Source organism: Micromonospora sp. WMMD812, from assembly GCF_027497215.1.
Lineage (GTDB): Bacteria > Actinomycetota > Actinomycetes > Mycobacteriales > Micromonosporaceae > Micromonospora.
In genome coordinates this window covers 3,274,807-3,330,990 of record NZ_CP114904.1, presented here as the reverse complement: position 1 = coordinate 3,330,990, position 56,184 = coordinate 3,274,807, and the positions used below count along the sequence as shown (strand labels likewise).

The window sequence follows — 56,184 nt, the reverse complement described above, 5'->3', positions numbered from 1 at the left end:
GTGTCCGGCGGCCGTGCCGCGTGGCCTGCGGGTCTACGCCGAGACGGCCGCCGCGCCGGCCGGCCTGAGGTCCAGCCACATGAGCACCTCGTCCCGGTCGTCACCGGGGGCGACCCGCAACGCGCCGGGCAGCCGGCCGATCTCCCGGTACCCGAGCCGCCGGTAGAAGGCGTCCAGGCCCAGCCCGTCCCGCACCGTGACGTGCAGCGCGCTCAGGCCCAGCTCGCGGCCGAGGCGCTCGGCCTCGCGCATGAGCGCGAGCCCGTACCCCTTGCCCTGCGTGTCGGGGTGGACCATCACCCGCTTCAGCACGCACCAGTGCGCCTTGAGGTTGAACCGGTTGTCACTGAAGATCAGGGCCGCGACGAGCCGGTCATCCGCGTAGCCGAGCAGCAGCCGGTCCGGCCCGTCGACGATCCCGGCGAACGTCGGGTCGGCCAGCGTACGGACGTCGGCGGCGGTCACCGGTGGCACGAAGCCGACGGCCCCACCGGCGTTGGAGACGTCCGTCCAGAGCGCGACGATCTGCTCGCGCAGGTCGGGGGTCAGGCCGGGTTCGAGGACGAAACGCAGGCTCACGCCGCCATCCTCGCCCGCGCGGCGCGGTGCTGGCCCACGATCGTGACGCGGACGACAGCACCTTGGACGGGCCGCCGCTCGGCCAGCACCGCCGGGCCGGTTGTCGGGTGAACTGGTGCTGATCGTGCGGGAGAGGGGACTTGAACCCCCACGTCCTCTCGGACACAGGAACCTAAATCCTGCGCGTCTGCCGAATTTCGCCACTCCCGCTTGCGGTAGAGAGTCTAGAGCGTCGGGCCGCGACGATGTTGAGCCCGGCCTCGCGCAGGATCGCCGAGATGGTGCCGTGACTGACACGGTGCCCGCCGCCCGGCAGCGCACGGAGCAACCCGGCCAAGCGATTCGGCCCGAATTCCGGGTTCGCCAAAGCCTGTGCGATCACCACGTCCCGGCGGGCGGCGGCCCGCCAGCGTCGGCCGGGTCGCGGCGCCAGCACCCCGCTCTGCTCAGGCCGGGACCGGAGTCGATGCAGGCGGGCGGGGTGGCAGCCGATCCGTCGTGCGGCCTCCTTCGCCGTCAACTCCTGGGCATCGATCTTCTGAAAGAGGCCCACCAGGTCGTGGTGTCGGGCGAGGGACTCGTCCCCTGCGGCGGCGTCCGTCGGACGGCGCTTACCCGGAGAGGCCACGGGAGTCGGGTCCCCCCGTGTCGACCGGGCACGGCCGGCGTAGGTCGGCGTCTGGCTGTGGCAGTTCGGGCACAGGAGACGCAGGTTGGGTGGTCGGTTGTCGAGAGAATCGCCGTTGATGTGATCAACGTGCAGGACCAGGGGCGAGCCCCGCCAGATCGGCCCGGCCCCGCACTCCTCGCACTCCTCCGGGACCCCCAGCGTGCCGAGAGCCCACTTCAGGCGGACACCGGGCGTCCGTCGGGCGCCGTCCGGCGACCTCACCAGGAGCTGAGATGGCGTCGTGCGACGTGGGCCTCGACGACGCCCGGTGGCGTGCGACGAGTCGAAGTGGGACGTGTCGATCCCGAAGCGCTTGAGTTGGCGGCTGATGTGGGCGTGTGAGCCCCCGCTGACCCGTACTCCGAGCAGCCGCATCACCTCGGCGATGCTGCGCGCGGCGGCCGCCGCCTCGGCGAGCGTGGCCGGGGTGTAGTTGTATCGGATCACCCACGCACCGTAAGCGCCCGGTGCGGCAGGTGCTCACAGTCAGTCGAGGCCGAGGTCGCGGCGGAGCTTGGCGACGTGCCCGGTGGCCTTGACGTTGTAGAGCGCCCGTTCGATCTTCCCGTCCGGGTCGATGACGAAGGTCGAGCGGATCACGCCGGTCACCGTCTTGCCGTAGAGCTGCTTCTCGCCGAACGCGCCGTAGGCGGTCAGCACCGACTTGTCGGCGTCCGACACCAGCGGGAAGGTGATCATGTCGCGCTCGCGGAACTTCGCCAGCTTCTCCGGCTTGTCCGGCGAGATGCCGATGACCTCGTAGCCGGCCGCCCGCAGCGAGTCGAGCGAGTCCCGGAAGTCGCACGCCTGCTTGGTGCAGCCGGGGGTCATCGCCGCCGGGTAGGCGTAGAGGATGACCGTGCGGCCGCGCAGGCCGGCCAGGGAGAGCGTGGTGCCGGTGTCGGTCGGGAGGGTGAAGTCGGGGGCCGGGTCACCGGGGGAGAGGCGGGCGGGAGCGGTCATGGCCTTGACCCTACCGCTGGTGTCGGACGCCGGGCCGACCCCGGCGCGCCGTGGCCTGGTGATCAACATCTTCGCTTAATGCCAGATCTTTGCAAGAGAAAGGTTCGGGAAATAGTCTGACCTCGCCGGCGTGGACGGACCCGCCGACGCGTGGGAGGTCGCGTGGAAACCCTGGCGATGCACATCTCGAACGGGATCATCGACGGTCCCGTCGCCGCGGTGTTCGCGGCACTGGCACTGGCTGCTCTCACCATCTGCGTCCTGCGTGGCCGGCGGGACCTGGACGACCGGTTGGCCCCGATGGCCGGCCTGGTCGCGGCGTTCATCTTCGCCGTGCAGATGCTCAACTTCCCGATCTTCACCGCCGGGGTGAGTGGCCACCTGCTCGGCGGCGCGCTCGCCGCGATGCTGGTCGGTCCCTGGGTCGGCGCGCTCTGCGTGGCGGTGGTGCTGGTCGTGCAGGCGCTGGTCTTCGGCGACGGCGGCGTGGCGATGCTCGGCCTGAACATCACCAACATGGCGCTGATCGGCACCGCCGCGGCGTACCTGCTGATCGCGCTCCTGCTCCGGGTGCTGCCGCGGACGCCCGCCGGTCTCGCGGTGACCGCCTTCGTGTCCGCCGTGCTCAGCGTGGTCGTCGCGTCCCAGGGCTTCGTTCTCGAGTACTGGCTGGGCGGCACCACGGATCTCGGCAGCAATCTGGCCGGCCTGGCCGGCACGATGGCCGGCGCCCACCTGCTGATCGGCATCGGCGAGGGCCTCATCACCGCGACCACGGTGGTCACCGTCGCCAAGGTCCGACCCGATCTCGTCTACGCGCTGCGCGGGCTCCGGCCCGTCGCCGCGACCACCGTTCCGGTTGCTGGAGGTGTCCGGTGAGCAAGCGTCCCTGGGCGTTCGTCGTCGGCGGCCTGCTGGTCGCCCTGCTGCTCGCCGGCGTGGTGAGCAACTACGCCTCGTCGCACCCCGACGGGCTGGACTCGTCTCTGCTCAAGGGCTGCACCGTGGACGCCGACGACAACATCACCGGCGGAAGTTGCCCGGCCCAGCAGGCCAAGGACCACGAGCTGGCCGACAGCCCGCTGGCCGACTACGGCGTACGCGGCATCGACAACGCCTTCCTCTCCACCGGTCTCTCCGGGGTGCTCGGCGTGCTGCTGACCTTCGCGATCGGCGGCGGCGTCTTCTGGCTGCTGCGCCGCCGCTCGGTCGCCACCGCGGGATCTGCCGCCGGCACCGGGCCGTCCGCTGGCACCGGGGAGCCCGAGGGCACCGGAGCGGCCGCCGGCAGCGGGGAGTCCGACGGCACCGGAACGTCCGGCGACGCCGGCGTGGCGGCCGGCAGCGAGCCGGCCGGCGGCCGGGCCTGACCACGGTGGGCGCCGGGCACGGGCACGTGCTCTACCGCGAGAGCTCCTCGCCGGTGCACCGGCTGCCCCCCGAGGTCAAGATCGTGGCGATGGTGGTCTTCACCGTGGCGGTGGTGGCCACCCCGCGCGAGGCGTTCTGGGCCTTCGGCGGGTACGCCCTGCTGGTGGCGGCGGTCGCCGCGCTGGCCCGGGTCGGCCCGCGCTGGCTGCTCAGCCGGGCCCTGATCGAGCTGCCGTTCGTGCTTTTCGCGGTCGCGCTGCCGTTCCTCGGCGCGGGCGAGCGGATCACGGTCGCCGGGCTGCACCTCTCCGTGGACGGTCTGTACGGCAGCTGGAACATCCTGGCGAAGGGCACGCTCGGCGTCCTCGCCTCGCTGCTGCTCGCCGCTACCACGACGACCCGGGACCTGATCCTCGGCCTGGACCGGCTGCGCTGCCCGCAGGTGCTCACCCAGATCGCCACCTTCATGCTCCGCTACCTCGACGTGCTGGTGGGTGAGGCCCGGCGGATGCGGGTGGCCCGGATCTCGCGGGGCGACGACCCCCGCTTCCTCTGGCAACTCCGCGGGTTCGCGGCCGGTGTCGGCGCGCTCTTCCTGCGCGCGTTCGAGCGGGGCGAGCGGGTCTACCTGGCGATGCTGTCCCGCGGCTACTCCGGCCGGATGCCGGCGGTCTGGCAGGGCGCGGGCGCGGCCACGGCCGGGCAGTGGCTCGTCGCAGCCACCGTGCCGGTGCTGGCGGCCTCGATCGCGGCGACCGCCCTGGTGCTGGGATGATCCACGCCGTGGAACAGACAGCGCCCAGCCTGGACGTCCGTGGCGTCCGGTACGCGTACCCGGACGGGCACCAGGCCCTGCACGGGGTGGACCTCACCGTGCCGCGCGGCGAGCGGCTGGCGCTGCTCGGCCCGAACGGCGCCGGCAAGACCACGCTGGTGCTGCACCTCAACGGCATCCTCACGCCGACCGAGGGCAGCGTGAGCGTCGGCGGGCTGACCGTCACGCCCGACCGGGCGACCCTGGCCGAGGTGCGGCGCCGGGTGGGCATCGTCTTCCAGGACCCGGACGACCAGCTCTTCCTGCCCACGGTGGCGGAGGACGTGGCGTTCGGCCCGGCCAACCTCGGGCTGCGCGGCGCCGAGCTGGACGCTCGGGTCGACGAGGCGCTGGCGGCGGTCGGGATGAGCGCGCACCGGCACCGGGCGCCGCACCATCTCTCGTTCGGCCAGCGCCGTCGGGTGGCGGTCGCGACCGTGCTCGCCATGCATCCGGAGATCCTGGTCCTCGACGAGCCGTCGTCGAACCTCGACCCGGCCGCCCGGCGAGAGCTGGCCGAGATCCTGCGCGGCCTGCCGGTGACCCTGCTGATGGTGACCCACGACCTGCCGTACGCGGCGGAGCTGTGCGACCGCTCGGTGATCCTGGACGGCGGGCGGATCGCCGCCGACGCGCCCACCGCCGACCTGCTGGCCGACGACGACCTGCTGGCCCGACACCGCCTGGAACTCCCGTACGGCTTCAACCCCCGCACCGCCACCCCCCGCTAACCCCGCCCCGAGCCCTCAGCCCTCGGCGATCTTGCAGTTTCTGCCGCGGCAAAGGCCGTGAATGCCGCAGATCAGGGGCTCTAACTGCAAGATCGCGGGGCCGTCGGCCTGGGGGGCGCGGTCAGGCGTGGGTGTGGGTGCGGGCCTGGGTGGGGGTGCGGGCGGCGTGCAGGCGGAGGGCGCCGGCGGCGGTGGCGCCGGCGCCGGCGACGAGGACGATCGCGACCAGCACCCGGGCCGACGTCGCGGGCCACGGCACCGGCGCGACCCCGCGGGCGAAGACGGCGACGTTCGCCACCCCGGCGAAGAGCGCGAGGCAGGCGCCGGCCAGCGCCACGGCGAAGTCGGCGGCGGGCCGGCAGGCCAGCGCGTAACCGCCCGCGGCGATCGCGCCGAGACCGGTGAGCAGCGCCCAGATCTGCCCGCCGAGCAGCCCGAGGAGCACCCCGCCCACCCCCTGGGCGCCGGCGTCCAGCTCCCGGCCGACGGTGTAGACCATGGCGGCCACGCCGCCGGCGATCAGCAGCCCGCCGAGCCCGGCGAACGCCCGGGCGCCGGGCAGCGATCCGGCCGGCAGCAGCCCGAGGGCGCCGACCGCGAGGAGGCCGACCGTGGCGACCACCCACCAGGTGTACGCGTCCGGCGGCGGGACCCAGTCCAGCGTGCCGCGGATCTCCATCCGGTCGGTGCCGTCGCGCAGCGGCACCGCCCAGTCCCGGACCCGGTGTTCCCGCTCCGGGGCGGCCCGGACCGCGGCCGGCGGCGCCGACTCCCGGTACAGCGCGCGCTGGTCGTGCCAGCGCACGCTCGGCCCGTCGGCCACCCGCCGCCAGGACGGCGGCGCGGCCGGGTCGGCTTCCGCCGGGAGCGTGGTGTCCCCGGCGATGGTGCGGTTGAGGTACGTGGCGGGGGAGCGGGTGTTCTCGAAGACGCCGTCCGGGCCGACCCGCAGGTACGGCTCACCGGAGTAGCCGATCACCTCGACCGGCCGCCCGGTCCGGTTGGTCAGCTCCAGCCGGGCGCCCGCCTCGACCACCCGGACGCGCAGCCCGTCCCGGGCGGGGGCGACTCCGGTCACGACGGTGCGGTAGTCGGTGCCGTCCGGGGCGTCCGCGCCGTGCGCGGCGGCCGGGGCGGCGGTCGCGAGCGTCGCGGTGAGCGCGCCGGCGGCCACCAGGGCGGCGCGCAGCAGGGTGCGGATCACTTGCCGGCCGCCTCCACGGCCGCCCGGATCCCCTCCGGCGAGCGGTCGCCGAGCTGCTCGCCGTCGATGACCACCGTCGGGGTGCCGGTGATGTTGTTCCTGCTCGCCTGCTCGGTGACGTGCTCGGTCCACGGCTTGAACGAGCCGTCGCGTACGCAGGAGCCGAAGGAGTCGCGGTCGAGCCCGACGCCGGCGCCGATGTCGATCAGCTGGTCGTCGGTGAGCCCGGCGCTGCCCTCCGGCGGCTGCTGCTCGAAGAGCGCCTTGGCGTACTCCTTGTACTTGCCCGCGTTGGCGGCGCAGCCGGCGGCGGCGGACGAGCGGGTCGAGTACTCGGTGGTGGAGAAGCGGTTGAGGTACGCCACCGGGTGGTAGACGGCCCGGATCTTCCCCTCGCTGATCAGCTGGTCGATGGTGGCGCCGCTGGCCTGCTCGAACTGCTTGCAGACCGGGCAGAGGAAGTCCTCGTAGATGTCGACGGTCACCGGCCCGGAGCCGGCCACCACCCCCGTGCCGCCCTCGACGGACCCGGTGGGGGGTGTGAAGTCGCCCGACCGCTGGCTCGACCAGACGCTCCAGCCGATCAGGCCGGCGATCACCAGGACGACCACCGCGGCGACCGACACCCACAGCGTCCGCCGGCGTCGCCGTTCCCGGGCGATCTGCTGCCGGACGACCTTGGAGGCGCCCTTCTGCCCCTTACGACTACTCATCCTCGTCCTCCACGACGGGGTCACCCGTCAGCCACCCGTCCACCGAGACGGGCGTGCGGGGCCAGATCAGCAGGAATCCCGCCAACACCAGGAATCCCAGGTCCCGGAGGATCTCCGGGAGGTAGCTCGGCGCCTGCCCCTCGGCGAGCTGCCCGCCGCTGCCGAAGCAGCCGCAGTCGATGGAGAGGCCGCGCGCCCAGGCCGAGGCGATCCCGACGATGAAGACCACCAGCAGCGCCGCGGACACGCCCGCGACCAGCCTGGTGGCCAGCCCGAGCAGCAGGAGCACCCCCAGGGCCAGCTCGACGAAGGGCAGCGCCGCGCCGACCACCGTCGACACGTCGTACGGCAGGAGCTGGTAGGCGTTCACCGCGCGGCCGGAGGCGGCCAGGTCGTCGACCTTGGACGCGCCGGCGAGCAACCACACGGCGGCCAGGCCGAGCCGGGCGGCGATGCCGAGCCAGGGCCGGACGGCGGGCCAGCCGGCGGCCCGGGCGCGGGGTGCTGTCACGGTCATTGGTCGTCCCGTCTCCACCGGAAGTTCCACCCGGTCACCCGGCGAGCGCGTCGCCGACCGCCGCCACCAGGTCGTCGCGGGCCCGCGCGACCCGGGACCGGATGGTCCCCACGGGTACGCCCTCCACCGCGGCGGCCTCCGCGTAGGAGAGGCCGAGCACCTGGGTCAGCACGAACGCGCCGCGCCGCTCGGCGGGGAGCCGGCGGACCAGGTCGGCGGCGCCGAGCTGTCCGGCCGGGTCCGGGTACGGCCGGTCGGTGTGGGCGTCCGCGGCGAGCCGGGCGTCGAGGCGGCGGCGCCGGACAACGGTGCGCAGGTGGTCGGCGCAGGCCCGGCGGGCGATGCCGAGCAGCCAGGTGCGGGCGCTGGACCGGCCCTCGAAGGACGGCAGCGCCCGGAACGCCCGCAGGTAGGTCTCCTGGGTCAGGTCGTCCGCGGTGTCCGGGTCCACCAGCGCCGCGGTGAACCGCCAGACCTCCACCTGGGTGAGCCGGACGAACGCGGCCTGGGCGGTCGGGTCGCCGTCGCGGGCGGTCAACGCCCACTCGGTGGCCGCGTCCCGGGCAGCACCGCTCGTCGCCTCGGCCGGGCCGGCGGCGGCGCTGTCGCGCGGGGCGGGGATCACGACAGACCAGGTTACGCGGCGCGGAACGGCCCGGGAGGGTCCTTGGTCCCTTCCATGGTCTGCGCCACGCCGGGAACTTTTCCCGCACCCAGGCCGACTACCCACTCGTGACATGCGACCACGTACGGGCGGCGCTGTCGGCACGGCTGGACGGCGAGGACCCGCGGGCGGCGTCGGCGGTGCTGGACGGGCACCTGCGGGAGTGCCCCGGGTGCCGGGCCTGGCTGTCCCGCGCCGAGCGGGTGACCCGGCTGGTCCGGGTGCAGCCGGTGCAGGTGCCCGACCTCACCGCGTCGGTGCTGGCGGCGGTGGCCGCCGACCCGCTGGCCCCCGGCCGCGCGCCGGCGGCGGCGCTGCGCGCCCGGCGTCAGGTGCTCCGGGTGGCGGTGGCGGTGGCCGCCGTCGCCCAACTCGCCATCGCCCTGCCCATCCTGCTCGCCGGCCTCGGCGTGTCCGTGGACCCGCACACCAGCCGGGAGATGGCGTCGTTCGACGTGGCGCTGGCGGTGGGCTTCGCGCTGGCCGCCTGGCGGCCGGAACGGGCCCGCGCGTTCGTGCCGGTGGCGCTGGTGCTGGCGATCTGCCTGGCCGGCACCAGCGCGGTGGACATCGCCAACTCGACCACCGCCCTGGTGCACGAGGTCGGCCACCTGGCCGCGGTCGTCCAGGCCGGGCTGCTCTGGGCGCTCGGCCGGGTCAGCGGCGACGCCAACCGACCGGTCAGCCCGGCGCTGGCAACGGGGCGCGGATGAGTAGGGGTGGCCGCGGGCGGCTCCGGTCGGCGAGCATGATCGGCATGACTGCCGCCCCTCGTCGCTGGCTCGCGCGGTTCTGCGTCGCCGCCGGTCTGCTGGTCACCGTCGTAGCCCTTCTGATCGCCCCCGCCGGCCCCGCGAGCGCGCACGCGGTCCTGGTCAGCAGCAGCCCGGCCGCGTCGGCCGTGGTGCCGAGCGGCCCGTCGGAGGTGGTGCTCACCTTCAGCGAGTCCGTCCGCAAGGTGCCCGACAAGATCCGGGTCATCGCGCCGGACGGCTCCCGCGCCGACCGCGGCGAGCCGTCCTTCGGCGGCAGCGTGGTGACCATTCCCGTCGACCCGGCCGGCGAGCGCGGCACCTACCTGGTCACCTACCGGGTCATCTCGGCCGACAGCCACCCGGTCTCCGGCGCTTTCACCTACTCGGTCGGGGCGCCCTCGCCGCCGCCGGTGGACACCGGCGGCGACGATCGCGCCGACCCGGTCGTCGGCACGGCGGTGAAGGTCGCCAAGGGCCTCGGCTATGGCGGTCTCGTCCTGCTGGTCGGGCCGGTGCTGGTGCTCGGCGCGCTCTGGCCGCGGCGGCTCAGCCGGCGCGGCCCGTCCCGGCTGGCCTGGGCCGGCCTCGGGCTGGTCGCCCTCTCCACCCTCGCCGACCTGTGGTTGCAGGTGCCCTACACCGCCGGCGGCGGGCTCTTCGACGTCACCGGCGAGGGCCTGAGCAGCGTGCTGGGCAGCACCTTCGGCGCGGCGCACCTGGTCCGGCTCGGCCTGCTGGCCGCGGCCGCCTTCCTGATCCGGCCGGTGCTGGCCGGGCCGGTAGGCCGCACCGACGCGATCATCCTCACCGTCCTCGGCGTGGCCGCGCTGCTGACCTGGCCACTGGCCGGCCACCCGGCGGCGTCGCCCGCGCCCGCGGTCTCCGTGATCGTCGACGCGGTGCACCTGGGCAGCATGGCGGTCTGGCTCGGCGGCCTGCTGATGCTCGGCGGCTTCCTGCTGCGCCGGGCCGACGAGCGGGAGCTCGGGGCGATCCTGCCGATCTGGTCCCGCTGGGCCGCCGTGGCCGTCTCCGCGCTGCTGCTCGCCGGCACCGTCCAGGCGCTGATCGAGGTGGCCACCCCGAGCGCCCTGTTCAACACCACCTATGGCCGGTTGCTGCTGGCCAAGATCGGGCTGTTCCTGGTGGTGATGGCGGTGGCCGCGTACTCCCGGCAGCTGGTGCGCCGGCGCGTCGCCGAGCAGCGACCGGCGCCGGTGCGCCGGGCGGTCTGGGTGGAGCTGGCGGTCACCGCGGTGGTGCTCGGCCTCTCCGCCACCCTGGTGCAGACGCCCCCGGCCCGCACCGCCGCCTCGGACGTGGCGGGCGCGGAGACCGGCTACTTCACCACCACGGTCAGCAGCTCACTGTTCAACGTCCAGATCGAGATCGATCCCGCCGAGCGGGGCAACAACTCGATCCACCTGTACGCGTACACGAAGGACAACCGCCCCCAGCCGGTGGTGGAGTGGCGGGCCACCGCCGCGCTGCCGTCGGCCGGGATCGAACCGATCGAGATCCCGCTGCTGCCGCTCACCGACAACCACGCGACCGGCGAGATCAACCTGCCCGCGTCCGGGGAGTGGCAGCTGCGCGTCACCGGCCGGACGTCCGACATCGACCAGGCCACGGTGACCGCCACCGTGCCGATCCGTTAAGAGAGGTTCCGTTCCCATGATCCGTACCCGGCGTACCGCGACGGCCGCCGCCGCCCTGGCGCTCGGTGTCGTCGCCACCGCGGTGCTCGGCTTCGCCGCACCCGCCTCGGCCCACGTCACCGTGAACCCGAAGGAGGCGACCCAGGGCGGCTACGCCCGGGTGGCTTTCCGGGTCCCGAACGAGAGCGACACCGCGTCGACCACCAAGGTCGAGGTGGTGCTGCCGGAGAACGCGCCGGTGGGCTCGGTCTCCACGATGCCGGTGCCGGGCTGGACCGTCGCGATGGAGAAGCGGAAGGTTGACCCGCCGATCGAGGTGCACGGCAGCCAGATCACCGAGGCGGTGTCGAAGCTGACCTGGACGGCGACCGGCGACGCCGCGATCAAGCCGGGCCAGTTCCAGGAGTTCCCCGTCTCCCTCGGGCCGCTGCCGCAGGTCGACAAGATGGTGTTCAAGTCGCTGCAGACCTACTCCGACGGCAACATCGTGCGCTGGATCGACGAGCCGACCACGGGCGGGGAGGAGCCGGAGCACCCGGCGCCGGTGCTCGCCCTGACCGCGGCCTCTCCGTCGGCGGCTCCGGTCGCGGCGACCGCGCCGGCCGCCGACGATGACGACGACGAGGCCGAGGGGAACGGTCTCGCCACCGGGCTCGGGATCGCCGGCCTGGTCGCCGGGGTCGCCGGCCTGGCGCTCGGCGGCCTCGCGTTCGCCCGTACCCGCCGGGAACCGGCCGCGAAGGCCTGACCCGCAGCTCAACCCGTGGGCCCGCCGGACACCGTCCGGCGGGCCCACGCGTATTCCTCCGATCGCGTGCCGTGGATATCCCCTGATCGGCGGGCCGACGTCGGTAAGGTCGGCCGGGTACCTGGCCACGGAGGGGGACGGAACGAATGCGGTTCGTGCGGGCGCTCGGCGGATTGCTGCTGCTGATCATCGGTCTTCCGGCGCTGATCGCCGGCGGTGCGCTCTGGACGGTCACCCGGCACGCCGACCCGAGCGGCGCCTTCGCCGCCCGGTTCGAGACCGTGCAGACGCCCGGGCACGCGGTGGTCGTCACCGACCTCGGCGAGCTGCTGCGGCGGGAAGCCCCGTTCGTCCGGGCCGGGCAGGTCGAGCTCCGGCTGGAGGCCCGTACCGCGGACGGCCCCGCGTTCGTCGGCCTCGCCCCGACCGACGACGTCCAGCGCTGGCTGGAGTCCGTGCCGCACGCCACGGTGCGCCGGGTGGCGCTGTCCCGCGGCCCGCTCCCGGTCCGGCTGGACGAGGGCGCGACCTCGCCCACCACCGGCACACCGGCCGCCGGGCCGACGCCGATGGGCCGCCCCTTCTGGGTACGGGAGGGGATCGGCACCCTGGAATGGACCCCGGACGACCTGGCCGGCCGTTCGCTGAGCCTCGTGGTGATGCGCCCGGACGGCCACCCGGACCTCGCCCTGGACCTGCGCGCCGAGCTGCGTGCCGGGTGGGTCACGCCGGCCACGTGGGGGCTGCTCGCCGCCGGCGTGCTGCTGGTGATGTTCGCCGTCCTGCTCCTGTTCCGCCCGGTCCGCCCCCGGGAGGTGGTCTTCGTGGTCGAGCCGGACCAGGTGCCGGTGCTCGCCGGCAGGCTCGGGGTCAGCTCGCTCAGCGGGCTGGGCGCCCCGCCGCCCGACGCCGACGAACGGGTGGTGGCCCCCCGACAGCTCGCCGCGGTCGGGTCGGTCTCGGCCGAGCGGTCCCCCGCCGCGATCGGCGCGGTGCCCGCACGCCGACCGGCCAGCCTGGCGGACCTCGTCGCGCCCGAGCTGACCGGGACCGGCGGCGCGGACACGGGGCCGGCCGCCGAGCCCGGGCGACCGCCGGCGCTGGCCCTCACCCTGGCCTGGCCACCGGTCGCCGCCGAGGGCACACCGCGACCGGTGCCGGCCGACCGCCTCCGGCCCGCGACGCCGGCTCCCGGCGGTGACGAGGGGACGGCGGAGCCCGGGCAACCCGGCTGAGCCTGCCGGAACGACGAGTGGCCCTCCGCGCTGCCGACGCGGAGGGCCACCCTCACCGGGGGATCGGTGCTGCTACCCGAGATGCGCTTGAGGTAGTTGAGTCCAGATTAGCGCCGATCGTCGCTAGTCGGGACGTCTGTCCATTTGGTGCAACTTCTCGGGCCCGACGGTCGCGCGCTCACCCGGCCGCGGCCCGCTGTCCCGACGCGCCGGCAGCACCACCAGCAACAGCAGGCTGAGCAGCACGTACGCGTTGCGGACCAGGAACTGGTCGGGACTGTCCGTACGGACCGCCGCCACCCCCCAGTCCTGAAAGGTGACGACGCCGTAGATGATCACGGCGGCGGTGCCGATCGCGAGGGCGCCCAGCCACCGCCGGCGCCGGGCACCCGCGGCGGTGGACCGGTCGGCGCGCAACGCCGCGTCCGCCAGCACCACCACCGCCGGGATGAACCAGTAGAGGTGGTGCGTCCAGGTGATCGGACTGACCAGCCCACCGACCAGCCCGGTCAGGGTCAGTCCGGCGACGTGGTCGTCGGCCCGCGCGGCGCGGGCCGCCCGCCACAGCCCGTACGCGGCCACCACGGCGACCAGCAGCAGCCACGGCAGCCGATCCGGCTTGTCGGGGACGGTGAACCGGCTGAGCAGGCCGAACAGCGACTGGTTCCCGGTGTAGTCGGTGCGCCCGACCCGGTCGGTGGCCCACAGCTCGTGCGTCCAGTACCGCCACGAGTCGCCGGGTGCGAAAGCCGCGGCCAGCAGGGTCGCGGCGGCGGCGGTCGTGCTGGCCACCGCCGCCGCCCACCAGCGACGGCAGGCGAGCAGGTAGACGATGAAGATGCCCGGGAAGAGCTTGAGCGCCGTGGCCAGGCCCACGCCGACGCCGGCCCAGCGCCGCCCCTGCGGTACGGCGAAGAGCAGGTCGGCCAGGATCAGCACGACCAGCAGCATGTTGATCTGGCCGAAGGTGATCGTCTCCCGGGTGCTCTCCACCGCCAGCACCAGCAACGCCGCCACGGTGACGGTGAACACGCGGGGCAGCCCGTGCCGGGCGATCACTGGACTGACCAGCCAGTAGGTGGTCAGCACCACCCCCAGGCCGGTGAGGATCGTGAAGATCGCCACGGTGCCGCCGAGCGGCAGCAGGGCGAACGGTCGCAGCCACAGGGCGCTGAACGGCGGATACGTGAAGTAGAGCTCCCCCTGGACCCGGTCCGGCTGGACGTAGTCGTAGAGCGGGTTGCCGTCCGCCCACCACCGCATCGCCCGCATGTAGATCTTCAGGTCGAAGAAGTCGTGCACCAGGCCGGGCACGTAGAGCGCCGGCAGCACCGCGGCCAACGCCACCACCGTGACGAGGCGACGGACCGTACGTCCACCCGGGTCGTCGTCGGTGACGGCGGGCGGTGCGACCGGTTCTGCTGCCACGGGAGAACCCTAGCGGGCTGGTCCGCCTGGAGCGCGCAGCCGTGGCCCGTGGGCTGCGCGTAGTCTGTGCCGGTGGCTGATCTTCTCGTCTGGATCGACTGTGAGATGACCGGGCTGGACCTCGGCAGGGACAAGCTGATCGAGGTCGCCGCACTGGTCACCGATCCGGATCTCAACGTGCTCGGTGACGGCGTGGACGTGGTGATCCACGCGGACGAGGCGGCGCTGGACGCGATGCCGGAGATCGTCCAGACGATGCACGCCAAGTCCGGGCTGACCGAGGAGGTCCGCCGCTCCACGGTCACCCTGGCCGAGGCGGAGGACCTGGTGCTCGACTACGTGAGCACCTTCGTGAAGGACCCGCGCACCGCGCCGCTGTGCGGCAACTCGATCGCCACCGACCGGGGCTTCATCGCCCGGGACATGCCGCGCCTCGACAACCACCTGCACTACCGCATGATCGACGTGTCGTCGATCAAGGAACTCTGCCGTCGCTGGTACCCCCGGGTGTACTTCGGGCAGCCGGCCAAGGGCCTGGCGCACCGCGCGCTGGCCGACATCCGGGAGAGCATCCGGGAGCTGGAGTACTACCGGCGGACGGTCTTCGTGCCGCTGCCGGGGCCGGACGTGGACAGCGCCAAGGCGATCGCCGCCCAACTCTGAGCCGGACCTGAGCCGGGGCGCAACCCGCTGGACGTGGCCGCCCCGCGTGGGGCTATTATTGGTCCGCACCCCGCCCGGGGCATTCGACCGGGTGCGGCGGCATGGTGGCTGTAGCTCAGTTGGCAGAGCACCGGGTTGTGGTCCCGGTTGTCGTGGGTTCAATTCCCATCAGTCACCCCACACAGCTCAGGCCCCCTCTCCGAGGGGGCCTGACGCGTTTCGGAGCGGCGGAGACGCGGAAGCCCCCGCCAGGTGGCGGGGGCGTCCGTCGTCGTGGTGGGCCGGCTCAGGCGGTCGGGGTGGCGCTCGGCGTGGTGTCCGGGTCCGGCGTGACGTCGGTGCCCGGCGCGGCCGGCGGCTCGTACGGGAGGGCGCTGCCCTTGACGTAGTCGTCCCAGCTCAGGTTCCAGTCGGTCCAGCCGTTGCCGTTCTGCAGCTTCCGCTCGGTGCCCTTGACCGTGATCGGGTCACCGATGCGGGTGTTGGTGAACAGCCAGGCGCCGTTGGCCATCGAGACGTTCACGCAGCCGTGCGAGACGTTGACGCTGCCCTGCTGCCCCTCGGACCAGGGGGCGGCGTGGATGAACTCCCCGCCCCAGGTGAGCCGCTGGGCGTAGTCGATCTTCGTGCGGTAGCCGTCCTCGGGGCCGAGCTCCTCGAAGGTGTCGAAGACGGTCTTGCGCAGCTTCTCGATCACGACCATGGTGCCGCTCGACGACGGGGTGCTCTTCTTACCGAGGCTGACCGGGATGGTCTTGATCACCGAACCGTTACGGGTGACCGTCATCCGCTTCGTCTTGTTGTCGACCGTCATGATCAGGGACGGACCGATGTTGACGTCCACGGTGAGGTCCGCCCGGCCGTACCAGCCGTCGCCCATCGGCAGGCCGCCGGCCTGGACCCGGTAGGACACCTTGCTGTTGGCCTTCCAGAACTCCTTGGGCCGGTAGCGCACCTCGGTGGGGCTCACCCAGTGCCAGATGCCCTCCTGGGCGGGCGTCGAGGTGACCGTCATCCGGCGCTGCACGTCGTCGCGGTAGTCCTCCGGAACGGCCCGGCTGAACTTGACGATCAGCGGCATGCCGACGCCGACGGTCTGGCCGTCGCCGAGGAAGCTGCTCACCCGCACCTGGTTGGCCGGCTTGGCCATGGTCGTGAAGGTGCTGGTCGCCGTGGCGGGGCGGCCGTCGTCGCCGGTCGCGGTGACGGTTGCGGTGTACGTCGCGCCGTACTCCAGCGCGCCGGCCGGCAGCCAACTCTTGCCGTCGGTGGCGAGCGTGCCCTCGACCGCCTTCCCGGCGGAGTCCTTCAGCTCGACGGCGGTCTCCACCGCGTCCGTCGTCGTGAAGGCGATGCCGGTGGAGGCGGGCACGTCCTTCGCGTCGGCCTGCGGCTCGCTGATGGTCGCCGCGGCCTTCGGCGCGGGCGTCTCGCTGGCGCCCTGCCACGACGACGGCTTGTCGTTCCCGCCGCCGGTGCAGGCGGACGTGAGCGTCAGGGCGACGGCGAGCACCCCCGCCGCCCAGAGGCGACGTCGCCCACCGGGACGGCCGCCGCCTCGCCGGATCAGCTTGTCCTGGTCAGCTCGCATGGTGTCCTCACAGTCTTGGTCCCCCCGCACGGCCCATCTTCTCTCACAGACGCACCAAGACAGGTACCCGTTGCCGGGGGTGAAACGAAACACGTCAAGACATCATGCCGGAATATTGCTAGGATCCGCCGTTTCGCGAAGCTGGCTCGCTTTGCCGGGGGTTGTCGGAGCGTGTCCGACGGCGACCGGCCCTCGGCGCGGCGCCACCAGGAGGCTCGGTCGGCCGGGCGGCGGGGAGCCCTTCAGCGGGGGCGGGGCGGCGCCGGCCCGCCCGGACCGGCGCCACCGGTGGTGTCAGAGTGCCGGACCAGCCCCGCCGGCGGGCACCGGCAGGGCGCTGCCCTTGACGAACTCCGACCAGCTCAGGCTCCAGGCGGTCCAGCCGTTGCCGGCGGCCAGTCGACGTTCGGTGCCCTTGATGGTGATCGGGTCGCCGATCTTCGTCTTCGAGAACAGCCATCGCGCGTTGGCCTGGGAGACATTGACGCAGCCGTGCGAGACGTTCTGGCGGCCCTGGACGTGCTCCGACCACGGCGCCGCGTGGATGTACTCGCCGCCCCAGGTCAACCGCTGGGCGAACTCGATGTCCGTGACGTAGCGGTTGGACGGGTCGGGGTCGTCCCGGGTGTCGAACACCGTCTTCTCCTTCTTCTCCATCACGACCAGGGTGCCGCTGGAGGAGGGGGTGCTCTTCTTGCCGAGGCTCACCGGGAGGGTCTTGATCAGTTTGCCGCCCTCGTACACGCTCATCTGCTTGGTGGCGTTGTCCACCTTCATCACGAAGGAGCTGCCGATCTTTCCGGTCGCCTTCCGGTCGACGTCGCCGTAGCGGCCGTTGCTGAGCGGAAGGCCAGCCAGCGCGATCCGGACGTCGAGCGTGGTCCCCGGCTTCCAGTACTCCGGCGCCCGGTAGTAGGCCTGGCTGCCGTTGCTCACCCAGTGCCAGGCTCCCGGCTGCGGCGGGTCGGTCCGGACGAACATCCGCTTCTGCACCGCCGCCCGGTCCTTCTTCGGGATGCCCGGGTGGAACTCGACGACCACCGGCATGGCCACGCCATACGTCTTGTCGTCGAACAGGTAGAGGCCGGAGCCGACGGTCGACGACGGCTTCTTCATCGTGGTGAAGGTGCTGGTGCCCTGGCTCGTCACTCCGTCGGCGCCGGTCGCGGTGACCGTGGCGGTGTAACTGGCTCCGTACGCCAACGGTTTGCTCGGCACCCAGGACGAGCCGTCGGTGCGCAGCTTCCCCTCGACCTTCTTGCCGTCGGCGGCGGCCAGGGTGACCTCGGACACCTTGCCGCCGTCCGGCAACTTGGCGCTGATCTCCGTGCTGACCGGCCTGTTCTTGGCCCCGTTTGCCGGATTGAGCGCCAGCGTCGGGCCGGCCGGCGTGGCCGGATCCGACGGGGTGGCCGCGTCGGCGCTCGCGCTCGGCGTCGTCCCGCCGACGAAAGTCGGCTCCTTCTGCTCGTCGCCGCAGCCGGTCAGCGCCAGCGACGCCATCAGGGTCAGGACGCCCACCACCGCCCCGGCCCGCGTGAACCTGCCCATCCCCACCTCTGTTCTCGCGTACCTGGCGGACATGGTGCCGCATCCCGGCGTTTCGGCAGACCCCGCTCGTCGGGCAGCCGTGCACTTTGGGCTCTTTGCCCGTTAAGCTCGCCCGAAGGGTGGAGCCGGGTATCGGATTGGAACCCCACTCGAGGGCCGTGCTAAGGTTCTCCCCGTTGCCAGCGAGCGCCGCTAGCTCAACTGGCAGAGCAGCGGACTCTTAATCCGCGGGTTCGGGGTTCGAGTCCCTGGCGGCGCACCAAAGATCAAGGCCCTGACCTGGTGGTTCACACTGGGCCGGGGCCTTTTTCGTGGACGTGGTTGCCGGGCGGTCGCTCGATGGGTGCTCGGGAGCCGTTGGACCGGGCCGGCGTTGCTGGGACATGTGGTTGTTCCGTGGACGCCTGCGCTCATGGTCATCTCTGAGGCCAGCCTGCATCTGGCCCTCGGGGTCGTTGGCGTATCCGCCCGCCGGGCGCCGACGCGCTTCCTTCGAGCATCCACGCGGAGCCGATCACCGGCGATTACGCTGGCGGCGTGGGGGGACAGCCGCGGGTTCGTGTGCAGGGGGACCTCTATCACCCGGTGGTGCCGCCCGGTGCCGTGTATGTGGGGCGACAGGGGTTCGGGTTGCGGCGTTCTCCTTGGGCCAATCCGTTCAGCCTGCGAAAGCATGATCGGGCGGAGGCGTTACGCCTCTATCGGCAGTGGCTTGTGGGGCAGCCGGCCCTTGTTGACCGGGCGCGTCGGGAACTCACGGGGAAGCAGTTGGCGTGCTGGTGCCGCGCCGAGGATCCGTGCCATGCCGACGTGCTGGCCGACGTCATCGGCTGAGGTGCAATCGGTATCGCGCGGAGGGCCGTCTTGGTGCGTAGACGCCGCCGATGCTGAAGGACTGCGGTCTTGCCGCTTGGTTGCCTACGTAGAAGGCGACGTCGCGGTCGGCGGCGCAGAGCTGGGTGAGGAACTTGTCTCTCAGTTGCTCCTCGGCCTCCGCGTCGGTGAGCTCGTCCAGGCGGCGTTGTAGGGCGACGAACTCCCAGTCCCAGAGTGTCTGCTGGTGACCGCGGCAATGACGGTCCGCGCAGCGGTAGCGGTAGGCGCCGGTGAAGCGCGGTGCTTGAAGCGGGCTGCGCTTGGCCGGTTCCAGTAGGTCGAGTTGGTTGAGGTAGCCAGTGATCTTCCTGCGATCCTCCGCCGACCAGCCGGGGTGTCGCTTGACCTGAAGCGCCGAGATGTCGGCCGCGCGAATGAGCGCGATCGATCGTGCGCTCGGGTCGTCGCGGGCCTGTTTGTTGAGCCGGCACATGGAGTCTTCGACGAGTGGATCGAGGAGGTTCCGACGCGACTGCCGATTGGCGATGTGCCGCTCGGCGGTGATGGTGTCCACGATCGGCTTCCAGCTCTCGCGCCGCTGGTCTTGCCTGGCTGGGAGTGCCTCGACGTGGATGATGTCGTACTTGTGGAACTTGCCGTCGTCGTCGAGGTGCCGGTAGTGGATTGGGTAGAGGCGAATCCAGCCCGTCCAGGGTGGGTCCATGCCCAGTGCCCCGACGCAGACAGTCTCCCCGTACTGCGCGGAGGGGTTGGGTGCCGCTTTCACTGTGATCAGGAGGCGGAGTTTCGTTGGTCGTGCCAGGACTGGTTTCGGTCTCGGCTCTTCGTCGGTGCTCGGTCCCCACAATGGAAGCTGTTCCAACGGAACCACCTACATCGCTAAATGCAGCTGTACAGGCACATTCAGTTACATAGACAGTCTCACACCTAGGGGAGCTGGCGCTAGGCGGCCGGGGCGAGGGGTGGCTGCTCAGCCGAACGCTGGCGCGGAAGGCTCGCTTGAATCCGTCACTTTCGGTAACCATTTTCTCAGTGTGTGGCGCTTCATCGCCGAGCCGGGAAGGCGCGTGTCAGGCGTTTCTGGCGATCGGTGCTGGCGGTGCGGTGCTCTCCATGGAGATCGACTTTTTCTGGACCGTTTTGACCGCTTCGCTTTCTTCGTCCTCGGCTCTTCGGCTGATTCACTGAACAGTGATCTCCAAAATCGGCCCCAAAACCACGGTTCGGGTATGTGGGTGCTCGCACGGCCCGCCGACGCCTCGCCCAACGGCCCACAGCGGGCGCTGTCTCCGGTCGCGGCGGTCCCTGGCTTCTGATCTCCCGGTCAGAGCATCGATCACTCTCGGTTGCGGCTTTAGGAAACAGGATGTCGGACCGCCGGGGCTCGGAGGGATCATCAGGGAATGGGTGACCAGGATGCCGCGCGGCGGTTGTCCCCGAGGCGGTGGCGGATCCTGTCGTACCTGGCGCAGCACGGTTCCGCGTCGACCCTAGACGTGGCGCTTGTTGGTGCGGTGTCGCGGCTGACGGCCCACCGGGACCTGGTGTGGCTGCATGAGGCGGGACTGGTGCGCCGCGAGCGCTCGCCGGAGGACCGCACCCACACCTGGTGGTACGAGGTCACGGCCGAGGGGACGGAGGTCCTCCGCCGCGCCCTGACGGCGTCGGGGCGGCCGGTTCCGCTGCGGTTGGGTCAGCGGCCCTCCGGCAGGGCGGATGCCCTGCTGTTTCTGCCGTTGATCGAGGTGTCGCGGCGCAACCCGGGGCGGTGCGAGCTGTTCCAGTGGCTGGCGACGATGGAGACCTCGGCGTGGTTGCGCCAGCACGACCTGGCGCAGTTGCGGGCCGACGGTTACGGCATATGGCTGCAGGACGGTCGGTGCCTGCGGTTCCTGGTACACGTCGACCGTGGCCCGATCGGCGACGTTGTCGCCGAACACGAGCGGCCGGCGTCAGGGCTGGGTGGACTGCTGGCCGGCTACCGGCGTGCGGACCGGCTGGTGCCGGTCGGGGTGGTTCTTCTAATCGCTCAGGACGCCGAGCGAGAGGAACGGTTGCGGGCTGACCTGCTCCGGGAGCCACTGCGGAATGCTGTCGCCACGACCACGCAGCAGTTGTTGTATCGCCACTGGCCGGACGATCAGTTATGGCAGGTGCCGGGCGAGAGTGGTAGGCGCCGCCTCGTCGAGGTCGGATCTTGACCTCACCACGTCACGATGCCTCTTCCACCGCCGACCTCCTGATCGCGACGAGGCCGGCGGCGTGGTGCTGGAGTCAGCAGCGTCGTGCTGCCCTGCTACCCCTACGCTGGCGGCATGAGGGAGCCCAGCGCGAACCGGACTGGTAGGTGCTGATGAACCGGCATGCAGCGGCACATGCCGAGGCGATTCCCGACGCTATCCGGACGGACGTGGAGACGCTCTGGCGCTACCACGACATGCATCACGAGTTGCGCCCATGCGACGTGGGGATCGGGTTGGGCAGTCATGACCTCGGGGTGGCTGTTATCGCGACGCGCTTGTTTCACCAGGGCCTGTTCCCCAGGATCGTGTTCACCGGCGCGAACGCCCCGACGACCGTCGAGCGGTTCCCGCGTGGAGAAGCAGTGCACTACCGCGAGTACGCCGTCGAGCAGGGCGTACCCGCGGAAGCGATTCTCGTGGAGCCGCGTGCCACGAACACCGCCCAGAACCTGGAGTACTCGCGTCAGCTCCTGACCGAACACCGGATGCCGGTGCAGTCGGTGCTGATCATGTCGCGGCCCTACCAGCAGCGTCGGGCCTACGCCACGTGCCGGCTGATGTGGCCGGAGGTCGATGTGGTGTGCGCGTCGAACCCACTCGAACTGGATGACTACGTGAGCAGCATTGGCGACCCGCGGCGGGTGGTGGACATGCTGGTGGGCGACACGCAACGGATCGAGGTGTACGCGGAGCGTGGGTTCGCGATTCCGCAGGAGATGCCGGACGAGGTATTGGCGGCCTTTGAGCGCCTGGTGGCGGCTGGCTACACGAGCCGGCTGATCTGAGCCGAGCTACCAGCGTGGCCCTCCTGACCGGACGCCCATGCGGTCGCTGAGTTCGACGGCCAGTCGGGGTGGCCGGGGGCGGGTGAGGATGTCCCGGACGAGGTCGCGGGAGAGCTGGTGGTAACGCACCTGGTCGGGGCCGATGACCTCGGCGTCCAGGAGCGCGTTGAGCGCGTCGTCGATGCGGTTCCACCGGGCAAGGGCTCGTGCGGTTTCGATGGCGTGCCGAACCTGCCGCTCGACGGGCACGGTGCTGGTGTCGAGTGGGGCGCCGATGGCGATGGCGCGTTGCACGTCGCCGAGTTCCATCGCCACGGTCGTCTTGTGGATCGACACGTTGGTCGGCCCGAACGCGGTCCACACATGGTTGCCATCGGTACCGAGCCGCTGTGCAGCCGCATCGGCCTCCGTGATGTGAGTGTCGGCGGAGGCACGATTGTCGTCCCGGGCGGCGGCCAGCGCGCAGACGAGGTGCAGGCTGCCGTATACCGACAGCAGCTGCGGAGTGGGTTTGGCGAGCCGTGGTTCCAGGAACTGCGCCGCTGTGGCGGCGAGGCCACGGGCTTGGGCGTACTCACCGATGGAGACCAGCGAGTGCGCGGCGGAGCGGCTGAGTGAGCCGATGACGACGTGGTCGTGGCTGGCGTTGGCGGCGGCCAGACCTCGGCTGGCGGCGGTCCACGCGAGGTCACCTTCGCCGAGCTTGGTGAGGAACAACGCGGCGAGCTGGTGGGCGTAAGCGGTCATCGCGTGCGCGCGCTGGCCGTCGTCTCCGTCGTACGCCTCCGTGGCGGTGAGGCAGTCGTGGATGAGGTAGGGCAGCCGGCGGGCGAGGGTGCCGTATCTCGAGTGCTGGTAGGCGGTCCAGATCTCGGCGACGTCGTTCTCGATTTCGTGCAGGGCGGGAGCCTCGACGTCCCCCGTGCTGGCCAGCGCTGGCGCGAGGTGACGATAGTCGTGAAGCGCGGCCCGCAAGGCCGGGATCGTCTCGCGCCCGGAGTCGTCCGACCACTCGAACAGGCTAGGTGCACCGATCAGGTCGCCGAGGGACACGTCGAGGGCCTTGGCGATCGCGCGGATGACCGACAGCCGGTCCAGGTCGGCCCGGTTCGTCTCGACCTTGCGTAACCACTCCTGCGTCTTCCCGACCAGACCGGCGAGCACCTCCTGGGAAAGCCCTCGCCGACGCCGGTAGAAGGCGACGCGCTGGCCGATCGTCATGTCGTCCGTCATCCCTCGCACACCATCACCCTGCCCGCTGAAGGCCGCCGGACCCGGTACGGATTTTCCCGGTCCTCCGGACGGACCGCCCCTACGTTCAGTTCACCCCGGATCACCGGCGCGTGTCGATGCCGGTGTCAGGGATGACTGACAGGGAGCTGCAGATGGAGGGATCGATGAGCGGCGCACCACACCACGGCTTGGGCCGCTGGCTCGGCCCGTCCGGGAGCGAACTGTCTCGGCGCCTTCCCCGCCTGCGTACCGCCACGAGGGCTGCGCGGGTGGGTGATCGGCGGTCTGCTCCCAGCCGCCGTGATGCGGCGGCGGGCTCGCCATTCCCCCGACGAGCCCGCCGCTCATCGTCCCTGGCGTGGGTGACGGCATGACGTTGTACGTCTCGCGTAACGCCATGTCCGGCCAGTCCCGGCACCCCGAGAGCAGGTGGATGGCCTCGGCGGGGCAGGTGTGGCCCGCTGATCCGCCGCTGCTCACCTTCGTGTGGCGTCGGCTGTTCGCGCAGCAGACCCGCGAGGGCGGTCGCCGATGACTGGGCAACAGCGCCGTCTCGCGGTCAACCGGCTCGCGCCAGCCGAGGTGGAGCATCTGCCGATGCGCCCGCTGTGGCTGTGCCGCCGGTGCGGGCAGCCGTGGCCCTGCGGCGCGGCGAAGCTCGCGCTCCTGGCCGAGTACCGAGAAGTGCCGGTGAGCCTGTTCCTCTACCTGGCCAGCTGCCTGCACGACGCGATCGACGACCTGCACCGGCTCAACCCGAGCGTCACGGGCAGCGCCGCCGACATGTTCGACCGGTTCCTCGGCTGGCCGGCCCGCCACACCCACGCCTACCGCGTCAGCACCACCGGGGCGGCCAGCATTGAGGAGGCCTCCTCGTGAACGGCATCGGCGTCATCAACGCCACCGGCCAGCCGGCGATCGCCGGCAGCTTCCACACCCTGGTCGTGCAGCCGACGAGCTTCTGCAACCTCGACTGCACCTACTGCTACCTGCCCGACCGAAGATCCTTCCGCCTGATGAGCGGCGCGGTCGCGCAGGCCTGCGCGAAGTCGATCGTCCAGCAGAACAGCGGTCATCACGTGAGTGTCGTGTGGCACGGTGGCGAACCCACCGCCACACCGATAAGGCTGTTCCGGGAGCTGCTGGCCCCGTTCGAGGAGCTCCGGCGCGTGGGCATGGTGCGTCACGAGATCCAGACGAACGCGACGCTGATCAACCGACAGTGGTGCGAGCTGCTCACCGCCTATGGGTACGAGGTCGGAGTCAGCATCGACGGACCGGGCGCGTTGAACCGGAACCGCCTCGACCGGGCCGGCAAGCCGACGGACGCCCGGACCCTGCGCGGCATGCAGACCCTGGCCGACGCAGGGCTGAGGTACTCGGTGATCTGTGTGGTCACCCCGGAAACCATCGACCACGCGGAAGCCCTCGTCGACTTCTTCACCGGCCTACCCGGCTGCGAGTCGGTGGGCTTCAACATCGAAGAGCAGGAGGGCGCCGACCGGGCACCGGTGTCGGAGGACGCCGCGTACCGCTTCTGGAAGCACCTCATCGCACGGCGCGTCGGCGGCAACCCGCTGCGGATCCGCGACGTGGACCGGCTGGCCGACTACCTCGCCACCACCCGCGCCGGATACGTCGACCACGCCCCGTACGAGCCGATCCCGACGGTCTCTTGGGATGGGCAGGTGGTGCTGCTGTCACCGGAGCTGCTCGGCATCACCGAGCCGCGATACGGCGACTTCATCGCCGGCAACGTCCTCCATCAGCCCATCACCGCCATGCTCGCCCGCGCTGGCGATCTAGGCTACGTCGCCGAGTTCGTCACGGCCCTCAACGACTGCGCCGACCAGTGCGCCTTCTACGACTTCTGCCGTGGCGCCCAGGCCGGCAACCGCTACTTCGAGCACGCGACGTTCACCGCCCGAGAGACGACCTACTGCCGGACCACCCGACAGGCCCTCGTCCGCGCCGCCGCGGACCACCTCACCCCTCAAGGAGGAGCACCATGACCAACGCTCTCGCGGTCCTCGTCAACGCCGCACCCGAGCAACTCGCTCGCCTCGGCGTCGACCCCGAGCGGTCGGTAGCGTCGATCGACGCGGCGAAGTTCGACAACCGCCCCACCTGGGACAACAAGAGTAAATTCGACAGTCGGCCCGGCTGGGACAACTGGAACAAGAAGAAGTAGCCCCCACCACGGGACGCCCGGGGTGGCGTGCCCACCCCGCGCCCGCACAGGTTGAGGACATATGCGCACCACCACAATCGGCGACGTGAAGATCCTGCTGCCGGACCTCGAACCGGAAGACCTCGACACCACGACGAACCTCGCCGACGGCCTCACCGAGGCGCTCGTCAATGGCGCAGCGTGGCACAACTTGCACCTTGAGGATGTCAGCATCCGCAGCAGTCTGATCACCGGCGTGGACCTGAGCGAGAGCACCTGGGAGGCGGGCAGCCTCTACGGCTGCGACTTCACCCGCACCGACTTCTCCGGAGCGACCCTGACCGGCATCACCATCGAACGATGCGCGATCACCGGCTCCCGGTTCACCGGCACCAGACTCACCGACGTACGCCTCAAGGACGTCCTGTTCGACAGCTGCCGCTTCGACTACGCCACCCTCCACCGCGTCACCGCGGCCGGCTCGGTCGCGTTCACCGACTGCACTCTCACCAACGGCGCGTGGTCTTCCTGCCGACTACCGCGTATCGCGCTGCGGTCGTGTGACCTTGCCGGCCTGGAACTGGACTCCTGCCACCTCGACGGCGCCGACCTGCGGGGCAGCCGCCTCCAGGGCCTCAAGACGCCGCTGGACAACCTGCGCGGCGTCACCCTCGGCGAGGACCAACTTCCTGACCTCACCCAGCTGACCGTCGCCGCCCTCGACCTCACCGTCCGCAACGACTGAAGCCGAGGAGGCATCGTGCTCGCTGAACCCACCGGCAGCCCGAACACGATCCTCGTCTGCATCCGGGGCAACTCCGGCTCGGGAAAGAGCAGCATCGCCCGGGAGCTGCGGCGCCGGCACGGCCGGGGCTGTGCCCTGGTCGAGCAGGACTACCTGCGCCGCATCGTGCTGCGGGAGCGGGACAAGCCCGGCGGCGCGGCACCGGCATTGATCGGGGAGACCGTTCGGTTCGCGCTGGACCACGGCTACCACGTGGTGTTGGAGGGCATCATGCACACCAGCCGATACCGCAACATGCTGACCTCCCTGCGGGACGGCCACCGCGGCCGGTCGCTGCTCTGCTATCTCGACGTGTCCCTGGCCGAGACCCTGTGCCGGCACCTCACGCGCCCGCAGGTCAGTGAGTTCACCGCCGAGCACATGAGCGGCTGGTACACCGCCCATGACGTCCTGGGCTGGCCCGACGAACTCGTCCTACCGGAGACCATCACCCTGGTCGACGCCGTCGAGGCCATCGCGACTGCCGCTGGGCTACCCCAGACCGGACGCGACGACGACCTTGTACCGAACGTTCCGCCCCCGTAGTGCAGCTCAGCCGGCTACCGGTGTCGCCGTTCCGGGCGCACCGTCTCCCAACGTCGGTCCCGAGTGGTCAGACAGCCCGCCAAGCACGGCGACTGCGACGGCGTGCAGCTCGCCCTACCGCGCCCACCTGAGCCAGCTCGCGATGACAGTGAAGTCGTGCTCGGTCAACCCGCGACGGGAATCGACCCGATGCAGCAGGGCCGGACTTGGGTGATGAGCCGACACCCACTGCTGATCGACGTGGGAGATCTCGTCGTCGACCCAGACGAAGGGCCGTCCCTGCGCCCACTCGACCAGCCCACGGGTCTTCCAGTGCAGGGCCCCACCTCGTCAGAGTCGGGCCAGTCCACGACGGGCAGAGGCGGCAACCCCAGCAGCGGCGCGAGCACATCGCTCGCGTCGCTCATCCAGGTCGTCGCCCACACCAGATCACACGGCAGAACCTCCAGCCGGCGGCCGTGTCCCGGATCGACCTTGTGCAGCAGGGGATGGGCATCGGCCGGTAGAGCCGGTGCCACGGGGCGGCCATGTGACATGCCCGGCCCAGCCGCCGCGGGTGTGCCGAACGGGATGAGGGTGCCGTCCACATCAAGGAACAGCAACGGACGCGGCGCAGGGGCGGACATGACCCCAGCGGCTAACCCTCGCGCCGCCACCGGACCTCCGCGCCTTTCCAAACTATTCGTCTCGCCGATGCTCACGGGGCCGGGCAAGCGTGCGCCGCTGACGGCGACCAAGGCAGGGGCGGCGCCGGGATGCATCTCTTACCGGATCCTTTCCGCTCCGGCGGCGCTGTGGTCACCCGACCACGCCACCAACATCACATCCCACAGGTTCAACCAAGGAGTTCTCGTGGTTTCGTCGACACCTTCACCTACTGCCGAAGACATTGGCAGTGAGGAGTTCGGCTTGATCCCCGTTCGGGGATCGGGCTTGGCGTCAGCGTTGACGTCAGTCTTCAGCCGGACCCCCGAACCGACCCCCTGTTTCCTCTCACACCGCAGGTCAGCGCGTCTGTCAGCGCCGTCGGCTTGTCCTGCGACAGACCCTGCCTGGTCTCGGGTCTCTCCCCCTGGGGCCGGCATCCCCTACCTGGGAAGGAGGTGGTAGCCGGTGGATGATCCGGTCCTTCGGGTCCAGTCCCAGCTGACCGGCCGTGACCGTGTGCTGCTGGGCTGGTTGTACGACCACGGCGTATTGACGTCGTTCCAGCTCGCGAACACCCTGTTCCCGTCGTTGGATTTCTGCCAGCGGCGGTTGCGGACCCTGTACCGGTTGCGGTTGGTGGCCCGGTTCCGACCGCAGCGGGCCGACGGCGGCTCGTACCCGTACCACTACGTCATCGACCAGCTCGGCGCCGAAGTCGTCGCCGCGAGTCGCGACGAACGCCCGCCGCGGCGGGAACACGCCCGGGTGGAGCGGCGGCGCTGGACCTCGACCCGCAGCCTCACCCACCGCCTCGGAGTGAACGGCTTCTTCACCGACCTGGCCGGGCACGCCCGCACCCATCCGGGCACCGGCCTGGTGGAGTGGCTGCCGGAGGCGGTGTGCCAGCGCGCCGGGACGTTCACCCGGCGGCAGGATCCGGGGCTGGTGCGGGCGTATCAGCCGCGTGTCCGCCCGGACGGCTACGGCCGGTGGATCGAGAACGATGTCGAGGTGCCGTTCTTCGTCGAGTACGACACCGGCGCCGAGCAGTTGTCGATCCTGGCCGGCAAGGTGGACGGCTATCAGGAGCTGTTCGGCACGATCGAGCGGGCGTGGCCGGTGCTGTTCTGGCTGCACTCGGCCGCCCGCGAGCGCAACCTACGCCGCGTGCTGGCTGACGTGCCGCTGGCGGTGCCGGTCGCTACCGGGGCCCGCGACCACGCCGCGACGGCGGGCCTCGGCCCGGCAGAGGCGGTGTGGGCCATGGCCGGCCGGGAAGGGCAGCGGCTGCGGCTGGCCGATCTGGCCGGGTATGCCGTTGACGTCTCCAGCCGGGCGGGTGAGGCCGCGTGATCGGCGACGGCACAACGGCCGTGGACAGTACCTCCGCTGCGGAGCGGACAGCAACGGCCGGCGTCTGTCACGAATCTGTCGTGAGCAGCGCGGTCGGCGCTGACAGATCCGTGAGAGCACCAGTCGTCCGCTCCCACAGCGCCGGACCAGTTCTCGGTCTGGCGTCCGCGTTGGGCGGTCCGCGACCGGTGTCCGGTCCCCGTCCCGACTGTTGTCCGACGCCGGGTCGGTCCGCCATCCGGTCCCGCCTCCTGCGACTGACGGACGGACCGGAACCCCTGTCCGGGGTCGGGGAGGTGATGGGCCACGACAGCATCGATCCCTGACTCGGACACCAGTCCGCGCGGCAATCGCGTCGAGGGCGCCGTTCAGGTTGTCATCATGCTGGCCATCGGCGGCGCGGCGGGGGCGGCCAGTTTCACCCACGTGCACAACGTGGCCGCCGCGCACGGCCAACCCGGCTGGCTGGCCTGGGCCGACGCGATCGTCCTGGAGCTGATGTCCATCGCCTCCGGTTTGGAACTGCGCCGCCGCAAACGCGCCCACACCTCCACCGTCTTCCCGGCCACGGTGCTGGCGTGCGCGGTCACCCTGTCCCTGGCGGCGCAGGTCGTCGAGGCCGAACCCTCGATCGTCGGCTGGGTCGCCGCCGCGGTACCCGCGCTCGGGTTCCTTGTCATGGTCAAGATCGCCCTCGGTCGGACCAGCACCGCCACGCCCGCCAACACCGCCTGGGCGGTTGGGGACGGCCGACGGGATGAGGCCGGGCGGACTGTTCCGGACAGCGGACTGGACGAGGCGACCCGGTCCGCTGTCACGGCGGGGGAGCGGCGGTCCGGACCCGGACCGTCCGCTCACCGGATGCTCGTCGCCGACATGGCGGACGGAACTGGCAGCGAGCGGACCGGGGACGGTCCGCGCAGCCGTCCGGCGATGTGGCCGAGCTGCTGCCGGCGGCGCGCGAGGTCCGGGACCGGCTCGCGGCGGACGGGCAGGCACTGACCCGGGCTGCACTCGCCGAAGCCCTGCGCGCTGCCGGTCACACCGTGTCCAACACCCGAGTATCCGAACTCCTTAAGACCCTCAAGGTCGAGTCGTCGGCACCGCCTGAGCTGATCGCGAGCCCGGCCGTGCCGACCAACCCGGCGCCACCGCCTCTGTCACCGAAGCGGCGCAACGGTGGCGGAGCAGCCACCCCCGCGCCGGTCGACCCCGACAGGGCTACCCCGCACCTACCGCACAGCCATCCATCTCAGAACCAGGAGAACCCTGATCATGAACAGCCCCACGAATCACGCTGACCAGACAACCCGCACCACGACCGACAGCAACACCACCGCGCCCGGCGTCGGGGAGGTGTGGACGATCGAGCGCATCCGTGCCCTCGGCGTCACCACCACCCTCGCCACCACCGCCTCCGTGCTCGGGATCAGCCGATCCCAGGCGTACCGGCTCGCCGCCACCGACCAGTTCCCCGTACCGCTGATTCGGGCCGGCAGCCGCATCATCGTCCCGGTTGCCGGCCTTCTTCAGCTCCTGCTGGTCGGGGACCCCGCTTCGACCGACGACCACCGACGACTTGATGCCGGCGCAAAGGTGAGCGTGGATGCGGTGACCCCGCCACCAGCGGATTCCACCCGGCACCGCTGGCGGCACCATACGGAGCATCCAGGAGACGATGAGTGAAGGGATCCACCTTCAAACGGTGCGGCTGCCGCGGCAGCGTCACGGGCCGGCGACTGGGACGCTCCTGTCCCCAGCTTCGCCGGCCCGGCGGCGGCTGGTCCCGCACCCACGGCCACTGGCACTGGCAAATCGAAGTACCCGCCCGCGCCGGCGGCACCCGCCGCCCGCTCCGCCACGGCCCCTACGCCACCCAAGCCGACGCCGACGCCGTCCTGGACCGCATCCGGGCCGCGCTCGCCGTCCCCGACCCCACCGACCCGCACACCACCGTCAAGACCGGTGACCTGATCGAAACCGCCGTCAAGACCGGCGCGCCCATCCCCACCCCGGAGCAGGTTCGGCGGGCGCTGCACCTGGACATCACCCCGACCGAACTGCCCACTATGCAGGCGTACCTGACCGACTGGCTCGCCGGACGCAAAACATCAAGACCGGCACCCTGCGCTCCTACGAAGGGCACATCCGGCTGTACCTCATCCCGCACCTCGGGCATCTGCGGATCGACCGGCTCCGCCCCGGCCACATCGACGCCATGTACGACGCCATCGCCGAACGCAACACCACCATCGCCACCCTGCGCGCCAGTCGCGACCCCACTAAACGCGACCAGGTCAAGAACCAGCGGATCGCCGGCCCCAGAACCCTGCACGTCATCTACGCCACCCTGCGCAAGGCCCTCAACGACGCGATGCGCCGCCACCGCTACATCGACACCAACCCCGCCCTCATGGTCGAACTACCCACCGCCCGACCACCCAAGCCCACCATCTGGACCGACCAACGCATCCGCACCTGGCGCGACACCGGCAAGACCCCCAGCCCCGTCATGATCTGGACCCCCGAGCACACCGGCAGATTCCTCGACCACACCCACGACGCCAACGACCGGCTCTACGCCCTCTACCACCTCATCACCTTCACCGGCCTGCGCCGAGGCGAGGCCTGCGGTCTGCACTGGGACGACCTCGACCTCGACGCTCACACCCTCACCGTCCGCTGGCAACTCGTCCAACACGGCTGGGCCACCGCCATCGACACCCCCAAAACCACCGATAGTGAGGCCGCGGTCGCTCTCGACGCCGAAACCGTCGCGGTGCTGCGCGCCCACCGCACCCGGCAACACCGCGAACGCCTCGCCGCCGGTGCCGCTTGGACCACCACCGGGCTCGTGTTCACCACACCCACCGGTGGGCGGCTCCACCCTGCCGACGTCACCGACCACTTCCACCACCTCGCCACGCAAGCCGGGCTACCACCCATCCGGCTCCACGACCTCCGCCACGGCGCCGCCACCATGGGCCTCGCCGCCGGCGTCCAAATGAAGGTCATCTCCAGCCGGCTCCGACACTCCAGCCCACACTTCACCGCCAAGTTCTACGGCGAGGTCCTCCCCGAACTCTCACACGCTGCCGCCGAAGCCACCGCATCGGTCGTACCCCGACGACGCGACTCCAAAGGGGCGTGACCACCGATCCCGTACGACGCGGTGGCGTGTCGGTGCCTCTCGGTAGGATTCGCAGATCACTCCTCCGGCGACAGCACAGGGGGCATGGCCAGTGACCGCAGCAGGCCGACGGCGACAGCCGGCGGGTCCAGAACCGACCATTGTGCCGATGATTCGGCTCGCAGACCGCGTGCTGACGGGCGAGATCGTGCTGCCGAAGTACCAGCGGGCGTTCGTGTGGGGACCACACCAGGTCCTCGAACTCCTCGACTCGGTCCTGCGCAACTATCCCATTGGCAGCCTACTGCTGTGGGAAACCACCGAGCAGCTCGCGAGCGAGCACACTGTCGCTGGCCTCGCTGTAGAACCTCCGCGGCCGGGCCGAGCGGTGAGATACATTCTGGACGGCCAGCAGAGGCTGGCGAGCGTGCTCGGTGCTCTGCATGGAGGCACGGGTCCTTGGGACATCATCTATGACCTGCAGAAGGAGCGGTTCTTCCATCGCACTCCGGATACGGCGATGGCAGCGCATCTCGTGCCCATGCGGGCGGTGAGCTCGGCGAGTCTTCTCTTCGGGCAGGTCGCCGAGCTTTCCGCCGACCTGCGAGAACGTGCCACGGGACTGTACGAGCAGTTCGCCAACTATCTGGTCCCCGTAGTCACGTTGGACCACATGTCGGCAGAGGAGTCGGCGCGGGTCTTCGTTCGGATCAACAGCACCGGCACTACGATGAACATCGTCGATGTGGCACGGGCGAGTACTTGGAGCCCGGACTTTGATCTCAAGGACGAAATCGAGTCGCTACTTCAGGTCCTAGACGCGAAGCATTACGGTCGCGTGGACACCATGACCATGCTTCGCACGATCGCGGTCGCAGCCGGCTTCGGGTTCTCCAGGCAGGACATCAACCGCCTGCGGGAGCTGGATAAGCCGCGTCTCCGGGAGGCTGTAAAGGCAGCGGGGAAGGCGGCTGAGCGAGCGGTGGATTTCCTCAGTACTCAGATTCGCACTCCGCATGCCGATGCGCTGCCCTATTACAACCAGTTCGCAGTGCTTGTAGAGGTGTTCCGGCAGCTGCCGAAGCCCTCATCCGCGCAGTATGACGCGTTGCGCCGCTGGTTCTGGCTGACCGCCAGCGGCGAGTACTTCAAGGGCTGGAGCGAGGCCCAGATGACACAGGACGCGCAGGCGATAGCCGCGTTCGCCCGGGGAGAAACCGGTGAGGTCGACACGGTTGCGGCGCTGCCCCGCAGCGCCCTGTGGCGGCACAGCGCGTTCTCCAAGCGGAACGCTCCAAGCAAGCTGCTCGCCTTAATCCTTGCGTACGCAGATCCATTAGACCTGCTCACGGGGCAGCGGATCGACGTGGGCAGGGCACTGTCCTGGCAGAATGACAAGGAGTTCCACCACTTCTTTCCCCGGGCCTTCCTGCGAGCACGCGGAGTCAGCGGCGCTCGGGCCAACGTCTGCGGCAACCTGGTCATGCTGACATCGAACAGCAACATCTGGGTGTCCGACCGCCCGCCGTCGCGATACCTGCGGGATCTGGCTGACATCGAGGGAGAAGGGGCGCTCCGGCAGCGGCTGCGGACTTGTCTGGTGAACGAGGAGGCGTACCAGGCGGCACTACGGGACGACTACGACACGTTTCTGCGCGTGAGGTCCGAGACGCTACACCGGCGGCTGTTGCAGCTCATCGGGTTGGCGACGGAGCCGACGAACGTCGCCACCAGCAGTGCCGAGCCGCTGGTAGGAGACGAAATCATTGATTCGGACCTTGATGTGGATCCCCTAACCGATGAACCGATCGACCTCGACTCGGTGGATTGAGGAAACACGCCATGCCCATCGCCGATGTCCCGGTTGACGACCGGCCACGGGAACGACTCCTCAACCGAGGCTCCGAGACCCTGTCCGATCGGGAACTGTGGCACTGCTGCTGGGCTCCGGTACCGATGGCTGCGACGCCGTGGAGCTTGCCAGCCAGCTCATCGCCCGGCACGGCGGACTGTACGAGCTATCGCGGGCCGACCCGCACGAGATCCCGGCGGGTTTGGCAGGCATCGGCCCAGCGAAGGCTGCCCGAGTAGCAGCGGCGTTCCAGCTCAGTCGTCGGGTGCGACCGGCGGAGCTGTCGGGCCGGCCACGAATCCGTGGCTCCGCGGATCTGGTCGCTGAAGCCGACCACTGCTTGCGGGACTGCGACACGAACGGGTGGTGGTCGTCGTCTGCGAACAGCGTCGGCACGTGCTGCGGACGGCGGTGTTCAGCGAAGGCGCGGCCGATCGCTCCCTCTTCCGGTCCGAGACGTTCTGGCGTTGGTGCTAGCGACCGGAGGCACGGCGTTCGGGGTAAGCCACAACCACCCGACCGGGCGGGTGGACCCCAGCGAGTCCGACCGCCAAGCCACAGCCCGCCTGGCAGCAGGGGCGGAGGCGGTCGGACTCAAGTTCCTGGATCATCTGGTTGTCACGGACCAGGATTGGCGTCGGGTGGAGCACGGCTGACAGTTCAGCTCCGATCGAGCTACAGATTTCCCGCGAAGGCCGCGTTAAGTGATGCGGTACGTAGAGCGGTTAGATGGGCGGTCTGCTCGGTACCGAGCTCAACCGCTCGCCGGACCATGGTGAGCTGCCGCGCGATACGTCGTTGCTGAGGGAGGGGAGGGAGTGGTATCTCCGTCGCCAAAAGCCGGTCGACATTGACCCGTTGCCGCCTGGAACCCATTCCCGTGCCCTTATCTCTCAAAGCATCATGCAGGCCGGGCCATCGAGCCAGATGGCCCATGTACTCTACGTCGGCGGCAGAGGGATCAATGTTGAATGTCGGGAACTCGTGTGATACGTAGACACCTTCAAAGTCGGACGGCACAACCGCAAGTGAACCCTCCCAGCCGAAAAGCTTGCTGTAGACAAACTGTCCTGTGTGAAGACGGTTGTATCGCGTGTACTTGGTTTCTCTACCGGAGATTGCCGGGCGACGGAAGAGGCCTCGTCCGCGATTCAGGATCCCTGCGGTTTGATAGATCCCATCAGGGTGGACCTCCACAAAGTCACTGCTTGGATGCAGCGCGGCCGAGAGCGGGGCGCACTCTTCTATAGGACGCAGCAGTGCGTCTGCGTACTGCTCGACGATTTCGACGGAGCGTTCGCGTAAGGCGTTAATCCGGGTAAGGCATGGTATTGTCGTGTCGAGCTTCGCGGCGATGCGGCGCTGTTCCCTAAGGTCGGGTAGCGGGACATCGATTGCGAGAAAGCTTTGTGCGCTAACGCGCTCCCTCCGGGCCCCAATTCCCTTCGACTCTACTTGGAGCTTCTGCCAAAACTTCGGCCAAGTGCAGAGGTGCTTCATGTAGCGAATATCTGCGGCATCTTCGTTAACCTCGAAGGTTGGGAATTCGACCGAGGCGTAGAAGCCATCTAGTTCATCGGGCACAAGTGCGATCGCGCCCTCGAATGCCTTTAGTCTGCTCAGGATAATGTTTCCAGAATGTAGGCGATTCAAGAATCGATAGGAAGTCTCATCCCCGCGGATCGTTTCGCGAGCAAAAGCGCCCTTGCCGAACCCTCGCACGCCGGCAATCTTGTATTCATTGCACTCTGACACTGAGACCTGGTCTAGTGAGAGGGTTAATCCGGTTCCGAGTGGGCGCATGACAATCTCTCGCATTAACTATCCCTCAGCTTATTCTTGACCTCTTCGAGTAGGCTGAGAATCTCGTTCTCTGTCTTAACCAGCTCCGACAGGAGTTCGTCTGGCGGGCGATGGGCCAAGGCAACTTCCTCGTGGGGATTAGTCAAGTCGAGATTGTAGCCAGCCCTCTCGACGTCGTCTGCGGAGATTTTCCACGCGTGGGGTCCCTCCTCGCGTCCTCGGCGTTCTTCGCCACCCCACCATTGGACACAGGGTTCGAACTCCTCGAACCGCATTGGTTTGGTCTTGGTGTAGCCGCGTCGGCCGTCCGGTGGCGAGATTTCGTAAAACCAGACCTCCTGTGTTGGTGTCCCCTTCTCGAAGAACAGCAAGTTCGATGGGATCAGGGTGTATGGTGCGAAGACGCCCTGCGGTAGCCGAACGATGGTGTGCAGGTTGCACTCCTTCATCAGCTTCTTCTTGATACGGGCGCCGATGCTGTTATCGCCGGCGGCAGAGAGGCTGCCATTCGGTAGGACTATTGCGCAGCGGCCGTCTCGCTTCAATTGATCTAGGATCGCGTGGAGGAATAGCCACGACGTCTCCTGGGTCTGGTAGCCCTTCGGGAACTTTTGGACGACCGAGCGTTCCTCCTCACCGCCGAACGGCGGATTGGTCAGCACCATATCGACCCTGTCCGCCGCCGTTGCATCGCGCATCCGCAGTAGCGCGTTGTCCCGAATGAGGCGCGGTGCTTCGATGCCATGCAGCAGCATGTTCATGCTGGCCAGCAGGTACGGCAGCGGCTTCTTCTCGATGCCTCGCAGATTTGCCTGTAGTTGCCTGCGTTGGGTGTCTGTCTCGACCAGTAGTCGAAGTTCCTCGTATGCCTGCACCAGGAAGCCCCCCGTGCCGCAGGCCGGGTCTAGGATCGACTCGCCCAGTTTGAGGAAAGACTGTTGCACCATGAAGCGGTTCACGGGGCGGGGGGTGTAGAACTCGCCGGAGTCGCCGGCCGCGTCGCGCATCTCCTTGAGAATCGACTCGTATACGAATGACATGGTGTGGATGTCGTCCGACGAGTCAAAGTGGATCTGATCTACCAGATTCACCAGGTCCCGCAGCAGAGTTCCCGACTGCATCCGGTTAATGACGTCCTGGAAGATGGTCGACAGGACGTTGCGCGGATCATCGGCGTTGCCGGCGCTGTTCTTGAGCCCGGCGAGGTAGGGGATCAGTTCCCCGTCGACGAATGTCTTCAACTCGGCGCCGCTGAAGTCGCGGTCTGGCGCCCAGTCCGGCCAGCGGTACGGCTTTTCGATGGTGGGCCGGTAGTCGGGGTTCAGCATCGGCCCCACCTGCTCGACACGCTGGTCGAACGCCTTGAGGAACAGCAGCCAGGATAGTTGGGGGAGCCGGTCGAGGTCGCCGTTGAGGCCGGCGTCCTTGCGCATGGTGTCGCGGGCCGACTTGATGATGGACGCGAGCCGCGCTCGCGATGTGGTGCCCGTCTTCGCGGATGCCATCTTAATCTTTCTGTTCCGGGTCGGCGTTGCCGTTGGCGAGTGCTGCGGCCCAGAAGCCGCGCGCGAGTTCCAGCGCGGCTTCGAGCCGGGGTGAGGTTTCGGTCAGGCCCTCGGCCATGTCGGGGTAGGTGTCCGCCCAGGCCGGAGGCGGGTCGGGAAGCGTGTCCGGGACCGGGTGCGTCGCCCGTACCGCGAAGACGTGCCGTACGGCGTTGACGCCACGGCCGCGTCCGCTGCCAATCCGCTCTCGATGAGCAGGACCAGGTCCACGAGGTCCTTGACGCGGGTGTTGGGGCGGCCTCCGTAGTCTCGGGTGAATGCGTGGATCTTCTCCGCGAAGTGTTGGCGGCGGTCCACGGCTTGGATTTCCCTGTGCGGCGTTCCGGCGAATGCCAGCATGTTGGGCAAGGAGAGCCGCTCGAGGCGAGAGATTTCCTCACTACGCATAACGACGTCGATGCGTACGGTGGCAAAGGTCCGCCCCGCTAGCCGACTCTCGATGGAGAAGCGCCAGCCGCTGCGGCCGGCGGTGTCCGCCGTCAACGGAGTGGGCGGAGACACCTGGAAGAGGAATCCATCACCATCCTCATCGAGCGCGAGCGCGTCGATGAGGAGGTCTCGTACCTCCCGGCCGTCTAGCCCTGGACCGCCGTCCGGGCAGGCGGCGAGGTCCATGTCTTTGGTGGCGCGGGCCTTGCTGAGAAGGCGGAACTCCAGAGCGGCACCGCCTTTGAGTATCCAGCCGCCGGTAGGGTCGGCCGAGAGACGGGCGGCGACGCGGTCGAAGACGACGAGGCGGCGTCGCCGTGCCAGATCGGTGCCGGTGTCGGTTGCCTCCTGGCTGAGTCGCGTCTCGAGGGCCCGGCGCAGCGCGCTCGCACTCCGGTACCTTTCGGTCATGGCATCTCCCGCAGCGCCCGCTCGATACCGAGTTCGGATCGGGCACCGAGACGCTGGGCGGCGTCAAGGAGACGCCGACGGGTAGTCAGCCCTTGTTGAAGTGCCTCGGCAACGGCGGAGTCCAGTACGTCCTGATCCACACCCGTGGCTGCGCACTCGGCGATCGCGCGGACGGGTGTGGTGACCCGGTAGCCCTCACGTTCTTCGACTTCGTCGGCGGCGAGGTCGGCCCGGTGGAGGATCACGGCGCTGTCCTTCTGCCGGAATCCGGGCGGCACGGTGAGGTGTATTTCGGACGGGTTGGCCGTTCCCAGGTCATGGACGGACAACGCGGTGGTGTGCGAGACAGTCGCCCGGCCCCTGCTCCACAGCGCCCAACGCACCAGATGGTCGTCCGCGCCGCCCGGCAATGTGCTGAACTCTCGAAAGCGATAGATGCCCCGGTCGACGAGGGTCCAGTTGCCTCGCTGCGCGTGGTGGCGCTGCGCCTGGTACGAATATCCTGCCTCCAGCGCCTGTCTGGCGGTGAAGTAGCCGCGCTGTCCGCTCGCGACGCGCCAGAGGGCGGCTCGCGTGTCGGTACGGTCGTGGAGCACACAGTTACCATAGCAGCACGAAATCCTAAAAGAAAACTTTAGTTTCGTGCTGGCGTGTCGCCCGATGCTAAAACTGATTATTAGGATGCCTCTAGGAGGCGCCTGCTCAAGTCGTCGATAGCCTCGTGCAGAGGTTGCGCGCCGCCGAACCGGTTCGCGAGTTCCACCACCGATCCCAGGTCGGTGAAGGGCCGGACCGCAAGGGTCTCTGGCTTGAGCTGCGGCGAGCCGTACTCGGCGAACTTAAGCAACATCTCGTCCAGCACCTGCCGGGCCTGTGGCTGGAAGGAGTCCAAAAACTCTTGGTGCTCGTGCAAGAACCGGTACAGCCGCTCCTCGCGGCTGACCAGGGGCAGTCCCCAGGCGACGTTGAGCAACAGATCGATCGGGTCGACGTCCGGGCTGCCGAACTCCGCAGGCAACTCCTCGGCCTCGACGTCGGCTTTTCGAAGAATCGCCATGATTTCTCGCCGGCTCCTGGCGGCAGCCCAGCGAGAGCGCAGTTTGTCCGGTGCCAGGTCGAGTTCCAGGACGCGATCGTGAACCCACTGCTGGATCGTCACCAGTCTCATCGTCCGGCCGTCCGTGTCCAGTTGGTAGCGCCGCTCGCCCCACTTGTACACCTGTACGCCGCTTACCACATAGCGCCTGCCACCGGACCGGATGCGGTCCACCACGTCCGGGTCGTCCACCACCCCGTCTGGCCGTGAGGCGTCGAAGGTGCCGCCCTCCGCCTGTACATACTCCGCCTCCGGCTCGGCCACAGTCTCTGGATCGACCTCACCGCCGTCCGGCGCCTCCGGCACACTGTCCACCAGGCGTCCCTGCTCATCGGCCGTATCTCGAACGACTCGTAGCGGCGGTCCGTCGAACCCTGGGTCGTTGAAGAGCCGGGTGGCTTCGACGAAGTCGATGATGTCGAAGGAGCCCTTGCCGATCTCCGGGCACAGGCGGGTGCCACGCCCGATGGTCTGCTTGAACTCTGGCATCGAGCCGATACGGCGGAACAGCACGATGTTGCGCACGGCCGGTAGATCGATGCCCGTGTTGAGAAGCTTGGACGTCACAGCGATCACCGGTTCGTCGGAGTCGTCCTTGCGGAACTCGTCAAGCAACGCCCGTCCGTGCGGCCCATCGGCGTCGGTGATACGGACGACGTAGTCGTGACGCGAGCGCACCTCTGCCGAGGCGGCGTTGAACAGGTCCTTACGCATCCGCGCGGCGTGGTCGTTGTTCTCGCAGAACACGATGGTCTTGCCATGCTTGCCGTCTTCTGCGGTCGAGCGCAGGTAGTCGATCACGTACTGCGCCGCGGTCTCCGTGCGTTCCAGGATGACCATCACGCGCTCAAAGTCCTTCGGACCGTAGATCCCTTCGGGGATCTCGTTGCCGTACTGGTCCCGCTGTCCCGGCACGGTTTGGTATCCCTCCATGTCCACGTTGAGTCGGACCCGCCGCACTCGGTAGGGCGCGAGATAGCCGTCCTCGATGCCGTCGGCCAGCGAGTAGGTGTAGACGGGATCGCCGAAGTAGCCGAGGTTGTCGGCGTCCTTCCTACTGATTGGGGTGGCCGTCATGCCGATCTGCGTCGCCTGGGCGAAGTGCTCCAACACCCGGCGCCATTGTGAGTTGTCTCGGGCGCTGCCCCGGTGGCACTCGTCCACGATCACGAGGTCGAAGTAGTCCGCGTCGTAGCGCCGGAACAGTTCCTCCTCGTCACCCTTCTCCAGCGCCTGGTACAGGGCGAAGTAGATCTTCCGGCCCTGGACCGGTTCGCCACTGATCTTGTGTACGTCGTCTGGGCCGAAGACCGGCAGGAAGTATCTGTCCTTCGGGTCGTCGACGAGCATTGAGCGGTCCGATAGGTACAGGACCCTCGGCTTTCGCCCATCGATCCAGTGTGATCGCTGTAGCTTGGCGACCGTCTGGAGCGCCACCATGGTCTTTCCTGTCCCGGTGGCCAGCACGAGCAGGATCCGCTTCTGGCCGCGGGCGACCGCCGCGAGCGTACGGGCCACCGCCACCCGCTGGTAGTAGCGCGGACGTTTTGCAGTGTTGTCGGAGTTCCGCAGTGTGTGGTCGTAGGGCGACTTCAGTAGTTCCCGTCCGACGTCGGAGTCTGCCTGCAGGTCGGTGACGTATCGGGCCCACAGCTCTCCTGGGGACGGGAAGCGGTCGATGTCGCGAATGGCCGGGGTGGCCCCGCTGTAGTCGATCTCCACGATCTGGCGACCGTTGGTGGCGTAGGCGAAGGACAGTCCCAGCTTCGCGGCGTACCGGCGTGCCTGCTCTACGCCGTCGTTGGCGTCGATACGCCACCGCTTGGCCTCCACGACCGCGACGGCAACGTCCGGCACGTACTCCAACACGTAGTCGGCGATTACAGGATCATCCTGGGCGTGACGCTTGGGCGTCGGTGTCAGGCGGCCGTCGTTGATCCGGAATTGCGGCCGGATCTGCTCGCTTGCCCATCCGGAAGCTTCAAGGGCGGGGAGAACGAACGCCCGGCAGGTCTCGTCCTCGCTCATCCCGAAGGTGGCTGTCACCGTACGTACGATAGTCCCGGCTGTGGATTGCTGTCTTCTCCGGAGAGTCGGGCGGATCTACCCGATAGCGGATCAAAATCCAGAACTGTCAAGATTCTGATTGTGTGGTGAACCGAGGCGGAGGAGGGTAGGCGGCTGCTCGGGCGCATCCATGGCGCGGGCCGGTCCTGCCCACTCGGCGAGCCGGGTGACTGTAGTTGGCGCGGAAAGGGTGGCCCGCCCATCGGCCGTGGGCGCTCCGTGGGTGCTCGGGCGCCGTGGACAGGGCCGTGGTCCGGTGGATTGACTGGGACGCCGACTCGACCGAATCGGGCCATGACCGCGAACAGGTGGACTCACGCGACCCGGTTGGACCGGGTGACTCGACCGAGATCAGGCTCTTAATCCGCGGGTTCGGGGTTCGAGTCCCTGGCGGCGCACCAGCAATCAACTGGGCATTCACTCCTTACGAGTGGGTGCCCAGATGTCGTTCCGGCGCGAGTGACAGCAACGGCGACAGCAACGAGGTCACTCGTCAGCGTCATCACCCGTCTCAGGCTCAGTGAGTGCCGCGTCCATGTGTCCTGCCGCCTCTTGCTGCATGGCTGGCATGACATGCCCGTAGATGTTCATGGTCACCGCGATCTGTGAGTGGCCGAGGATGTCCATGACGACTCTCGGGGACACGCCTGCAGCCAGCAGCAGCGTCGCGCAGGTATGCCGGAGATCATGAAAGCGGATTGGCCGGACATCTGATCGAGCACTACCACGACCCGGACGCACCGAAGGCCAACAGCATCGTTGTGGCTGTCTCTGTGTTCGTACGAGACGACCGCGGTCGCGTGCTGCTGATCCATCGCACGGACAACGATCTGTGGTCCCTGCCGGGCGGCGGCCAGGAGATCGGGGAGACTGTCGCCCAGACTGCCGTCCGCGAGACCAGGGAAGAGACCGGCATCGACGTCCGGGTCATCGGGCTTGTCGGGGTCTACTCCGACCCTGCCCACGTCGTCGAGTACTCAGACGGTGAGGTTCGGCAGCAGTTCTCGCTTTGCTTCCGGGCCGCGCCCCGTGGCGGCACGCTGACGCCGAGCGATGAGTCTGCTGACGTGCGGTGGGTCCCGCTCGACCAGATCGGCGACCTAGACATCCATCCCTCGACGCAACTCCGCATCAAGCATGGTCTTGAGGAGCGCAGCAAGCCCTACATCGGTTGAGGTGCTGCGGACAGACGCGCTTGAGTCCGGCGAACCGCAGTGATCATTTCAGGCTGCGCCTTGAGGATGAAGCGAGTCACGAGATGATCCGGACCATAGCGGCTGCGTATTTCGGCAAGCCGCTCTAGTACCTCAAAGTCCTGGCCATCCGGCCCCGTAGTCATGTCTGAGAAGCAAAGAGCGTCGGCCACGGCCGACTGTTCTCGGGTGAACTCCTCCGCAAGAGCCTTGCCCAGCCCACGTTCCTCCGCTTCTAACCAGGCGCAGGAATGGTGAGCTACCAACGCAGCTACCCGCTCGTCGATCCCTTGACCCTTCAACCACCGACCGCCATCGAGTGAGTGAAAGCCTGTATCGACGAGTTCTGGGCTGTGTCCGACGTCATGCAGCCATGCAGACGCCACGAGAACGTCACGGTCCTCGGGTGGTATTGCCTGACTGACCTTCCGAGCTTTTGCGGCTACCGCCCTGACGTGGCTCCATCGCCGAGGCAGGGGAACCTCAAGCTTCAGTCGCGCAATCTCGCGAGCGGCGTCGACGAAGGCGGGCATGCCATCAGCGTACGGAGTCGTCACCGTCAAACACCAACCCGTCCGGATGCCGAGTGAGCGGAGCCTGTAGAAGACTGGAAGCCTAGTATCAACATGATCAGGACGAATCGGCCTCACGCGGGGCCGGCGTTGGCTCGGCGGCTTTCCGCCGGTTGTCGAGGTTGCTGCTCGGCTCGGCCAGGGCAGATCATCAACACTGTGACCGTGAGCATGAAAGTCCGTCGGCGTTGGTTCGACGAGGGCGCGGCGGCGCTGCGTGATTTCGCTGACCTGCGTCCAGGTCAGGTCGAGGTGCCAGACGGGAGCTGGTACTGCTGCCCGTGCTGCTGCTGGGCCTTCGGTCCCGACGCACTTGACTCTCGAGAACTGACAATCGAGCACGTCCCGGCGGACTCGGTCGGTGGCAGAGGCACCCTGCTGACCTGTCGAAGCTGCAACAACAAGGCCGGCGAACAACTCGACGTATACGCCGCCAACCGAGAGAACTTGATCCAGTTTCTTGATACCAAAGCGACCTCAAAGCGGTACCGCGTCGTGATGGACGCCGACGGAATCCCGTTGCGGGGGAGCGCATGGTTTGAAAACGGGACGCTGAGGATTCAAGGTGTCGACAAACAGAACCACCCCCTGGTTCGTGACCAGCACATTGCCAAACTAAACGAATTCGTGGACAGCGAGACGACGAGTCCGCCCCTCACCTTCAAGGTTCGGGTGGAAAAGATCAGCGATGCCCGAGCGAACTTGTCGTGGATTCGGTCCGCCTATTTGGTGGCCTTCTGTGCCTTTGGGCTGCCCTACATCATCAACCCGATTATGGCGGAGTTGCGTGACTGCTTGGACAAGCCGGGCACCTGCACGACGCCAATCCGGATCGCGCGCGATGCCGATGCCCCTAAGGGGCGTCGGGTACTGGCGCTGATGAAGGATCCGGTGGAATCAATTGTGGTGGGATTGGATGCGTACAACGTGTTGTTGCCGAGCCCGAAGAACATGATGAGACTTAGCGCACTAGCGAAGGTAATCGACGACCACACGAGGGAGGATGGTTTGCGTATGCTAGGCCAGACCATCCAATGGCCGCGCTATCCGGAGTACCGATACCGCTGAAGAGGCGGCCTCTTGCCGGTCAACTTGACGCGGCTCCAGAAGGCCAGGGCCATACTAAGGCGATGGTACGGCTAGCGCCTTCGATTCGGACCACCAGACGTCGGCGCGGAGATATCTCCCTTTGTCGTTTGGCTCACACCAGTCCAGAATGCGCGACCCTGCCGCTTTGCGATTCTTTCTTCCATGTTCGAGATGGAGGCGGAACGCAGTCTCTGGAGGCCGACTCGAAGCCGCCGCGCTGGCCTCGAGAGGAACCAGAGGTAGTTCCACAGGGTGGATCGGAAAGAGATACCCGGTTCGGCCCTCGGCCTCAACCGCTCGGGCTGCCCATCTCCGACCCTCCGCCAACCAAGACCCGCAGCGTCGACGAACACCACCTTGACCTCAGCGAACCTTGTGAGGTCCACCAGGTCCACTGGCCCCCTGAACACGTGAAGCTCTGAAACTCCGCGTTTTGGCGCAATTATCCTCTTATGCATCGGATTCGAACGGGCATAAAAGGTCGGCCGATTCTGTTCGCGACTGTCCTCGATGGTCACCCATACATCGTGTATAGGTCCGTCGCTGAAGTTCGTAACCCCTAGTTCTGCCGATACGACTCGGCGATTCTCCTCAACTGGCCCATGTATGTCGCCGTAGACGAGACGAGCCTGCGCGGCATCTAAATCATCTTTGTCTTCTCGCCGGGCGCGCAGCTCATGCCGCAGGAGCAGGCCAGTAATGATCACTGCGAGGGTAGATACGCCGACCCCCAGCAGGCTTCCCCACGCCTGCATCCAGTCGGTGACCTTCGGAAGTTCAGCCGCAACCACTGGGTCAGGGTAGGTGTTGCCGTCGATCCCGTGGGTCACGCCCAGCTCTCGATCGGCTAGCCCGGAAGTGCTAGCCGACCTGGCCTGAACCAGTGTTCGGTCGATCCTTGTCAGCCCTAGTCCGTGCGCAGGCGGTTGGAGTGCCGCCGGACCGCCTCCGTGAGGTCGCGCCACGTGCCAGCCGAGGTCTTCATCATCCGGTCAACCATTGAGCGGGCGGATGCTTCGTCCGCGAAGTCGTACCTGACCTCTCGGTGCCGTCGGCGAGCATGATCCCGCCGACGATGTCCATCTGCCACAACTCCATCGGCCGGGCCCCGCTGCCAGCGGACATAGTCCTTCCGCCCTCGGCGGCGTTTCGCCGGTTCGATCAGCCCGTGACGGACCAGAATCCGATACACCGTCATCCGCGACGGCACCGGATCCGGGCAGCCATACCGGCCCAACTCGAACGCGATCCTGCGGGAACCCCACCGCGGATGATGCCGGCGCAGCTCACACACCAACGCCTCCACCTCCGGCGACGCCTGATGAGCACACCCCTGAGGCCGGCGAGACCGATCCTCCAAACCCGCGAGTCCCACGTCGGCATAGCGGGCCAGCCACGTGTGAATCGTCTGCCGTGACACCCCGGTCGGGGCTGCCACCTCCACGACCGGTTCTCCGGCCTGCACGGCGAGGACCGCGCGATACCGCTGCTCCACGATCGACAACTCCACCAGCGCCAATCCCGGCCTCCCCAGCCCGCGATGCCCGCAACCATCACGCGATGAAGAAGCCGAATATCGATCATGTCAAGCATCTGGTGGGACGCGCCCTGTCAAGCATGTCCCGTGACGGGACACAGCCGGCTGCCGTCGAATGTGATCCGACAACTGATGTGCAACGCAGCTCCGCCAGGTGATGTGCGACAGATCCAGCACGCTAGGGGCGACAGGTCGGCGACGCAAAGGCCCGGCCATGCCGATGAGCGAGCGGGCGGCATCTCAGTCCTCACGGCTGTTGAGTGAGCAACTGCCATCTGCGCTCCTGCCAGGGCTCGTCCCGGCGCCGGAGTGCCCCGGCCCGATCTTCGGCCGTGGACTGTGCGAGCTTGGCGTCATCCGCGCTCATCCAGCCGTCGCGGCACGCCTGTTCGTACTCGTCCCAGTCCTCGATCTCGACACGCGAATCTCGCTCGTGGAGCACTGGGTCCAGTTCGAGATCGATATACCGCCAGCCTCCTTCGGTCGGCTCCGGCGGGAGGCACACGTCGATCTCAAGCCGCCGATCAGTAGGGTCCCCAACCCACCATGCAACCCAGGGGCGGTTCGCCGCGAGCAGGACCACGACGGGTACCGAAAGAGCGCCACTGTCATGCGGAGCACCCCATGGCGAACCAGCCAGGCCTCGCAACCAGGTCCCGTCACGGTCCTGACCGACCGGCTCGAGATCGAACCAGAAGATGCCACCAGGACGTTTGATCTTGGATAGACGTATGGTCCGGCTGTTCTGAACCTCGCTCACGGGAGCACGCTATGGGCAAACGGAGTAGGTCGCGATCCGGCGCACCATCATGCTTCCGCGAGTGGCCGCGATCAGCGCGCTGAGGCGTCGCAGATCAGTTGGCGCAACGTCCTGTCATATCGATGTGAGTACGCGTTCAGGAATCGCCTACCGAGTGACTGGCCATAGCGAGTCCCCCGTCGGCGAACTGCAACGCGTACCAACCGCCGCGGTTCGCCAGCGAAGGCAGCGGCGTGCGGTAGGCGCCGGCCAGCGAGGACAGCAGGACCGGAATGACGTCACCGTGAGAGCAGGCCACGACGCTGCCACCCACCCGGGTACCGACCATCCGGGCGAGGGCGCCGAGCGTCCGACCGGCGGTCCAGGCGCCCGCGACCGCCGCACCCATCGGCGCGAACACCCCCTCGACCCACTCGGCAGGTTGATGAAAGCCTTCCGCCTCATACAGCTCGGGTAGCTCGACGAGCTCCAACCCGGATGCCGCGACCAGCGGCTCCACGGTCTGCCGGCAGCGCAACGCCGGGCTGGTGTAGATCGCTTCGATGCCGGTGCCGATCGCGCGCGCCAGCGCTTGCGCTTGCTCCCGCCCGGCACCGCTCAGCGGGCGATCGTCGTGGTTCCCGGCCCACCCGTCACGAGATACGGACGCACAGTGCGGCACAAGAACGACTGTGATATTCGCACCGTTGAGCATGAGCCACATTCTGCGCGAAAAGCCAACACCCGAACAGCGCACTCTCATGCCGTGATCAACGCACTGGGTGTCGCAGATCAGCTGGCAGACGAGTGTCGCGCATCAGTCGACGGAGGACACCGGCTGCCGTCGAATCCCCGTTCAAAGTTTCTGTACGTCTTCAAGGCGGCCCGCAACGGGCCGCACGCGCCGCCGCCAGGGCGCGCGCCGGCCGCTGCCGCTGTCGCTCTGCGACCGTCACGCCCGACGCCCGGCGGCTGGCGCGGACAGCGGGAAGCCCGAAGGGCCGCCGCAGACGGACAGACCGTTGACCGGTGGTGTGGTGGGCCGGCAGCCGGCCTGGCCGCGTGGCCACGAGCCCGCGCGGCGTAGGGGAGCGCACGCCGCCCGCGTCGGCGAGCTGGCGGCGGTCGCGGGGTTGCGGCTACTGCGCCTCCGGCGGGGGCGCTCCGGCTCCAGGATGGCCGGGGCGCCGCCGGCGGTCGCGGTCCGTGGGTGGTTGCGGTAGGCCATCCCGCCTGCCATCGACCCGGGCAAGTCGAGCAGGCCACTGCCCGGCCCGCCAGCGTCCGTGCGGGCAGTCAAGGTCCGCTTGACGTGGCGGGCCGGGCGGCGGCCGGCTCCCTAGGAGGCGGGTCGATGGCAGACGGGATGGCGCGTCGACCTACCGAGGCTTGACGCCTTTTCCTACAGTGACGAAGAGTCGCCGAAGACAGAGGTGATTTGTGAGTAGAAGCCGACGCCGCTGGGTCCCTCGTCAGGGGCAGGCCGTCGATCCGATGTCCGCATCGCCGCCCCTGGCACCCGCCCTGCAAGAACGGTTGTCCTTGGTGGAGGCAAGGATTGCCGACCTGCAGCAGGAGAGCCAAAGGCGCGGGACCTGGTACAAAGAGGCGAGCGTTGTCGTTGCGATTCTTGCTCTGATTATTTCTGGAGGCTCCGCGTACCTTACCTATCGTCAGGGTGTCGAGCAGGATGCGCAAGACGCTCGATCGGAATTGGGGCAGCTGATACAGCGGATCTCCGACCTGTCTAGAGGCGATGGTGGCGATGTCAAGAATGACCAGGGCCAGGTGGTGGCTAGGCGCGCTACCGCTGGTTTGGACGGGGAAAGAGTTGCGTTGGCGCAACAAGCGGCAGATCTTATTCGAGCGATCCCCGACAAGGTGTCTGCCCACGAATGCCTAATTGTTGCTCAAGCCTTCTATTCTTCCAATAGATACGCAGAAAGCCGGGAGATCGCCGAGATTGGAAGTTCGAAAAGGGCGGACGGAATTACTCATCCTGCCCTGTATCGAATACAGGGCAGCGCATTCTTTGCCGATGGAAAGTTGAACGAAGGTCGCAAGGCAATGCAGTCTGCTGTTGATTCAGCCCCAGCCGCTCCCCATGATGATCGCGTATACAGTCAAGCGTATAGCGAGTACTTTTGGGCAGGATTGGAGCGGCGGGCTCGGGCCTGTAGTGAGGCACATCGGCACTACAAGAACGCAAGGCTAATTGCCGATCTAACCGCATCCGAGAGCTACCGGACGCAGCTTAACAAGTACATAGGTGGAGGCGAGCCCGCCTGTCGCTAATTCCATAGATCTGGACACAAATACCCGAACGGTCCCCGCTGGCCGCCACGCAACCCGGACCTTGCGTTGCGGTGTCGGCCGTCCCCGTCTCCGCTTCAACAGCGAGCGCCGCGTTGCCTGTTGCCTGCCGGCCATCGACTAGCTCACGCGGCCAGGCCCTTGTCTAGAGGATGTAGCCTGCGTGGCCGTGAGCTTGGATCTCGTCGCGCAAATCATCGTTGGCGTACTAGGTGCGCTTGCCGCAGTGTTGCCCCTACTGGGTTCGCGTCAGGTCCGGAGGACACGAAGGGACGATCTGAGGCTAGATGTCGAACTTCTGACCCAGATCCCCGATGGACCCGTGAGGCAGAAGCTTGAACGGCACATCCTTGCAACGCTCGATGAGATCGAGGCGGCGAAGGAGCGTCGGCGGGATCCCTTGGGTGTCACGCTCGCCCTCATCCTCATCGCCTCCTCGACCTTCGGAGGTATCTGGTTCATCCGCGAGGGTGGATGGTGGCTGCTCGGACTGGTTGCGGTTGCCTTCGTCTTCACCCTCGGCGCGGTGGGCCTAGCTCAAGACGTCAGCAAGCGGAAGCGAGACCAGAAGGGCCGCCCCATCGAGTAAGCGACAGCAACGCCGACAGCAACAACAGCACGCGACATCGCACGGGGCCGACCTCCCACACGTATCCGATCCGAGGTGGTAGGGGGGAGGCCGCCGAATCACCCGTGTCTCTTAATCCGCGGGTTCGGGGTTCGAGTCCCTGGCGGCGCACCTGTGATCAAGGCCCTGGCCTGGCGTTCCACGCCGAGCCAGGGCCTTTTTCGTGTGTCCGCCGATGGCCCGGGTGCTCGGGAGCGGTGAAACGGTTCCGGCAAGCCATGAACGCAGTGCCGTGATCGTGGACGCAAGCCACCCAAGCCGTGGGGCGGCGCGCGACCGGCAGCCGGGGCGCTGGCCGAGGCGTGGCTCCGTCCGTGGGGTTCCCCATGGCCGAGATTGGTTCTGGCCCCTTCTCGGGCGCGGCGTCCTGGGGATTCATGCGGGAAGATCCATGCCGTGGATGTCCCCGAGCTTCTTCGCCGAGCTGCCGGTCACGTGTCTGCGGCCGCGACGGGTGGGGCCGGCGCGACGGTGGCCGACGCGAACGAGTACCTCGACCATGACGAGTGGGAGAGCGCCCTGGACATCCTCGTGGAACTTGGCGACGCGTATAGCTCCGAGATCGCCTTCTGGGATCTGCTCGCGGAGGCTGCCCGGATGATGTGGCTCTCCCGGACCGAGCGGTGGTGCCACTGGCGTCGCTTCGAAGTTGTTCACGGGGTGGTTCGCGCCGACCTTCAGCTCGTCGATCCGGGCGTCGCCGGCGGCAGGCGGGTTCCCATTCCCGGCGACGGGCGACTCCGTCCGCTGTGGGACATCGGCGATGTGACGGCGGCGGGCGACCCGGACCTATACGTCGCACGGCTCTGGGTCGAGGCGCAGCCGGATCTTCAGCCTGCCGGGAGTGCGGTGGTCCGCTTGGCTCCGCTGAGCCCGCAGCGGTGGCGACGTCTGGTGCCCGGCGATGTGATCACGATGCACGAACAGAGGCCGGTGGCCGGGACCGCGACCATCGTCGAGTCAGCGTTCCCGTTGACGACGTGTGACGGAGGGTGACGTCGGGTGGGTCCAGCCATGTCGGCGTACAGGCACCAGTGCAGAGCCAGGTACGCCTGGACGTACACAGCGATGATCGGCGTCCGACAACGCTAGTGAGTTCGCGACGTCGGGATGCGAACGATTCAATGAATACGTTGGGTGACGGAGGGCTGTTCCTGGTGGCTTCCGGATCTGGCCGATGAGCGTGCGTCACTATGCTGTCGTCCCGGACCGCGATGTGGAGGGCTCCGAGGTGTCTGCGACCGCATCCCTGTACGTCCTCGATCGAGACCGGGTGGTGGACTGGCCGGTCTAGGTCTCCTGAATCTTGGCCGGTGGGATCGAAGGTGAGGTTGAGTAGTTCCAGACCGGTGACGGGCCGGAAGCCGATGTCGGTGTAGAGCGTCAGAGCGGGGATGTTGTCGGTCTCGGTTTGGAGTGAAACGCGATGCGCGCCGGCGGCACGGGCGTTGTGGATGACGTGCTGGAGCAGGGCGTTCGCGATACCGCCACGGCGATGGTGCGGGGCCACGTAGAGCTCGCGGATCGACCATGAGGTGCCCAGCATGAGCGATGCCGGCATGATGGTGACCGTCATGAAGCCGCACACGTGACCAGCTCGGGTGGCGGCAGCGGCGGAGATCCGGTGTTGTGCGAGCTGGTCGTGCAGCCAGAGCGGGTGATCTCTGGGGTTGACGGTTGGCCGTAGTGCGCCCGGTAGTCGTCGAACAGAGCAGCTACCTGATCGAACGCCGGATGGGCGGAGGCTATTGGCATGATCGTCGCCGTCATGCCGTAAGTGTGGCCGACGGTCAAGCCAATGTGTCTGTTGGTGCCGGACCACGTCGGCGAGCGTGCATCGATACGGTCGATTGTGGCCGTGAAGAACCTTCGAGTAGGCCGCTATTCTCGGCCGACCCAAGTGGCGACGCACGCCTCGTTGCCCTCGGCGTCGGCCAAGACCCACCACTTCGGTGCGTGCGCATCAGAGACCAGCCGGCCACCCGCGGCCAAGGCGGCGGCGATGCGGGCCTCGGCCTGATCATGCGGGACGGCGACATCAAGGTGCATGCGGTTGCGTTGTGGACGCCGGGCATCCATTGGCTGCAACCCGAAGCCCGGACCCCGGCGCGCCGGGTCGGCTAGATAGTCATCATCGATCTGGCGGTAATCCAGCAGCGCCCGCCAGAACGGCAGCACGTCCGCGCCGACGAGGGCGTCGAGGGTGACGTTGATGAGCTGCACGGCGGTCGGGTCGGCGGGGATATCCAGGTCCCTGGCAGCAGCCGAGATCCGCCGGGCCAGCGCAACGTCGCGCGACAGCAGGGACACCGTGACGCCGACATGACGCAGATCGACGTTGACGTACCGCTGCTCCGGGCCACCGGCGAGCCGGCCGACCTCATCGACGAACGCTATGCCCTTGGCCAGCGAGCCGGTGCGGAAATACGCCGAGACCACGTGGTAGAGGCATCGCCAGTCCTCGACACCGTCGGCCGCGTGGAACTGCCCGGCCGTGATCTGCACCGTCATGCCGGCGAACCTAGCATCGGCGGCGCCACGGAGCGCACAGTGGCTCTCGCACTCACTGGTCGGCGGTGCACTCTCATAGCCGCAGTGCGCTCGCGACCGGACACCGCACGCGAGTGGTCGCGCAGCAACCGGCTGATCTCGGTGGCCGAGCTGGGTCGTGACCGTCCGGCTGATGCGACCGGTTCAGTCGTCGGCGGCCTGCAATGCGGTGGCGATCGGCTCGAGCCCCGCGATCAGCTCGTCGAGCTCGTCGGCGTTGAGCACGCGGTACGCCGGGGCTGCCAGCTTGTCGGTGAGGGCCTCGATCTGCTGCCTGATCTGCCGGCCGGCGTCGGTGAACCCGCCAGCGGCGTCCACCAGGCCGCGGCCGCGCAGCCCGTCGACGACGGCGGCCAGCTGCGCCGTGGGCAGATGGTGGACTCGGCCGAACTCCTGCGCTCTCATTCCGAGGGACAGAGCCATGAGGACGTGGGCCTCGGTGCCGCCGATGCCGTGGGCGAGGAGGGCGGCGTTGTGGCCGTCCCCGCGGTGCTCACGCAGCAGCGTCGCCGCGTGCCAGAGCCTGGCCACCGGCTCCTCGGGCACCTGAAGTGCCCGCAGCCCGGCGTACAGCACACGGCCCTCGGTCGGCGCGCTGACCGCTGCTCGGGTGGCCAGGTCGGCGGCCCGCACCAGAGCGGGCGACTCAGCGAGCTGTCCGATCAGCTGCCGCAGCGCGGTGGCGCTGCCCCGCTCACGGACCGCGATCGCCTCCTGTGGGGTGGTCTTCCCCCAGACCCACGGGATGTGGCGCGCCACCTCGCCGTCGGCGAAGTTGTAGAAGACCGCGTGTACCACCTCGGCCGATACCAGTCCCAGCGGCGCGGCCCGGCCCGCGAAGTATCCGTCCCAGTAATTGCGCATGCCGAGCGTCAGGAACGCCTCGTTCGGCACCTCGCCGAAGGTGACGGTGGCGATCGGCTCGACGAGCTCGAACATGCGGCGGATCTTGGCCAGCGGGTGCGGCATCGGTCGGCATCTCCTGTGGTCGTGACCGCGCCGTCGTGGGCGGCCTCTCACCTTGGCTACGAACAACGGGGCCCGGATACGACAACTTCGGCCGACATCAATCCAGCCAAGACCAGCCTTATTATCACCGCGCAGCAGTAGCGCGCCGTAGACGGCGACTGCATCGGTCGAGGCGAGTCGGGTGCCACGTTGACGGGTCTCGGCCGCGTCTTCGGCAAGCTGCCGTCGCGGCGGCCAAGCGACATGCCCGGCGGAGCCGCCGTGGGTGTTCCGAGCGGGATGAGGGTGCCGTCTACGTCGAGGACCAGCAATACCCAACTTGTCTGTGGTCACCGCTTGGGCTTGCCGGGTCACCTCGACGTAGATCAGCTTGGCAGTCGTCAGTTCCCGGCCCAGTTCGGACGCCGCGCACCTGCGGCCGGACGCGAGTCCGACGAACTGGCCGCATTCGACCATAGTGGCTCACACCATGGTTCATGGTGACTTGGCAACCTCGACGTGCGAGATAGGTCGCCCGCACACGATGGGCGCGGAGGCCCGCCTAGCGGCCGCAACTTGAGTTGTCCAGCCGGTGACCAAACCGTCCCCCGACGCGGAGCCATCTGACGAGACTGGGCTGAGTAGGACACCGAAGGGCCGCGCGACCTGTTGAAGATCGCACCTTCGACGGAACAGCAGACCAAAGGGAGCAGCGATGGCAGGGCTGACATATTCCGTGCATGTGGCGCCGCCGAAGCCGGTGGTGTCCGACGACATCCCTCCAGGTGAGGCACGGCGAATGTGGTCGCCGACCGCATCCACCCTCATTTACGGTGAGCGAGACGCCATCCTCGTCGACCCGCTTATGACCATCGACGAGTCGCGCGCCTTGACCGCCTGGGTGACCAGCACCGGCAAGAACGTCACCACCATCTTCGTCACACATGCCCACGGCGACCACTTCTTCGGCGCGCCATCGGTCCTCGACCGCTTTCCCAACGCCAACCTTGTGGCCACGCCCGGTGTCGTCGACCACATGGCCGCCCAGTGGGGCCCACGCTGGTTCGACGGGTTCTGGACCCCGCGGTTCCCGGACCAGATCTCCGACCGACACCTCATCGCCCAGCCACTGGCCGCCGGCGTACTCGAACTGGAAGGCGAACGACTCCACGCGATCGAACTGGGCCACACCGACACCGACGGCACCAGCGCACTGCACGACCCCGCCACCGGGTTAGTCGTCGCCGGCGACGCCGTCTATGGAGACGTCCACCTGTACCTCGCCGAAGCCAAGGGTGACGGCAGGCAGGCGTGGCTCGACGCCCTCGACACCATCGAAGCACTTCAACCCAGCGCCGTCGTCTCCGGCCACAAACGCGACGGCGACCCCGACAGCCCGCAAGATATCGACAGAACTCGCCGCTACATAAACGACTTCTTCGCAGCGGCCGACAATGCGAGCAGCCATACCGACCTCTACGAGGCGATGGTCGACCTCTACCCGGGCCGGGTGAACCGCGGCGTCCTGTGGAACTCGGCCAGAGCTGTTATGTCCTAGGCGGATGCGCTTGGCCTGGTGGAGATAGCCATGCCTGGGCGCGGCAGTGAGCTTCCAGTTATTGGCGGCTATCTCGATCTGGTTGTGGTCGACCGTGCCGCTCACAACTGGCAGGTGCGACTGCCGCCAGCCGAAGCCGGCGGCTGCGTGACTGACTGGGTGGCGATCGGGGTGCACGGGGTCCCGGGGCGCACAGCTCGACGGAGCACTCAGCTGACGGCCGAGCCGGAGAACGACGGGTGCGACAGCGGCGGTACCGAGGCGGTAGGTCGACGAGGACCAGGACCACGACGACCACTACTAGGCCGCGACAAGCGCGTAACGCCGTGGTCGTCGTGACCGCAACCGCGTATCGAACAGAAACTGAGCCCGTCGGTGGTCAACCGCTGGGGCGGGCAGCGGGCGCCCGGTCAGGGCGCCGCCGGCGCGGCGGGGGGTGGAAGGAACCGCCCGCGCGCCGCGGCCACGATCGACCATCCGGCGATGCCGCCGATAAGCGCCGAGACGGCCGCCAGCACGAGGTACGTGTAGACGCGGTGACCCGGCGGGCCGCCGCGGGTGATCCAGTGCAGGGCGGTCGTCGCCACCGCCGACCAGGGGAACGTGAACGCCCAGAAGCTCGGGGCGAAGCTGAGCCGCAGGTACAGCGGGACCAGGCGGATCTGCGCGAGGACCAGCAGCAGCCCGTATCCGGAGACCAGCATCACCCAGATGTCGATCCGGCCGCCGTTGCGGGCGAGGAGCGCGAGCACGGCCAGGGCGGAGGGGGCCACCTCGATCGCGAGGGTCGGTACGAGCGGCGCCGGCAGCGGCGGCCGGATGAACAGGCGGTTCAGGATCAACGAGCCGAGCACGAGCCAGCAGACGAACCCGAGCCCGAGCATGACGTCCGCCAGGGTGCGCTGCCCGACGGCGGACGCGGCGGCCGAGGCGATGAACCCGCCGGCCACGGTGGGCAGGAAGTAGCCGGGGTGAATCTGATTGATGTCGATTCGCCCGTAGATCCACTGTCCGGTTATCCAGCCGCCGAAGGCGAGCGTGAGGACCACGAACACGTCGACGAGAACCCGCCCGACGCCCAGGTCGTACGGAACGACGCCCTGCGCGGCGAGCAACATCGGGGTGATGACGGCGAGCGAGACGAACGCACCGGCGACCGGATCCACCATGTCGTTGACGAGGACTCTCGGTCTGGGCACCGTGTACGCCGCGTACGCCACCAGCACGGCGAGCCAGATCAGCGCGGCGAGCGCCAGCAGGGCGTTGCCGATCTCCGTCGGTGCGGCGCCGCCGCGTCCGGCCACGATCCAGGTGTTACCCAGGCCAGCGAGGCCGAAGGGGATACCGAAGAAGTGCGGCGGAATCCGGGCGGCAGCCACCTGGCACCTCCCTGGCAGGACGGTCCCGCTCGGGCGGACGCATCCCATCATGCCCAGAGCCAAATCCGCCGCGTGGTCGATTCCATCAATCGTCGACGGCTCTGGACACGGGAAAGTTCGGCAGCCGGCCCGGCTGGGTCAACTGACGGTCGAGTTCTGCGCGGTGCGTTAGTCTTGCGCGAGATCGCCGGAGCTGGGGGAGCAGACGTGGCAGGTGACGACGACATCTCCGGGTGAGTGCCCGGACCGGCCGCCGACGGGCGTGTGATCGCGCCGTCGCCGCGGCCCCTGTCGTCCTGCCCGGCCCCACCCGGGCGCGCCATGCCTGCGCCCGGGCCTCCTTTCCCGAGGTTCCGCATGTCCGACGGTCGCGTCGTCCGTTCCACCCTGTCCCGATCCGCGCTGATCGCCCATGACCTCGTCCGCATCCGGGGCGCCCGCCGGGTGCTCGACGGGATCTCCCTGATCGCCGCGCCCGGCCACCGCATCGGGCTCGTCGGCGAGAACGGCACCGGCAAGACGACGCTGCTGCGGGTCCTCGCCGGTGTGGACGAACCCGATGCCGGCACCGTCGAGCGTCCACCGGACCTCGGTTTCCTGCACCAGGAGATGCCGTACACCCCCTCGACGACGGTCGCCGCGGTCCTCGACGACGCCCTGCGCGAGGCGCGGGAGGACCTGGCCGAACTGGATCGGATCGGCACCGCGCTGGCCGGTACGCCAGAGGACGACGAACGGCACGGGCGGTTGCTGGCCGCGTACGGCGAGACGCTGGAGCGGGCGCAGGACCGCGACGCCTGGGACGCCGACCGGCGAGCCCGGACCGTGCTCGCCGGGCTCGGTCTCGACGGGATCCCGCACCACCGGAGGC

At 68.6% G+C, this 56,184-nt stretch carries 53 protein-coding genes, 3 tRNA genes and 5 pseudogenes (1 of these 61 only partly in view); 32 read left to right on the top strand and 29 right to left on the bottom strand.

The annotated features are described in order from the left end of the window. Nucleotides 1-33: 33 nt before the first annotated feature. The 4 genes from O7603_RS15270 to bcp form a co-directional block, all read right to left on the bottom strand. Nucleotides 34-579 (bottom strand): GNAT family N-acetyltransferase, encoded by a 546-nt coding sequence (locus tag O7603_RS15270; RefSeq protein ID WP_281576369.1) that lies wholly within the window; start codon nucleotides 577-579, stop codon nucleotides 34-36. 125 nt (nucleotides 580-704) lie between these two features. Then, nucleotides 705-789: transfer RNA gene (locus O7603_RS15265), tRNA-Leu, on the bottom strand. Then, nucleotides 752-1,696, bottom strand: a complete 945-nt coding sequence (locus O7603_RS15260; RefSeq protein WP_281576368.1) for an HNH endonuclease signature motif containing protein — start codon at nucleotides 1,694-1,696, stop codon at nucleotides 752-754. Before O7603_RS15260 ends, O7603_RS15265 begins: the two co-directional genes overlap by 38 nt. A gap of 39 nt (nucleotides 1,697-1,735) precedes the next feature. After that, nucleotides 1,736-2,212, bottom strand: coding sequence for a thioredoxin-dependent thiol peroxidase (gene bcp / locus O7603_RS15255; protein ID WP_281576367.1), 477 nt, complete (start codon nucleotides 2,210-2,212; stop codon nucleotides 1,736-1,738). Nucleotides 2,213-2,374: 162 nt separating this feature from the next. On the opposite strand from bcp, the gene O7603_RS15250 reads away from it, so the two are divergent. From O7603_RS15250 to O7603_RS15235, 4 genes are read left to right on the top strand one after another with little or no spacing between them, the layout of a single operon-like run. Continuing rightward, entirely contained in the window at nucleotides 2,375-3,091 is a 717-nt protein-coding gene (locus tag O7603_RS15250; protein ID WP_281576366.1) for an energy-coupling factor ABC transporter permease, read from the top strand. Next, complete coding sequence (locus O7603_RS15245) at nucleotides 3,088-3,582, top strand: PDGLE domain-containing protein (RefSeq protein WP_281576365.1); 495 nt, start codon at nucleotides 3,088-3,090, stop codon at nucleotides 3,580-3,582. The genes O7603_RS15250 and O7603_RS15245 overlap by 4 nt, the downstream gene beginning before the upstream one ends. A gap of 5 nt (nucleotides 3,583-3,587) precedes the next feature. Then, the gene (gene cbiQ, locus O7603_RS15240; RefSeq protein WP_281576364.1) at nucleotides 3,588-4,358 is read left to right on the top strand and encodes a cobalt ECF transporter T component CbiQ; all 771 of its coding nucleotides are present in this window, start codon (nucleotides 3,588-3,590) and stop codon (nucleotides 4,356-4,358) included. Next, nucleotides 4,355-5,128, top strand: coding sequence for an ABC transporter ATP-binding protein (locus O7603_RS15235; protein ID WP_281576363.1), 774 nt, complete (start codon nucleotides 4,355-4,357; stop codon nucleotides 5,126-5,128). Before cbiQ ends, O7603_RS15235 begins: the two co-directional genes overlap by 4 nt. Before the next feature lie 121 nt (nucleotides 5,129-5,249). Here the strand turns inward: O7603_RS15235 and O7603_RS15230 are convergent, their stop codons facing one another. Genes O7603_RS15230 through O7603_RS15215 form a run of 4 tightly spaced genes read right to left on the bottom strand, consistent with a single transcriptional unit; the run spans nucleotide 5,250 to nucleotide 8,187 of the window. Further along, complete coding sequence (locus O7603_RS15230; RefSeq protein WP_281576362.1) at nucleotides 5,250-6,332, bottom strand: hypothetical protein; 1,083 nt, start codon at nucleotides 6,330-6,332, stop codon at nucleotides 5,250-5,252. Beyond that, complete coding sequence (locus O7603_RS15225; protein ID WP_281576361.1) at nucleotides 6,329-7,045, bottom strand: thioredoxin domain-containing protein; 717 nt, start codon at nucleotides 7,043-7,045, stop codon at nucleotides 6,329-6,331. Before O7603_RS15225 ends, O7603_RS15230 begins: the two co-directional genes overlap by 4 nt. Further along, nucleotides 7,038-7,562 carry a MauE/DoxX family redox-associated membrane protein gene (locus O7603_RS15220; RefSeq protein WP_281576360.1) on the bottom strand — a complete coding sequence of 175 codons (525 nt, stop codon included), beginning with the start codon at nucleotides 7,560-7,562 and terminating at the stop codon, nucleotides 7,038-7,040. The genes O7603_RS15225 and O7603_RS15220 overlap by 8 nt, the downstream gene beginning before the upstream one ends. Nucleotides 7,563-7,596: 34 nt before the next feature. Further along, nucleotides 7,597-8,187, bottom strand: coding sequence for a sigma-70 family RNA polymerase sigma factor (locus O7603_RS15215; protein ID WP_281576359.1), 591 nt, complete (start codon nucleotides 8,185-8,187; stop codon nucleotides 7,597-7,599). A 107-nt stretch (nucleotides 8,188-8,294) separates the two neighbouring features. Here O7603_RS15215 and O7603_RS15210 point away from each other — a divergent pair, with 107 nt between their 5' ends. From O7603_RS15210 to O7603_RS15195, 4 genes and pseudogenes are all read left to right on the top strand, one after another. Further along, complete coding sequence (locus tag O7603_RS15210; RefSeq protein WP_281576358.1) at nucleotides 8,295-8,939, top strand: zf-HC2 domain-containing protein; 645 nt, start codon at nucleotides 8,295-8,297, stop codon at nucleotides 8,937-8,939. 35 nt (nucleotides 8,940-8,974) lie between these two features. Next, nucleotides 8,975-10,639: a copper resistance protein CopC gene (locus O7603_RS15205; RefSeq protein WP_281576357.1), complete on the top strand. Its 1,665-nt coding sequence runs from the start codon at nucleotides 8,975-8,977 to the stop codon at nucleotides 10,637-10,639. Between the two features lie 16 nt (nucleotides 10,640-10,655). Beyond that, the gene (locus tag O7603_RS15200; protein ID WP_281576356.1) at nucleotides 10,656-11,387 is read left to right on the top strand and encodes a YcnI family protein; all 732 of its coding nucleotides are present in this window, start codon (nucleotides 10,656-10,658) and stop codon (nucleotides 11,385-11,387) included. 680 nt (nucleotides 11,388-12,067) lie between these two features. Beyond that, nucleotides 12,068-12,343 (top strand): annotated as a pseudogene (locus O7603_RS15195) (hypothetical protein); the annotation flags it as partial. A gap of 402 nt (nucleotides 12,344-12,745) precedes the next feature. On the opposite strand, the gene O7603_RS15190 reads toward O7603_RS15195, so the two are convergent. Then, nucleotides 12,746-14,050 carry a glycosyltransferase 87 family protein gene (locus O7603_RS15190; protein WP_281576355.1) on the bottom strand — a complete coding sequence of 435 codons (1,305 nt, stop codon included), beginning with the start codon at nucleotides 14,048-14,050 and terminating at the stop codon, nucleotides 12,746-12,748. Nucleotides 14,051-14,116: 66 nt separating this feature from the next. On the opposite strand from O7603_RS15190, the gene orn reads away from it, so the two are divergent. Together orn and O7603_RS15180 are read left to right on the top strand one after the other, a co-directional pair. After that, nucleotides 14,117-14,713 (top strand): oligoribonuclease, encoded by a 597-nt coding sequence (gene orn / locus O7603_RS15185; RefSeq protein WP_281576354.1) that lies wholly within the window; start codon nucleotides 14,117-14,119, stop codon nucleotides 14,711-14,713. A gap of 104 nt (nucleotides 14,714-14,817) precedes the next feature. Continuing rightward, nucleotides 14,818-14,893 (top strand) — tRNA-His (locus O7603_RS15180). 106 nt (nucleotides 14,894-14,999) lie between these two features. Here O7603_RS15180 and O7603_RS15175 read toward each other — a convergent pair. Next, nucleotides 15,000-16,304, bottom strand: coding sequence for an Ig-like domain-containing protein (locus O7603_RS15175; RefSeq protein ID WP_281576353.1), 1,305 nt, complete (start codon nucleotides 16,302-16,304; stop codon nucleotides 15,000-15,002). 294 nt (nucleotides 16,305-16,598) lie between these two features. Then, entirely contained in the window at nucleotides 16,599-17,855 is a 1,257-nt protein-coding gene (locus O7603_RS15170; RefSeq protein ID WP_281576352.1) for an Ig-like domain-containing protein, read from the bottom strand. Between the two features lie 186 nt (nucleotides 17,856-18,041). On the opposite strand from O7603_RS15170, the gene O7603_RS15165 reads away from it, so the two are divergent. Together O7603_RS15165 and O7603_RS15160 are read left to right on the top strand one after the other, a co-directional pair. After that, nucleotides 18,042-18,117 (top strand) — tRNA-Lys (locus O7603_RS15165). 275 nt (nucleotides 18,118-18,392) lie between these two features. Continuing rightward, complete coding sequence (locus O7603_RS15160; protein ID WP_348651063.1) at nucleotides 18,393-18,689, top strand: DUF4326 domain-containing protein; 297 nt, start codon at nucleotides 18,393-18,395, stop codon at nucleotides 18,687-18,689. On the opposite strand, the gene O7603_RS15155 is transcribed toward O7603_RS15160, so the two are convergent. Further along, entirely contained in the window at nucleotides 18,679-19,395 is a 717-nt protein-coding gene (locus O7603_RS15155; protein WP_281576351.1) for a hypothetical protein, read from the bottom strand. The genes O7603_RS15160 and O7603_RS15155 overlap by 11 nt on opposite strands. Before the next feature lie 700 nt (nucleotides 19,396-20,095). Between O7603_RS15155 and O7603_RS15150 the strand changes: the two genes are divergently transcribed. Further along, entirely contained in the window at nucleotides 20,096-20,893 is a 798-nt protein-coding gene (locus O7603_RS15150) for a DeoR family transcriptional regulator (RefSeq protein ID WP_281576350.1), read from the top strand. 146 nt (nucleotides 20,894-21,039) lie between these two features. After that, nucleotides 21,040-21,720 (top strand): YdcF family protein, encoded by a 681-nt coding sequence (locus O7603_RS15145; protein WP_281576349.1) that lies wholly within the window; start codon nucleotides 21,040-21,042, stop codon nucleotides 21,718-21,720. Between the two features lie 6 nt (nucleotides 21,721-21,726). Here O7603_RS15145 and O7603_RS15140 read toward each other — a convergent pair whose 3' ends face one another. Continuing rightward, a complete protein-coding gene (locus tag O7603_RS15140) occupies nucleotides 21,727-22,953 on the bottom strand; it encodes a helix-turn-helix transcriptional regulator (protein ID WP_281576348.1) in 1,227 nt (408 codons plus the stop codon). A gap of 370 nt (nucleotides 22,954-23,323) precedes the next feature. Between O7603_RS15140 and amcA (O7603_RS15135) the strand changes: the two genes are divergently transcribed. From amcA (O7603_RS15135) to O7603_RS15110, 6 genes are all read left to right on the top strand, one after another. Further along, nucleotides 23,324-23,488: a multiple cyclophane-containing RiPP AmcA gene (gene amcA, locus O7603_RS15135; RefSeq protein ID WP_281576347.1), complete on the top strand. Its 165-nt coding sequence runs from the start codon at nucleotides 23,324-23,326 to the stop codon at nucleotides 23,486-23,488. Next, nucleotides 23,485-23,832 (top strand): hypothetical protein, encoded by a 348-nt coding sequence (locus O7603_RS15130; protein WP_281576346.1) that lies wholly within the window; start codon nucleotides 23,485-23,487, stop codon nucleotides 23,830-23,832. Before amcA (O7603_RS15135) ends, O7603_RS15130 begins: the two co-directional genes overlap by 4 nt. Beyond that, on the top strand, nucleotides 23,829-24,965 hold the full coding sequence (gene amcB / locus O7603_RS15125) for a cyclophane-forming radical SAM peptide maturase AmcB (protein ID WP_281576345.1): 1,137 nt from the start codon (nucleotides 23,829-23,831) through the stop codon (nucleotides 24,963-24,965). The genes O7603_RS15130 and amcB overlap by 4 nt, the downstream gene beginning before the upstream one ends. Beyond that, nucleotides 24,962-25,144, top strand: coding sequence for a multiple cyclophane-containing RiPP AmcA (amcA, locus tag O7603_RS15120; RefSeq protein WP_281576344.1), 183 nt, complete (start codon nucleotides 24,962-24,964; stop codon nucleotides 25,142-25,144). The genes amcB and amcA (O7603_RS15120) overlap by 4 nt, the downstream gene beginning before the upstream one ends. A 61-nt stretch (nucleotides 25,145-25,205) precedes the next feature. Next, entirely contained in the window at nucleotides 25,206-25,868 is a 663-nt protein-coding gene (locus O7603_RS15115; RefSeq protein ID WP_281576343.1) for a pentapeptide repeat-containing protein, read from the top strand. Nucleotides 25,869-25,883: 15 nt separating this feature from the next. Beyond that, on the top strand, nucleotides 25,884-26,453 hold the full coding sequence (locus tag O7603_RS15110; RefSeq protein ID WP_281576342.1) for a kinase: 570 nt from the start codon (nucleotides 25,884-25,886) through the stop codon (nucleotides 26,451-26,453). Between the two features lie 114 nt (nucleotides 26,454-26,567). Here the strand turns inward: O7603_RS15110 and O7603_RS33045 are convergent. Further along, nucleotides 26,568-27,055 (bottom strand): annotated as a pseudogene (locus O7603_RS33045) (HAD domain-containing protein). 511 nt (nucleotides 27,056-27,566) lie between these two features. On the opposite strand from O7603_RS33045, the gene O7603_RS15105 reads away from it, so the two are divergent. From O7603_RS15105 to O7603_RS15085, 5 genes and pseudogenes are all read left to right on the top strand, one after another. After that, nucleotides 27,567-28,454 (top strand): replication-relaxation family protein, encoded by an 888-nt coding sequence (locus O7603_RS15105; protein ID WP_281576341.1) that lies wholly within the window; start codon nucleotides 27,567-27,569, stop codon nucleotides 28,452-28,454. A 381-nt stretch (nucleotides 28,455-28,835) separates the two neighbouring features. Then, nucleotides 28,836-29,755, top strand: a pseudogene (locus O7603_RS15100) (DUF2637 domain-containing protein). Beyond that, complete coding sequence (locus O7603_RS15095) at nucleotides 29,730-30,140, top strand: hypothetical protein (RefSeq protein ID WP_281576703.1); 411 nt, start codon at nucleotides 29,730-29,732, stop codon at nucleotides 30,138-30,140. Before O7603_RS15100 ends, O7603_RS15095 begins: the two are co-directional and overlap by 26 nt. Further along, nucleotides 30,137-31,605, top strand: a pseudogene (locus O7603_RS15090) (tyrosine-type recombinase/integrase). Before O7603_RS15095 ends, O7603_RS15090 begins: the two are co-directional and overlap by 4 nt. A 148-nt stretch (nucleotides 31,606-31,753) precedes the next feature. Then, a complete protein-coding gene (locus O7603_RS15085) occupies nucleotides 31,754-33,415 on the top strand; it encodes a DUF262 domain-containing protein (RefSeq protein WP_281576339.1) in 1,662 nt (553 codons plus the stop codon). A 696-nt stretch (nucleotides 33,416-34,111) separates the two neighbouring features. Here O7603_RS15085 and O7603_RS15080 read toward each other — a convergent pair. From O7603_RS15080 to O7603_RS15055, 6 genes are all read right to left on the bottom strand, one after another. Then, nucleotides 34,112-35,158, bottom strand: a complete 1,047-nt coding sequence (locus O7603_RS15080) for a restriction endonuclease subunit S (protein ID WP_281576338.1) — start codon at nucleotides 35,156-35,158, stop codon at nucleotides 34,112-34,114. Nucleotides 35,159-35,253: 95 nt separating this feature from the next. Continuing rightward, entirely contained in the window at nucleotides 35,254-36,744 is a 1,491-nt protein-coding gene (locus O7603_RS15075; RefSeq protein ID WP_281576337.1) for a class I SAM-dependent DNA methyltransferase, read from the bottom strand. 102 nt (nucleotides 36,745-36,846) lie between these two features. Then, nucleotides 36,847-37,644 carry a nucleotidyl transferase AbiEii/AbiGii toxin family protein gene (locus O7603_RS15070; RefSeq protein WP_281576336.1) on the bottom strand — a complete coding sequence of 266 codons (798 nt, stop codon included), beginning with the start codon at nucleotides 37,642-37,644 and terminating at the stop codon, nucleotides 36,847-36,849. Next, nucleotides 37,641-38,240 carry a hypothetical protein gene (locus O7603_RS15065; protein WP_281576335.1) on the bottom strand — a complete coding sequence of 200 codons (600 nt, stop codon included), beginning with the start codon at nucleotides 38,238-38,240 and terminating at the stop codon, nucleotides 37,641-37,643. The genes O7603_RS15070 and O7603_RS15065 overlap by 4 nt, the downstream gene beginning before the upstream one ends. 80 nt (nucleotides 38,241-38,320) lie before the next feature. Beyond that, nucleotides 38,321-40,786, bottom strand: coding sequence for a DEAD/DEAH box helicase family protein (locus O7603_RS15060; RefSeq protein ID WP_281576334.1), 2,466 nt, complete (start codon nucleotides 40,784-40,786; stop codon nucleotides 38,321-38,323). Nucleotides 40,787-41,293: 507 nt separating this feature from the next. Continuing rightward, entirely contained in the window at nucleotides 41,294-41,434 is a 141-nt protein-coding gene (locus tag O7603_RS15055; RefSeq protein ID WP_281576928.1) for an integrase, read from the bottom strand. A 71-nt stretch (nucleotides 41,435-41,505) separates the two neighbouring features. Between O7603_RS15055 and O7603_RS15050 the strand changes: the two genes are divergently transcribed. Then, nucleotides 41,506-41,982, top strand: a complete 477-nt coding sequence (locus O7603_RS15050) for an NUDIX domain-containing protein (RefSeq protein WP_281576333.1) — start codon at nucleotides 41,506-41,508, stop codon at nucleotides 41,980-41,982. Here O7603_RS15050 and O7603_RS15045 read toward each other — a convergent pair. Beyond that, the gene (locus tag O7603_RS15045) at nucleotides 41,970-42,533 is read right to left on the bottom strand and encodes an HD domain-containing protein (RefSeq protein WP_281576332.1); all 564 of its coding nucleotides are present in this window, start codon (nucleotides 42,531-42,533) and stop codon (nucleotides 41,970-41,972) included. The two genes, O7603_RS15050 and O7603_RS15045, sit on opposite strands and share 13 nt — an antisense overlap. Before the next feature lie 204 nt (nucleotides 42,534-42,737). On the opposite strand from O7603_RS15045, the gene O7603_RS15040 reads away from it, so the two are divergent. After that, complete coding sequence (locus tag O7603_RS15040; RefSeq protein ID WP_281576331.1) at nucleotides 42,738-43,640, top strand: hypothetical protein; 903 nt, start codon at nucleotides 42,738-42,740, stop codon at nucleotides 43,638-43,640. 1,062 nt (nucleotides 43,641-44,702) lie between these two features. Here O7603_RS15040 and O7603_RS15035 read toward each other — a convergent pair. The 3 genes and pseudogenes from O7603_RS15035 to O7603_RS15025 all read right to left on the bottom strand — a co-directional run. Then, a pseudogene (locus O7603_RS15035) lies at nucleotides 44,703-45,165 on the bottom strand (helix-turn-helix domain-containing protein); the annotation flags it as partial. A 280-nt stretch (nucleotides 45,166-45,445) separates the two neighbouring features. Then, a complete protein-coding gene (locus tag O7603_RS15030) occupies nucleotides 45,446-45,958 on the bottom strand; it encodes a DUF402 domain-containing protein (RefSeq protein WP_281576330.1) in 513 nt (170 codons plus the stop codon). A gap of 136 nt (nucleotides 45,959-46,094) precedes the next feature. Continuing rightward, nucleotides 46,095-46,652: a phosphoglycerate mutase family protein gene (locus tag O7603_RS15025; protein ID WP_281576329.1), complete on the bottom strand. Its 558-nt coding sequence runs from the start codon at nucleotides 46,650-46,652 to the stop codon at nucleotides 46,095-46,097. 830 nt (nucleotides 46,653-47,482) lie between these two features. Between O7603_RS15025 and O7603_RS15020 the strand changes: the two genes are divergently transcribed. From O7603_RS15020 to O7603_RS15010, 3 genes are all read left to right on the top strand, one after another. Beyond that, a complete protein-coding gene (locus O7603_RS15020) occupies nucleotides 47,483-48,232 on the top strand; it encodes a hypothetical protein (protein ID WP_281576328.1) in 750 nt (249 codons plus the stop codon). 187 nt (nucleotides 48,233-48,419) lie between these two features. Beyond that, complete coding sequence (locus O7603_RS15015) at nucleotides 48,420-48,839, top strand: hypothetical protein (RefSeq protein ID WP_281576327.1); 420 nt, start codon at nucleotides 48,420-48,422, stop codon at nucleotides 48,837-48,839. Between the two features lie 474 nt (nucleotides 48,840-49,313). Beyond that, nucleotides 49,314-49,874 carry a hypothetical protein gene (locus O7603_RS15010; protein ID WP_281576326.1) on the top strand — a complete coding sequence of 187 codons (561 nt, stop codon included), beginning with the start codon at nucleotides 49,314-49,316 and terminating at the stop codon, nucleotides 49,872-49,874. Here O7603_RS15010 and O7603_RS15005 read toward each other — a convergent pair. The 4 genes from O7603_RS15005 to O7603_RS14990 form a co-directional block, all read right to left on the bottom strand. Continuing rightward, nucleotides 49,789-50,499 (bottom strand): GNAT family N-acetyltransferase, encoded by a 711-nt coding sequence (locus O7603_RS15005; RefSeq protein WP_348651078.1) that lies wholly within the window; start codon nucleotides 50,497-50,499, stop codon nucleotides 49,789-49,791. The genes O7603_RS15010 and O7603_RS15005 overlap by 86 nt on opposite strands. Then, nucleotides 50,451-50,648 (bottom strand): hypothetical protein, encoded by a 198-nt coding sequence (locus O7603_RS15000; protein ID WP_281576325.1) that lies wholly within the window; start codon nucleotides 50,646-50,648, stop codon nucleotides 50,451-50,453. The genes O7603_RS15005 and O7603_RS15000 overlap by 49 nt, the downstream gene beginning before the upstream one ends. Nucleotides 50,649-50,759: 111 nt before the next feature. After that, a complete protein-coding gene (locus O7603_RS14995; protein ID WP_281576324.1) occupies nucleotides 50,760-51,389 on the bottom strand; it encodes a VOC family protein in 630 nt (209 codons plus the stop codon). A 183-nt stretch (nucleotides 51,390-51,572) separates the two neighbouring features. After that, a complete protein-coding gene (locus tag O7603_RS14990) occupies nucleotides 51,573-52,397 on the bottom strand; it encodes a MarR family transcriptional regulator (RefSeq protein ID WP_281576323.1) in 825 nt (274 codons plus the stop codon). Nucleotides 52,398-53,091: 694 nt separating this feature from the next. On the opposite strand from O7603_RS14990, the gene O7603_RS14985 reads away from it, so the two are divergent. Then, a complete protein-coding gene (locus O7603_RS14985; RefSeq protein WP_281576322.1) occupies nucleotides 53,092-53,934 on the top strand; it encodes an MBL fold metallo-hydrolase in 843 nt (280 codons plus the stop codon). Between the two features lie 410 nt (nucleotides 53,935-54,344). On the opposite strand, the gene O7603_RS14980 is transcribed toward O7603_RS14985, so the two are convergent. Continuing rightward, nucleotides 54,345-55,313, bottom strand: a complete 969-nt coding sequence (locus O7603_RS14980) for a hypothetical protein (protein ID WP_281576321.1) — start codon at nucleotides 55,311-55,313, stop codon at nucleotides 54,345-54,347. Between the two features lie 357 nt (nucleotides 55,314-55,670). On the opposite strand from O7603_RS14980, the gene O7603_RS14975 reads away from it, so the two are divergent. Further along, nucleotides 55,671-56,184: the beginning of an ABC-F family ATP-binding cassette domain-containing protein gene (locus O7603_RS14975; RefSeq protein ID WP_281576320.1), read on the top strand. Its footprint extends 1,142 nt past the window's final position; 514 of the gene's 1,656 nt are visible here — the first part of the coding sequence; its start codon is at nucleotides 55,671-55,673; its stop codon lies beyond the right edge, outside the window.

Excerpts from the sequence above, each read along its gene's own strand:
- O7603_RS15045 (WP_281576332.1), bottom strand. The coding sequence starts at position 42,533 with ATGCCCGCCTTCGTCGACGCCGCTCGCGAGATTGCGCGACTGAAGCTT.
- O7603_RS15025 (WP_281576329.1), bottom strand. The coding sequence starts at position 46,652 with ATGCTCAACGGTGCGAATATCACAGTCGTTCTTGTGCCGCACTGTGCG.
- bcp (WP_281576367.1), bottom strand. The coding sequence starts at position 2,212 with ATGACCGCTCCCGCCCGCCTCTCCCCCGGTGACCCGGCCCCCGACTTC.
- O7603_RS15085 (WP_281576339.1), top strand. The coding sequence starts at position 31,754 with ATGATTCGGCTCGCAGACCGCGTGCTGACGGGCGAGATCGTGCTGCCG.
- O7603_RS15175 (WP_281576353.1), bottom strand. The coding sequence starts at position 16,304 with ATGCGAGCTGACCAGGACAAGCTGATCCGGCGAGGCGGCGGCCGTCCC.
- O7603_RS14995 (WP_281576324.1), bottom strand. The coding sequence starts at position 51,389 with ATGACGGTGCAGATCACGGCCGGGCAGTTCCACGCGGCCGACGGTGTC.
- O7603_RS15205 (WP_281576357.1), top strand. The coding sequence starts at position 8,975 with ATGATCGGCATGACTGCCGCCCCTCGTCGCTGGCTCGCGCGGTTCTGC.
- amcA (WP_281576344.1), top strand. The coding sequence starts at position 24,962 with ATGACCAACGCTCTCGCGGTCCTCGTCAACGCCGCACCCGAGCAACTC.
- O7603_RS15200 (WP_281576356.1), top strand. The coding sequence starts at position 10,656 with ATGATCCGTACCCGGCGTACCGCGACGGCCGCCGCCGCCCTGGCGCTC.
- O7603_RS15225 (WP_281576361.1), bottom strand. The coding sequence starts at position 7,045 with ATGAGTAGTCGTAAGGGGCAGAAGGGCGCCTCCAAGGTCGTCCGGCAG.
- O7603_RS14985 (WP_281576322.1), top strand. The coding sequence starts at position 53,092 with ATGGCAGGGCTGACATATTCCGTGCATGTGGCGCCGCCGAAGCCGGTG.
- O7603_RS15140 (WP_281576348.1), bottom strand. The coding sequence starts at position 22,953 with ATGACGGACGACATGACGATCGGCCAGCGCGTCGCCTTCTACCGGCGT.
- O7603_RS15155 (WP_281576351.1), bottom strand. The coding sequence starts at position 19,395 with ATGGACCCACCCTGGACGGGCTGGATTCGCCTCTACCCAATCCACTAC.
- O7603_RS15150 (WP_281576350.1), top strand. The coding sequence starts at position 20,096 with ATGGGTGACCAGGATGCCGCGCGGCGGTTGTCCCCGAGGCGGTGGCGG.
- O7603_RS15070 (WP_281576336.1), bottom strand. The coding sequence starts at position 37,644 with ATGACCGAAAGGTACCGGAGTGCGAGCGCGCTGCGCCGGGCCCTCGAG.
- O7603_RS15000 (WP_281576325.1), bottom strand. The coding sequence starts at position 50,648 with ATGACGGCGACGATCATGCCAATAGCCTCCGCCCATCCGGCGTTCGAT.
- O7603_RS15055 (WP_281576928.1), bottom strand. The coding sequence starts at position 41,434 with ATGGACATCCTCGGCCACTCACAGATCGCGGTGACCATGAACATCTAC.
- O7603_RS15170 (WP_281576352.1), bottom strand. The coding sequence starts at position 17,855 with ATGGGCAGGTTCACGCGGGCCGGGGCGGTGGTGGGCGTCCTGACCCTG.
- amcA (WP_281576347.1), top strand. The coding sequence starts at position 23,324 with ATGACGTTGTACGTCTCGCGTAACGCCATGTCCGGCCAGTCCCGGCAC.
- O7603_RS15235 (WP_281576363.1), top strand. The coding sequence starts at position 4,355 with ATGATCCACGCCGTGGAACAGACAGCGCCCAGCCTGGACGTCCGTGGC.
- O7603_RS14990 (WP_281576323.1), bottom strand. The coding sequence starts at position 52,397 with ATGCCGCACCCGCTGGCCAAGATCCGCCGCATGTTCGAGCTCGTCGAG.
- O7603_RS15095 (WP_281576703.1), top strand. The coding sequence starts at position 29,730 with ATGAACAGCCCCACGAATCACGCTGACCAGACAACCCGCACCACGACC.
- O7603_RS15075 (WP_281576337.1), bottom strand. The coding sequence starts at position 36,744 with ATGGCATCCGCGAAGACGGGCACCACATCGCGAGCGCGGCTCGCGTCC.
- O7603_RS15130 (WP_281576346.1), top strand. The coding sequence starts at position 23,485 with ATGACTGGGCAACAGCGCCGTCTCGCGGTCAACCGGCTCGCGCCAGCC.
- O7603_RS15115 (WP_281576343.1), top strand. The coding sequence starts at position 25,206 with ATGCGCACCACCACAATCGGCGACGTGAAGATCCTGCTGCCGGACCTC.
- O7603_RS15220 (WP_281576360.1), bottom strand. The coding sequence starts at position 7,562 with ATGACCGTGACAGCACCCCGCGCCCGGGCCGCCGGCTGGCCCGCCGTC.